Genomic DNA, 57,671 nt, shown 5'->3' on the forward strand with positions numbered 1-57,671 from the left:
AAACCTATGATAATTGCTAACTTTTCTTCAGGTGTAAATCTAGTTCTAGGCATAATAAAATCCCCTTAAGCATTGATAGATGAATTATTGTTTTTCATCTGTCAACCTTAAGGGGACTATAGCAAATCCGCAGTGGCTTTTTTAGTATTCAGGGTAATTTTGGGCGCTAAAACACCGGTGCAGATTGCATTCGCTTACTAAGAGCGTCATAATTAAGTCAACGAAAGTAAGCGCTTTATTTAACTCGATTAGGGGGGAATCGCATATGCCAGAAAATTTTTATCAACGACTAGTCGATAAGTATGAACCAATGACGGAAGCCGCGTTTTTGACGCTCATGAGTGTTCGTAAGCCAATTAAAAGTGAGGATATTCCCGCAAAGATTGCGACGTTAACGGATAATAAGCTACAACTTGGCTTGGGGACGTTATTTACTAATTTACATGCCATGACGAGGGACTATCTCATGACCGAACAAGTGGATGATGACGATGTGCACACGTACGAAATCACGGGGAGTGGTGAATCCGTTTTGGAAGCGGAATACGCGCGTTTAAAACTACTCAATCAAATCTGCGAAAATGAAAAGATTCAGGAATAACCGACAAATAATCGGGGGAGTATTTGAAAGAAGGGGTTTCAATGCGTCGGTATAAATTAACAATCAAGGGTTCTGAATCTGAACTGAAATGGCTCAACCGCTTGGCTAAAAAGGGGTGGCTCTTAAAAAGTGTTCGCGGCAACTGGTATCAATTTACCAAGACGTCCAAAACGTACCGCCTGTTTAGTGAGTACATCACGGATGACGTGGCCACTGATTTAAAGCAGCCACAAGGACCGTTTCAGGTGTTAACTACGGTTCATTTAACGAATCCGGAGATTTGGGTCTGTTACTCGGGTACGACTGAGCCGCAATTACAGGCGACCAGGGTCGATGCGGGTGATGCAGAATTACAATTGAAAATTGCCTTAGCGATGCGAGGGCACCTGTTAAATAGGATGAACATTTTATTTGCGATAGGCTTGCTCCTCGTTATCGGGTTAATTTACTTCAACGTTTTCACGGATGACGGTATGGAGTGGATTGTTTTCTTCTGGTTAGTGATTAGCTTTACACCGGCCTTTATGGCGGGGAAAGTACACCGGCAGTCCAACGCATTACGCGTACGCACCGGTAACTACAAAGGCGCTTGGCGGCCAACGCAGCACGTCTTTTTGAAGCATATGCCACATGATTTGGACTTAGATAAGGTCAAAGATATTGGTGACTGGACGTTAGTCGGCCATGATCAAAAGGGGACGTACTGGTATGACGTGCGGTCACTAGCCAGCTTAGCGGAAATTAAGCAAACGCTACAGTCAGTCGTTGGTGATAGCGTTGACGTATCGGTTATGAGCTACTTAGGCTTAGCACCAATCGGTTATATTTAATCATTACGGGGAAGCGATTTTATGTGGAAGCATCGGTTTATGATAAAAGGGTCCAAGGAAGAGCTGGCGTGGCTGAATCGGGAAGCCAAACGCCATTACTTGTTAGTCGGTATTTGGAATAGCTGGTACCACTTTAAGCGGGTCACAACGACCTACCAAATTTTTAGCGAGTACGTCTCGACGGATTTTGTGCCGGAGTTGGCAAAGGCCAATCAACAGTTCAAGGTGTTGGCAACTTATGAAGTTTCTAATCCAGATATTCAAGTTGTCTACACGGGGACGGATCAAGCGGTCGTTACTAAGGTGTTACCGGGCGACCCCCAGATGCGGTTAAAAGTGGGCCTGCGGATGCGTGATCAGGCCATGAATACCGTTAACGTCGTTCTCTATTCGGCGGTGGCGTTCTTAGGGATTGTAATGTTCCTGGTTTTAAATATCGACGATGCAAATCGGGGTGAAAACGCGATGACCATTTGGTTCTTTGCGGCGGTGATCATCGGGGTAGTCGTCTTTCGACTTTACCGGGCAGCTAAGCAACTACAAGATCAGATTGTCATTTTGAGACGGGATACGGAAAACTATGATGGGGCGTGGATGCCGACGATGCACGTATTCATCGATCCGTTAACGACGGATTTGGATACCGAAGCGTTAAAGAGTCTTGGTCGGTGGTCGTTAGTTAATCAGACGAGCAAAGGGGCTTACTGGTATGACTTGCAGACGTTGGCCAGTGCGTCAGATATTAAAGCGAGTTTAAAGCCGTATACCACACCAACAACCCACGTCAGCGTTGTCAGCTGGCTAGGTTTAGCACCATTAGGGTGGTTTATGTAATCAAAAGTGAGATTAGGATAACGACCTGGTCTCACTTTTTTATACTTTTTCTTATAAATTAAATAATATCAAATGACAATAAATAAAATAAGTAGTATTCTGAATTAGAAGACAAAGCCGGAATGTGTGGTATGTTTATTCAGTTATTTTTGATTATTAAAATGAAAATAAATTATACTATGAATATTTTTGTATTCATCACATTATTTTCACAAAATCAGTTTACCTTATAGATATAAACATTCAGTCAAAGCTGGCTGAAGAGTCGTCAAAACTTAGCGAGGTGATTTTGATGCGACTAAAAGATTTAACAGGAGAGACCTTTAGCCGTTTAACAGTGGTTGAACGTGCTGAAAGTGCGCCTAACGGTAATGCTCGGTGGTTGTGTCAATGTTCGTGCGGTCGGCAGGTCGTTGTTGACAGCTACCGGTTACGAAAAGGAATCACAAAGAGTTGTGGCTGTTTACGTGCTGATGTAAGTCGGAAAAACATTTTTGAAAATCCTAAGACCCGTAAGAATATGGGCCGTAGTGATAATCTGCCCCTCTATCAAGGGACATCGGTTGATCGCTTGAAGCCTAACAGTCGGAACCGAAGCGGCGTCATTGGCGTATCGTTTGATCGGTGCTCACAAAAGTGGGTCGCACGATTAATGTATCGCGGACGGTTAGTATTGAACCAACAATTTGCTGATATGGATGATGCTATTTTGGCACGTCGTCAGGCCGAAAAACGCTACGTGATGCCCGTTTTGGCAGAATACGAAAAGAGTAGTGCAGAATAGTTTGGTACATAGAAGCCACCAGTTAAATTTTTTAACCGGTGGCTTTTTTGCGTTGAAATTTCCCGGGAAATAATCTGCATTATTTTAATAAGCCGATAAAATTGAGTTGCCCGAAGGAATCACTTAGACTTAGCAGTAGTTAAAACGAACGGAGGACTTAACGTATGGAAATGGGATTGGAACACAAACGGGTCTTGGTGACTGGTTCAACTAAAGGAATTGGACGCGCAATTGCGACCGCTTTTGCTAAAGAAGGTGCGGACGTCGTCATTAATGGTCGGCGGGCGGATACGGTCCAAGCAGTCGTTGATCAATTAGCAGCTGCGTATCCAGAAACGACACCAGTGGCAGCGCCGTTTGATATTAGCAACCCGGCGGAAGCTGAAAAGTTATTCAAGTTAGTGCCGACGGTCGACGTTTTAGTCAACAACATGGGTATCTTTGCCCCGATGGCGTATGGCGACATTGATGACGCCACTTGGGACCGTTTCTTTAAGGTCAACGTGTTGTCTGGCAACCGGCTCGCGAAGCACTATTTGCCATCGATGTTAGCTAAGGACTTTGGGCGCATTATTTTTATTGCGAGTGAAGAGGCGGTCATGCCGTCCGGTGAAATGCCTCAGTATTCAATGACCAAGTCCATGAATTTATCACTGGCAAAAAGCTTGTCTAAATTAACCGTGGGAACGCACGTGACCGTGAACACGGTCATGCCCGGCTCGACTTTGACGGAAGGCGTTCAGCATATGCTGGATGAGATGTATGCGGATTCTGATCTACCAAAGGATCAGTGGGAACATGACTTTATGGTTAACCACCGGCCGTTGTCTCAGATTCAGCGCTTGATCCGTCCCGAAGAAATTGGCCGGTTAACGGTGTTCGTAGCCAGTCCGTTTGCTAGCAGCTTTTCCGGTGAAGCGTTGCGTGCTGACGGCGGCCTGGTGCCAACTTTGTATTAAAATAGTTAACGTTAAGCGTTTGGAAATTATCCAAACGCTTTTTTAGTGCGTGAAAAGCCTTTGTATTGGGGAATCTGGCACGTTGATAAACAGAAGTTCAAAGTATTGACTGGCCAGTCATTGACTTATAAGTCAATGACGATTATGATTGCTTTTGAATTTAGACGGACGGCTGATTGCCGCCGTGATGGGAGTGAAAATATATGACAAAACAAGCACCAGTACTAGAAGTGACCCATTTACAAAAACGCTTTGGTAAGTTTAACGCGTTGAAAGATATTGATTTTGCAATTTATCCCGGAGAAGTTTTTGGCTTTATTGGCCCCAACGGCGCCGGTAAATCGACAACGATTCGGATTTTATTAGGAATTTTACGGGCTAGCGGGGGTTCAGCGACCATCTTTGGTCAGGACGTCTGGCGTGACAGTGTCAAAATTCACCAACGCATTGCGTACGTTCCCGGCGATGTTTATCTGTGGCCCAATTTGAGCGGGGGCGAAGTTATTGACCTCTTCTTAAAGCTGAACGGTGAAAAACACAGCGCCCATACTGACGAATTGATCAAAAAGTTTGCGCTGGATCCGCGGAAAAAAGCGCGCACTTATTCAAAGGGTAACCGGCAAAAAGTTGCATTGATTGCGGCGTTTTCAACGGATGCGGATTTTTATATTTTTGACGAACCAACCTCTGGGCTAGATCCCTTGAATGAGCAGACGTTCCAAAATGAAGTCTTGAAGCTAAAACAACGGGGAAAGAGCGTGCTGTTATCGAGTCATATTCTTTCTGAAGTAGAAAAAATGTGTGATCGGATTGGCATTATTCGTGAAGGCCAAGTCGTTGAGACGGGGACCTTGGCCGAGATGCGCCATTTGACCCGGACGACCGTCGACGTGCAAACGAAGCAGGTCTTAGATGGCATTGACCAATTACCCGGTGTTCATGGTATGACGATCAAATCAGGTCCTAACCACGTCAGTCTAGCGGTCGACGCTGATCAGCTCACGGCCGTGATGGCATTCCTAACGGCAAGAGAACTCGTTAGCTTAACTACGACGCCTCCAACGTTGGAAGACTTGTTCATGCGCTACTATGAGAAAAATGGGCAAATGCCGGATGGGAAGTGATGGTGATGAATTTAACACAACTATTTCAGCGGACCGGTCTGCTAATTCGTTTTAACCTCAAACGCGACTGGGCCAAACTGGTTTTGTGGATCGTCATTTTGGCTGGCCTATTAACGGCAATTGCGGCTAAATTTGATGGCATTTACAGTGATCAGACCGCCATTAATGAAATCATTAAGACGCTGAAGACACCTGCCATGGTTTCACTCTTTGGGGCGTTTACAGCGCAACATCCGTACACGACGGCCAAGGTATTTGCGACTGAAATGGTCGTCTTTATGGCCCTGTTTATGGTTATCATGAATATTATGATTGGGGTCGCGACAACCCGTGGGGACGAAGATGACGGGTTACTAGAATTAATCCGTGCTCACGCGGTTGGCCGGGGTGCGCCACTATTAGCTGGTGCGGTTGAATTGACCCTGCTTAATGGGCTGGTCGGCTTACTCTTTGGCTTGGGGTTACAAGTCGCGGGAATGCCCGGTGCGGATACGACCGGTAACTGGTTAATTGGCTTGGCGTTAGCAGCGTTGGGTTGGGCATTCGGTATGTTGACCCTGGTCGTTGCGCAGTTGGCCAACAACGCAAGCGGTGCGACCATGCTAAGTTACGCTATTTTAGGCGTAATGTACGTCGTTCGCATGAGTACCGATGTCAGTCATCCAAAATTGACGTGGTGGATTCCATTTGGCTGGATTGAAAAAATCAGCGCTTATCAAGCTAACCATTGGCTACCAGTGATTGCGTACGTCCTCTTTGGGTTAGTTTGCCTAGGCTTGGCGCTAGGATTGGGTCTTCAACGTGACCTCGGCGCGGGACTAATTACCGTGCGTCAAGGTCGGCAACGCGCCAGTCGCTGGCTTCAGGGGCCCGTCAGTTTGTTATGGCGGCAATCACGGGGAATGATCATTGCCTGGACCATCGGAAACTTTGACCTCGGGGTGGCCTATGGCTCGGTCTTTAATACCATCGGTGACCTGGCTAAAAGTAACCCAATGATTAAACAATTGTTGGGAGCGACGGCCCTTGCATCTGCGAACCGACTCATTGTGAAAAACTTTATTGCCATTTTGGCGGTTGTGATGGTTATCGTGGCGCTCATTGCCGCAGTTCAGCTCATGCTGAAGCTGGTCAGTGATGAAAATAAGGGCTACTTGCATCAAATTTCGGCAACGGCAACCTCCCGTTGGCACGTCTGGGCGAGTTATACGGGCTGGGCCATGTTGACGAGTATCGTGGTTCTGTTTGCTGGTCTCGGTGGGATGTATCTGATGGGTGCCGCGGATATGAAGGACCCGATTAGCTGGTTGACTTACTGGCACGTCTTTTTGGCGTATGTCCCAGCAATGCTAGTGATGATAGCCTTTGCCAGTCTATTGACGGGGTGGCTATCAAAGTGGCGGTACTTAGCCTGGGCCTGGGTGGCCTACGCCTTTTTCTCCCTATACTTGGGCAACTTGATCGATTTGCCGAAGTGGGCGAAGCATTTAACCCCGTTAGGCTTTGTGAATAAAGTTCCACTTAAAGCCGTTGTCTGGTCAACCAACTGGTGGTGTCTTGCGCTGACTGTGCTAATATTAGTTGTAGCAGCAATTGGCTACCGGCGACGCGATTTAGCCCAGTAGCGGAAGGGAGTCAGGGATGACCAAACAAAAAACGTCTAAGGACCCCCAAAAAGAGGCCCGCATCATGCAGGCCGCATTACACACTTTTGCGGAATCCGGTTATCGGGATGCTAAAACGGATCTGATTGCGGAAAAAGCCCAAGTCTCAAAAGGGTTGATCTTCCACTATTACGGCAGTAAACAAGCGCTATACGTGCTCACCGTGCAGACCGCCACGCAGACGATTATGGATAATATTGATCCGCGGGCGTACGAAGCGCCCAGTGATTTAGTCGCCTTAATCGTGCGGGGGACTAAGTATAAGAGTGAATTCGGTCGCACCCACCCAGATGAGATGCGGTTATTAATTAACGCATACGGTGAGGTCGATCAATTACCAGCGAAGGTCCAGACGCAGATCAAGGAATTATACACGCAAAGCATCACGGTGACTCGGCATCTGATTCAAGATGTTTTAACGCAGATGAAATTGCGTCCCGAATTGAATCAAGACGATGTCGTTGATTTAATCGTGGGCGTCTATAATCAGATTTTTGCAGAGTTTCAAGTCCACATGGCTAAGAATCATGACGTTAAGTCGATGGATGACGTGCAATGGATTGTTGAGCGGGCTAAAACCTACATGGGAATTTTAGAATACGGCTTTACTGAACCAAAACAGTAATTAATTTTAGAGGTTGAATACAAAAAATGAACGGCAAACTGGCGATAAGCGTCGGTTTGCCGTTCATTTTGGATTTGGTGCTGAATCTGTGACGTTTGATCCTAATTGGCCGTTTTGTCGGACATAACTGGTGTGCTATGGGGGCGGTCCCAGCCGAAGTGCGGTCTGGAACCTCAGTTCAAAGCCGATAACCCACGTCTTTGAACCGCCCCGTAACATTCATCGGCAAAGAAACACCGACAAATGTTGCCGACACAGCACACCAATTATGTCCGACGTCACTAAGTACAGTTTCAATTATCTAGATTTATTGAATGCTCTGAGGTTGTCACTGATAGCATCGGTCGTGATGGTGGCGTTTGGGCGACGCTTTTTGTCGGCCTTACACCACGGACGGTCCGGGATAATTGCGGTTTTTGAAATTGTTCCGGGCGAGGGTTAAGACCGCTCCTCAGGCTTAACCCGGTTCCACGACCGCATGTTATCAGTGGCGACCGGACTAGGTCATAAGTGATTAATGTAATAGTAATTGAAGCGTCAGTGTTGGATTAACTATTCAACGGTGATGAGGACTTCTTCTGAAATCACTTGGTCAAAGTTAGGTTGAATAAAGAGAACAGTGACTTTGGCCTGACCACGCTTCCGGCCTTCAATAACACCTGCATGTGAGACGGACAAAATGGTGTCGTCTTCAGAAGTAAAGCTATAGTGGCCCCCGCGAGTGTTGGCTGGGAGCGTCATCGCAGCGACTTGAACACTTTCGTTCACTTTGAGGTGTTGGTCAACTTTAATAATCAGTTGACGTGCCTTAAATTCGTCTTCCGGGATGTCTGAATTGACGTCGTCAGTTGGTCGGATGACGCTGGCTGGATTTCCGCCAAGAATAACCGAACCGTCAACGTAAGAACGGGTGACGACCGCACCAGCACCAACGATAGTTTTGTTTCCCAGCGTGACGCCACCCATGATGGTTGCGCCAGCGCCAACAATCAGCGCCAATTTTAATGGGCTTGGTGAACATTTTTCCCAGCTGGCGGCTATCCACGTGTAGGGGATGGTAGTCAGTAATCAGTTGGCAGCGGGGGCCAATCAAGGTCCGGCTACCAATTTCAATTTTGGCATGGTCCATAAAATCACAATCGTAATTGACCATGGCGCCTTCACCGAGAAAAGTGTTGATTCCCGTACTCATCCGAATGGGGCCAAACACTAAGTTGGACTCATCGGCCTGACCGAATAAACGTTGTTTAACCGTTTCCGGGTCCATTTCTTGGTCCCCGTAATTAAATTTAAACGTTAATTGGTTAGCTTGTGTCATAACGCGGGCAATTTCTGGGTCTGCGACGTCGTACCACCCGCCATTTTTCATTTTATTAAATTCTGTTGGATCTAATGTGTGCTCATCCATGAGCGTCCCCCCTCAAATTCTAAGGAATAAGTCCTTTGTAAAGTATAGCAGTGCGTGGGACCTATTTGGCTTGACTAAATAACCAAGTTATCTTTTTATAGTATGTCGTTATTTTTAATTAAGGTGATCAATGAACACTTTTTATTCCTTGAAGGAGTCCGAAATGTGGTAAGTTAGACGTAATAAATTAACGAGGTGAAAAACCAGGATGAATTTGAATTTAACCGCTAAACAGAGCCAACAGTGGCGGCAACTGCTGAGCTTAATGGATGATAATTTAATGGCCCTGGTGGCCGACATGGAAGCGTCAGGTAAAATGGCGCCTACCGTTTTGACGGCGCTACAGAAACGGGGCTTGCCACAAACAGGCTTGTCCGCCGACGCGGACCGGTTGAGTGAGCAGACCTTGAGTGTTCTTGCATTGGCACAGCGTTCGGCTAGTTTGGCCACGCTACTGGCAACTTGGTGGCAAGTGGTTGATGCCATCACAATGTTCGGAACGACGCAACAAAAGCACGATTACTTAGAAACGCTACAACTAATGGGACTATCCGCTATGGGGGCCCCCGCAACCGCCGCCGTTACAGCCATGCCAGTGGCAGACGGCTGGCAATTGACGGGGACGGTGACCCACGTAATTAATGCGGGAATGGCACAGACTTACTTAGTTTTAGCGCAAACGCCACCGGACGTGCCGAGTGCCTTCTTAGTTCGGGCGGATCAACCTGGGGTGAAAATCGTCAATCAGCTTGATACGTTAGGCTTGCGGGGCTTAGCGCTGGCAGATTTAACGCTTGAACAGGTCAAAGTGACGGCTAGTGACCGGATGGGCGCCATTGGACAAGGCTTGGCAATCTTTCAGCGGGTCCAAGCCGTTGGTCAGATGATGCTCAGTGCCGTTGGTGCGGGGATTTTAGAACGTGCGGGTCGTCAGATTCAACAATTGGCCCTGATGGAACAACCCCCGTTAGCCGAATTAGCGCCACTGCTGGCAACGGCCCGCGCCCTGACCCTGGGTGCTTTATCAACGGCTAGTCAGGCTGATGAAAATGGCGCTTTTTTCCAGTCAGCTGCCTTGACGGCTTGGCAAACGGTGAGCCAAAGCACACCCCAGTTACTCAGCGTGACAACCTTGATTGGGGACTTAGCGTACGGTGTGCGTTCACCAATGATGGCACTCACGCAGGACCTAGAAATGTTGCCACTATTAGTCGGAACGGCGGACAGCCTAGCGACCACGTTTGCGACCCACACGCTGAACGCACCGGCGGTTGAAGCGGCTACTAGTGAAACTCACAAGGAACCGGAACAGTTAGCCGTATCAGATTTGCACCGGGTTGTTAAGAAGTTGAATTTGACCAAGGACGTTCCCGTTAACGTGGGCAGTATTGCAACTGCCAAACGGGTTGTGACTTTGGGCCGGGGCGCACTGGACCCCGCCGTGTTATTACAAGCACAACAGCTGGCTAAGTGGATTGGGGCGGCCATTGCGGTCACTCAGCCATTGACGAGCTTGGAGCAGTTCAGTATTGATCAACAGATTGGCGGGGATGCCGTGTCTGTCGCCCCTGAAGTTTTGATCAATCTAGGTGTTTCGGGTGACGACCAATATTTAGCTGGCATCGCGGGTGCGCGGCACGTCCTATCCGTTAATCGCGATGCGACTGCGCCAATTATGGCGGCGTCACACCAAGTATTTGTCGGCGACGTGACGACGTTTTTAGACGGGATGGTCGCGGCGTTAAATTAAAAATACGTATCATTAATAAAGGCGTTTCCCAGTTTTGACCGGGGGATGCCTTTTATATTGTGAAATTTTATCAATCTTATGGGTAAGAAGTTGATTAGGATTTACGTTTAAGGGTTATTAAGCTAAAACTGGCATGATACAATAAAATAATAAATTCACAATATCTCATTTATCGAGGGGGAACGGATAATGAAGACACGCTTATTTTCAGTTATTGCTAGCTTAACGTTGGTGACTGCTAGTTTAGCAGGATGTGGTAATGCTAACACGACCAAGAAGAGTAGCAGTAGTAGCAGTTCCAAAAAAACAGAGGTGACAACGGGGGCGTCAAAGACCCAATATTCATCCGTTAAGGACCTGAAGTCGAAGTACGACGTCGTCATCGTTGGTGCCGGTGGTGCTGGGATGTCCGCCGCATTAGCTGCGAAAGAAAAGGGACTCAAACCCGTTATTTTAGAAAAGATGCCGGTCGCTGGTGGGAACACGTTAAAGGCTTCCTCCGGGATGAACGCTTCGGAAACGAAGGTTCAAAAGAAAGCCGGCGTCAAAGACTCTAACGATAAGTTCTATAAAGAGACGCTCGAGGGTGGCCACGGGACGAACGACAAGAAGATGTTACGCTTCTTCGTTGACCATTCTGCCAGTGCCGTTGATTGGTTAGATGGCATGGGAATCAAGCTGAATAACTTAACGATTACCGGTGGGATGAGTGTTAAACGGACTCACCGACCAGCGGATGGTTCCGCGGTCGGGGGTTACTTAGTCAGCGGTTTACTCCGTAACGTTAAGAAAAATAACATACCAATTTACGTCAACGCCGACGTCACTAAGATCAATGAAAAGTCTGGCAAAGTTGACGGCGTCAAAGTTAAGTTTAATCAAGATAAAACAAAAACAATCAGTTCCAAAGCGGTTATCGTGACAACTGGTGGTTTCGGTGCAAGCAAGGCCATGATTAAGAAATATCGTCCAGACCTGTCTAAGTACGTCACGACCAACCAAGCTGGGAGTACTGGTGACGGGATCAAGATGATCAAGTCACTGGGTGGCTACACGGTTGATATGAACAAGATTCAAATTCACCCAACGGTTTACCAAAAGCCACCATACTTAGTTGGTGAAGCAGTACGTGGTGAAGGTGGCATCTTGGTCAACAAACAAGGGGAACGTTTCACCAATGAAATGGGAACCCGTGACGTGGTCTCCGCAGCCATTAACAAGCAATCTGGCAAGTACGCTTACGTCCTCTTTGACGGCGGCGTTAAGAAGCGGGTCACGGCTATCAACCAGTACCAGAAGAAGGGCATGGTCGTTTCATCCGACAGTCTCGCCGGCTTAGCTAAGAAGCTTGGAGTTTCAAGTGACAACTTAGCCACGACCGTTAAAACGTGGAATAAGGACGTCAAGAACAAGAAGGACGGCCAATTCAAGCGGACGACCGGGATGGATAACCAGTTGAATACGCCAAAGTATTACGCGATTAAGATTGCCCCCGGGATTCACTACACGATGGGTGGCGTTAAGATCAATCCACAAACCGAAGTATTGAAGAAGTCCGGGCAAGCAATTCCTGGCCTCTACGCTGCTGGTGAAGTCACCGGTGGGCTGCACGGGGACAACCGGATCGGTGGGAACTCCGTTGCTGAAATCGTGATCTTTGGTCGCCAAGCTGGGACACAGGTCGCAAAGTACGTTAAATAATAGCTGCATCAAAAAAGAGCTGAATTTCAGCTCTTTTTTTGTTGCACTAAATTGCTCCTGTTTATTGCAGGTTGAATTTACTAGTGAGTTGGTTGAGCACCGGAATCTTGAAGAGTGCCAGTAGAACCACCGTGTAGATCGCGTAGGTCACGATTTCTTGAATGAACCGGGTCGTTAATAGCGCTGCCCACGGTGTGAGGTACATGATATGTAGCCACAAGCTATTTAAAATGAAATTCCAGATAAAGACGACGATGAAATTGGCAAGTAATAGCCGCAGCAAGGTCGTTTTGTGTTGAAACGCGATGCCAAAAGTTAGCCCCGTCAAGAAGGCGGTTAGAATGAATCCCGGGAAAAAAGTGAATTTCGGGAACAGGAGCATGCCTAAAAAATAGGCAAGAGCGGTGCTACCAGCCGTAACCAATGGTGAGAAGATCCGGGCCGTCAACGCAACGATGATAAAAGCAAAGGCAATTTTGGTCGTTAAAAATTGAATGGATAGCAGGCTGCCCAGCACAATCTGCATAGCGGTGAGGACGCCTAACGTTGTGATTTTTTTGACAATAGTTTGTGAGCCCATAGCGAATTGTTTCCCCCTAAGTGATGAATTAACTAGTATTGTAAGGGAAAACGTGGGGTATTGCTAGTCTGATTTAGGTTTTTACCAAATGATTGTGGTACGAACGATATGGATTTAATGGGAACGAGCCGGTAATGCACATAGTTAGTCGGCTGATTGTAGCGCATGATGAAAAATTACGCAATACTTATGCAATCGCTTGCAATAATATTGAAAACGTTTTATATTTAAGCTTGTAGAAACATTCGATTGGAGGGGACAACATGGCAACGATCAAAGATGTTGCCAAGCGCGCGGGGGTTTCGCCATCAACGGCGTCCCGTGCAATGCATGGTAGCAAAGTCATCAGTAAACCAACGCGGGATAAGGTCATTAAAGCTGCCCGTGAATTAAACTACGCACCGGATTTTAATGCGCAAAATTTAGCCACTAAAGCTAGTAATACGATTGGCGTCGTTTTACCAGTTGATCATCACGAAATTTTTTCAAACCCATTTTTCTTGGAAATGATTCGGGTAATTAACGAAGTTTGTAGCAAGAACGGGTCAATGACGACCCTCGCCACGGGGATTTCTAGTGACGAACTCGTGCATAATATTGACGTCATGATTGCGCAGGGTCACATTCGCAATTTTATTTTGTTGTACTCAGAAAAAGATGATCCGGTGGTCGAACGACTAAACCATTTTGACGTGCAGTACGTCATTATTGGAAAACCGTATCAAGATGTCAATAAGACGTCCTATGTCGATAACGACAACGTACAGGCCGGAACGGACGCGGCGCAGTACTTAGTCGATCGCGGACATCAGCGCATTTGTTTTCTGTATTCAGATTTATCCAAAATGGTTCAGGGTGACCGGATGCTCGGGTACCAGCGGACAATGATGCAACACCAATTACCAAGTATTTTATTAGAAGCGCGGTTCGAAGACCATGCCTCAGGGGTCAAATCCATGAAGCATTTCTTTGAACAATACCCAGACGTGACCGGCTTTGTGGCGGTCGATGACATGATGGCACTCAAGCTCCAACAAGTGTTACATAACGATCCGGAATGGAAGGTCAAACAGTTCTCGTTGATTGGGTTCAATAATTCGATCTTTTCAGAGTTAGCACACCCGACCTTGACGTCGATTGCGGTCTTTCCACAACGTTTAGGCGAAGAAGCAGCTAAAATCGTCATGACTGACCGTCCAGCTGAAGAGTTATCAACGGCTGTGATTGTGCCCCACCAAATCGTTACTAGACATTCGGTGCACCCGATCAGATCATTAAAATAAAGCGTCGGGATTGAGTGACAACTAAAAAGGGGGAGTTTAGTCAATGGCAACGTTAAATGACGTCGCTAAGCGGGCCAACGTTTCTAAAATGACGGTTTCGCGGGCGATCAATCATCCAGAACAAGTGCGACCAGAGTTACGGGATAGTATTCTGCACGTGATGGCTGAATTAAATTATCAGCCCAATGCAGCTGCACGCGCGCTGGTGAGTCGGCGGACCCGTGTGGTCAAATTAACGATTTTCGAAGATATGGATACCACCGAACCTTACTACATGATGTTATTAGCGGGAATCGCGAACGAGTTAAACCAACATCAATATGCGCTGCAATTGGCAACCAGTAACAGTTACGAGGTCGGCGAGTGTGACGGCTACATCTTAACGGGAATTCGGCAAAAAAATTACGCCTGGGTCGAGCAGCTCAAGCAACCAGTCGTCTTTTTTGGCCGTAATCAACAGGGTTACGACTATGTCGATACGAATAATTACCAAGCGATTCAAGATAGTTCGACGTATGCCGTTCAGAATGGCTATACCAACCTCGTTTTTGTTGGTATTGCCGTGGACGAGCCGTTTGAACAGGACCGCGAACGGGGATTCCGTGATTTTATTACGGCTAACCAAGTTAGCGGCCAACTGGTTCAATTGGCCAATCACTGTCACGTCGCAACGGACTATGTCCAGCAACACTGGGCGGAATTTCCTGACAATACGGCGTTCATTTGCGCAAGTGACCGTTTGGCAATCGGGATTGAAGATGGCATTATCCTGCAAGGCAAGCGGGTCCCTGAAGATTACGGTGTGATTGGATTTGATGGGGTCTTATTGAATCAGATTGCGTCGAAACGCTTAACAACAATGAAGCAACCCTTGGAAGCGATGGGCCGGGCTGCGGTCAGACTACTTTTGGCAAACATTGCCAATCCCGGTTCACCCGCTACTCCCCACGACCAAGAAAAAATTATTATTAATTCACGGTTATCGATTGCAGAATCGACCCGGTGATAGAGGAGCAGCTTAGTATGAGTAAACACTGGTATGACCAACAAACGATTTATCAAATTTATCCTAAAAGTTTTAACGATAGTAACCACGATGGCATTGGGGATATTCCGGGTATCACGGCGAAAGTGCCCTATTTAAAAAAGCTAGGCATTACAACGCTGTGGTTGAACCCGATTTATCAATCCCCGCAAGTCGATAACGGTTACGACGTCTCGGATTATTACCAAGTAGATCCAAGCTTGGGGACGATGGCTGAAGTTGAGGAGCTCATCAAAACGGCCCACGCCAACGGGATGTACATTCTGTTTGACTTCGTTTTGAACCACACGTCGGACCAACACCCGTGGTTTAAACAAGCGGTAGCTGATCCGAATAGTCCATATCGCGACTATTACTTGTGGCAAGATCCCGCTGCGGATGGCGGCCGGCCTAATAATTGGGGGTCGTTTTTCGGTGGCAGCGTCTGGGAAAAAGATCCCGCGGGCGGGCCCCAATATTATTTCCACTTATTTGATAAGCGGATGCCCGATTTAAACTGGAAAAATCCAGCCGTTCAACAAGCGATGCGCGATGTTGCTGAGTTCTGGGTGGAAAAGGGAATCGATGGGTTACGATTGGACGCCTTCATTCACTTAGCCAAAGCTGATTTTCGTCAGAACTATCCGAGTGCGACCGGCGATCAAACGCCAATTATTAGTGATATGTTTTACGCGCACCTTCCTAAAGTCCATCAATACTTACATGATTTTGTCGCGGGAATCAAAGCGAAGCACCCTGAAACTTACGTTGTGGGCGAAGCGTCGTCAGCCGATGCCCACTTAATGGTCGATTACACGAAGCCGGGGACGGACGAGTGCGATAACGTCATTACGTTTAAGACGTTTGCGGATGATAATTCGGGGGATGACCCAACGTTCTCCGACATGTTCCAACCACGACCAATGGATGTGACAACTTATAAACAACATACGGTTGGGATTCAAGCTGCTTTAGCGGATACTAGTTTACCAACGCTTTATTGGAATAATCATGACATGGCACGGGTGGCCACGCGTTATGGTGACGCTAATTATCCACTGGAAAGTGCCAAATCGTTAGCAACGGCGTTGTATTTACAGCGTGGGATTCCAATCATCTACTACGGCGAGGAACTGGGCCTAACGAATATTCGTTACGATAACGTAGCCGACTTTGAAGACCAGACGGTGCCAGGATTTGTCGCCAGTGCTAAAGCGGCGGGCAAGTCGCAGGCTGCCATTATGGACATGCTCAATCGTACCCATAAAATGGCGGGCCGCGGTCCGATGCAATGGGATGACAGCCAGTACCACGGTTTCTCAGACCACTTGCCATGGAAACATGGTGCAACCGATCGCATGAATGCGAACGATGAAATGGCTGATGAGAACAGTGTCTTCAATTACTACCGTGAATTGCTTAAATTGAAACGACAAGCACCGCTCGCAAGTGGCCAGTTCATCATGTTACCGAGTGATCAACGACTCTTTACTTACTTGATTGATGATACGAATGAACGCGCTGCGGTCATCTGTAACTTAACAGATCAACCACAAACTTATACGTTACCGTTTGCAGGGAAACGGGTCTTACTCGTGCAGGGCGGGGCGACCGTTGCGGCTGACCAAGTGACGTTGCCTGCTTGGAGTAACATTGTGGTCCAAGCCAATTAATGCAAGCATTGGCTGATTATTCAACAATTGGTATAGTATTAACCACACTAATGTTTATAAACAAAAATCGTTAACATTTTATAAATTGGTATAAATGTTGATATAACAGTAAATCCCAGCTAATTATCTAGCTGGGATTTATTTTTTAACAAATGTTGTTAACGTTAACATTACGAAAACGCTTGCGAAAGCGTTTGCATAGTTGCATAATAAATTATGGTAAATGAATTAAGATACTTCGCAAGGAGGAAGCACTATGAGTACTTGGAAAAAGTTGGGGATGGGTGTTTTAGCCACGGGCTTAGCACTCACGCTTGTAGGTTGTGGTAATAGTAAGTCTTCATCCAGCTCTTCATCAAAGATGGGTAAGACATTGAAGGTTTCTGCAGACCCTTCGTATAAATCATATATGAAGTCTGTGATTCCTGCGTTTGAAAAGAAGAACAACGTTAAGGTGAAGGTTTCATACAAGGCCATGCTTGATGAAGACGACGCTTTGAAGTTGGATGGTCCTTCAGGTAAGGGTCCCGATGTTTTGATGGCACCATACGACCGGGTTGGTCAAATGGCGTCACAGGGACAATTAGCTACGGCTAAGTTAGTTAACGGTCGTTACAATGCAACTGGTAAGAAATCCGTTACCTATAAAGGTAAGGTTTACGCTGCACCCGTTACGATCGAATCTGATGTGCTCTACTACAACAAGAAGTTGATTAAGAACGCACCTAAGTCATTCACTGATCTTGAAAAGTTAACTAAGGATAAGAAATATGCTTATGCTAACGACAAGTCGAAATCAGTTGCTTTCTTAACACAATGGACTAACTTCTATAACTCATTCGGTGTCATCAAGGGTTACGGTGGCTACGTCTTCGGTGATAACAACACCAATGCTAAGAAGATGGGCTTGAACAACTCCGGCGCCGTTGAAGGGTTAAGCTACATGACCAAATGGTTCACGAAGTACTGGCCAAGTGGGATGCAAAATGTCACTTCAAACGAAAACTTTGTAACGTCACAATTTACTTCTGGCAAGACCGCTGCCGTTATCGATGGTCCTTGGATGGCTGCTACTTACAAGAAGTCTAAGATTGATTACGGGGTTGCCGTTTTACCTACTTTGAACAATGGTAAGGATTATCAAGCGTTTGCCGGTGGGAAAGCTTGGGCAGTTTCTAACTACTCTAAGAACAAGACCGCAGCACAAGCTTGGTTAGACTACATTTCAAACGATGCTAGTCAAAAGAGTCTTTACAAGTCTGCTAGTGAAATTCCAGCAAACACCGCTGCACGTAAGTCAGCCGTTGCGACTGGTAATGACATGGCTAGCGCTGTTTCCAAACAATATGACAAGGATGTTCCTTTGATCAACTTGCCACAAATGTCTGAAGTTTGGACCCCAGCACAAACGATGGTTACTAACGCTGCTAGTGGCAAGATGACACCAAAACAAGCTGCTAACAAAGCACAAAAGACCATTTTAACTAATATTTCTCAGAAATATGATAAATAGTCATTATTTTAAATAGCGTTTAAGGGGGCTGAAACAAAATTCGTTTTGTCTCAGCCTTTTTAAAAGGAAAAAGCACTTAATTTAGGATTTATTAGGAAAGGGGTACGGGCGACATGCAGAAAAAAGATGCAAAAAAAGCGCAACGCCTGTCAATTATTCCCGGGTTGGGTCAGTTCTATAATGGCCAAACAATCAAGGGTGTCCTCTTTATCATCATCTTATTGGCATTCGTAGCAGAGTTTGCTTTAGTTGGGGTTAGCGCATTTGCTAACTTGTTCACACTGGGTTCTGTCTCAATGGAAGACAACTCATTGTTCATGATGATTTATGGGACGTTACAGATTTTACTGACCATTGTGTTCCTGGTATTTTGGATCGCAAATATGTACGATGCCAAACACGTGGCACAATTGATCAACAATGGTAAAAAAGTTTCACACACGTTTAAAGAATTAGGCGCGAACTTATTGGATGGTGGGTTTGCTTACTTACTGACCACACCAGCTTACTTCTTAATGATTTTCACGATTGTGTTCCCGGTACTGGTTACCTTACTGATGGCCTTTACCAACTATGATTTTGCCCACATTCCACCGGCAATGTTGCTGGACTGGATCGGTTTCAAGAACTTCACGTCAATGTTCTTCTTGAGCAGTTACCGGGCAACGTTTAACGCCGTCTTTGGCTGGACCGTTATTTGGACGGTCTGCGCGACAACGTTACAAATCATCATTGGGATCGCAACGGCGGTTATTGCCAACCAAAACTTTATCAAGGGCAAGCGGCTATTTGGGGTTATCTTCTTACTCCCATGGGCCATTCCAGCCTTCGTTTCCATCATGAGTTTCTCAAACATTTTCAACGATTCAGCCGGTGCCATCAACGTGCAAGTCATTGGCTTATGGAACACCTTGGTTCCATTTGCCCACATTGCACCAATTCACTGGATGACCGATACGTTCTGGACGAAAGTTGCCATTATTATGATTCAAGGCTGGCTTGGATTCCCATACATCTATGTGATGATTACCGGGATCTTGCAAGCCATTCCCGAAGATTTATACGAAGCCGCAACTTTGGATGGGGCGACCGTGATGCAAAAGTTCAACAAAATCACGTTACCAACCATCTTTGCGATTGCAGCACCAATCTTCGTGACACAATACACGTTTAACTTCAATAACTTCTCGATGATCTACCTGTTCAACCAAGGTGGTCCCGGTGATGTCGGTGCAAATGCCGGTGGGACGGATATCTTGATTTCATGGATCTACAAATTAACGACTGGGACGTCACCACAGTACTCACTTGCGGCTGCCGTTACGTTAATTATTTCCGTACTGGTTATTGGGATTTCACTGATCGTCTTCAAGAAGACGCACGCGTTTGAAATGGGGGACTAGGTTATGGAAAATGCAACTGCACCAACTAAAAATGTAAATTCCAAACAAAATAGCGCCCGGCGGCATCGTTTTTGGAAAGAGTTCTTCACGTATTTTTACATGGCGATCTTAGCGATTATTATTATCTATCCGGTATTAATTACCTTCATTACCGCTTTCAAGGATGCCAACGTTTCAGCGTTCGTTCTTGATTTCGGCGGCAAATGGACCTTAGCCAACTTCAAAGCTCTCTTTACCACGACGCTGTACGGTAGCTGGTACTTGAACACCATGGTGATTTCAATTTCATGTATGGTTATTCAAGTTATCGTTGTGACCTTAGCGGGTTACGTTTACAGTCGTTACCGCTTTGCTGGTAAGAAATTCAGTTTAACCTTCTTCATCGTTATCCAAATGGTGCCAACCATGGCTGCCTTGACCGCTTACTACGTCTTGGCCAACATGTTAAACGCGTTGGACCACTACTGGTTCTTGACCGCCATTTACATTGGTGGTGGGATTCCACAAAACACTTGGTTGATGAAGGGTTACTTTGATAACGTACCTTACGACTTAGATGAATCAGCTAAGTTGGACGGGGCCGGGAACTTCAAAATTTTCTGGTCAATCGTCTTACCACTAGTTAAACCAATGATCGCGGTTCAAGCGCTCTGGGCCTTCATGTCACCAGTTCAAGATTACCTGATGGCGAAGTTCTTATTGACGTCTGAATCACATTACACTGTTGCCGTGGGGTTACAAACATTCATTAATAACGCTCAAAATCAACAAGTCGTCTTATTCTCGGCCGGTGCGATTCTAGTGGCGTTACCAATTGCCTGCCTGTTTTTCTACCTACAACGGTTCTTCGTTTCCGGATTACTTGCCGGTGGGAGTAAAGGTTAAAACAAATTTTAGTAGAGGTGAATTTAGATGCAGATTTCAGCAAAAAAGGAAGGATCCATCGCATTTCCGGTCCGGTTTTTTGGCAGCCTCTTCTCACCTCGAAGAATGTTTGCGAACCGTGACAAATATAACTGGTTACAAATTATCGTGATTTTTCTATTCTTAACCGCGGTAATGTTGATGCCAATTCCGTTTTACTATAATCATCAAACGAATTTCAACTTAAAGCCGTTCTTACCAACGATTGATCGCATGGCTGATAGCTCAGCGATGCAAACGGCTTTTAAGCAAGCACAGTTTAAAGATCAACAATTTACCAACGTGAAACACCAAGTAATCCTGAGCAATCAGGATGAAGTCGCTGGCTTTAACTTAACCGCCGCTGACATGGCCGGACGTAAAAGCGTGATTAATTTACGCGCCAAAACGTTCCAAGTCAAAGCAGTCGGTAGCGCGTTTAACGCTAAGTACGTGCCAACGTACAATTTAAAGACCAACGCGCATGATTTCTTGGTGGACTCTTGGTATCAAAGTAACAAAGTGATGATTGGACTCTTTATGTTAATGACACTTGGCCTAATCATCGTGGGGGTCAACCTGATCCTCGTTAATGGCGCGGCGTTCTTCTTATTCTTGTCGCGGCATAACAAAATCACTCATATTCGCAACTATCGTGAAGCCGTCAACCTCTCATTAATGATGATGGGGATTGGTAGCCTGCTGGCGATGGTCATTGGCTTGATTCACTTTGACGTGACAATCGAGTTAACGGTCCAGTCGTTGAGCTTAGCCTTCGTTGTGTTATGGGTTTACCTTAAGACTAAATTTAAAGATCCAGAAGTTGATGAAGCCGGGGTCTTTTAACGACTAGTCAACAAATAGAAGAGAAATGAGGAAGATTAATGGCACGCGATACGCAAACGAATTTACGCAACGACATGATTTATTCCGTGTTCGTACGTAACTACTCAAAATCTGGTAAATTCGCCGCAGTCACTGCTGATCTGCAACGGATCAAGGACCTCGGTACTGATATCTTATGGTTATTACCAATTTATCCAATTGGTGAAGCCAACCGTAAAGGGACCCTCGGATCACCTTACGCCATTAAAGATTACCGCGGGATTAACCCAGAATACGGGACCTTGGACGACTTCAAAGCCTTGACGGACCGAGCACACGAACTCGGGATGAAAGTGATGTTAGACATTGTCTATAATCACACGTCACCCGACTCCGTACTGGCGACAAAACATCCGGAATGGTTCTACCATGATGCTGAGGGTCAGTTGATGAACAAAGTCGGCGACTGGAGCGATGTAAAGGATTTGGATTATGGCCAGCATGATTTATGGCAGTACCAAATCGACACCTTACTTTACTGGAGCCAGTTCGTTGATGGGTTCCGTTGCGACGTTGCGCCATTAGTCCCACTCGATTTTTGGCTAGAAGCTCGTCGCCAAGTTAACGCCAAACATCCTGGCACCTTGTGGTTAGCTGAATCCGCTGGTAGCGGCTTTATTCAGGAACTACGGGCACAAGGGTACGTTGGGCTATCTGATAGCGAACTCTACCAAGCCTTTGATATGACTTACGATTACGACGTCTTCGGTGATTTCAAGGATTACTGGCAAGGACGGCGCACGGTGGATGGCTACGTGGACTTGCTTCAACGGCAAGACGCGACCTTCCCCGCAAACTATATCAAGATGCGTTTCTTAGAAAATCACGACAATGCCCGAATGATGAGCTTGTTGCACAGTCAGCCGGAAGCCGTCAATAATTTGACGTGGATCTTCTTGCAACGCGGGATTCCGCTAATTTACAACGGGCAAGAATTTTTAGCCGAACACGAACCGTCACTCTTTGATAAGGATGACATCGTGGACGACAAACACGGTGATATTACAGCGCTGATTCAAAAGCTCGTTGCAATCAAGAAGTTGCCAATTATGCACGCCGCTGATTATCAGCTTGCGGTGGTTGAAGATGGCATCATCAAAGTGACGTATCGTGGTGCGGGTGAAGCACTGGTTGCTTGGATTCCGTTAAAGGGCCAAGTGAGTGAAGTTGCAACGACCTTGCAAGCCAACACTTATCAGAACTTATTAACGGAAACCGCCGTTAAAGTCAGTGACGGTAAAATTGCGGTTAACGGCCAACCCGTTTTAATTAAATATGCCACGGATACAGCGGCCACTAAGGTTGCTGATCAATCTAACTAGCTGAAAGTCAGCTTTAATTTTTGAACGTAAAAGCAACCGGTTGCAGTCGGTTGCGTATTAGGACGTAGCTTAGTAGTGAGAAAATAGGGGAGTGGATTTCGATGGTTGAAATGAATCTCGAACACATTTACAAAAAATACGAAGGTAACGAAAAGTACTCCGTTACTGATATGAACTTAGATATTAAAGATGGGGAATTCATCTTCTTCATTGGCCCATCTGGTTGTGGGAAGTCAACCACGTTACGGATGATTGCCGGACTAGAAGACATCACAAAGGGTGACTTCAAGATGAACGGCCAGGTCATGAACGACGTGGAACCTAAGAACCGAGACATTGCGATGGTTTTCCAAACTTACGCTTTGTACCCAAACATGTCCGTTTTCGATAACATGGCCTTCGGGTTAAAGATTCGCAAGACGTACAGCAATACGGAAATTAAGAAACGGGTCGACAACGCTGCTGAACAACTTGGTTTGACCGACTTCTTACAACGGCGACCTGCTAACCTTTCCGGTGGGCAACGTCAACGGGTTGCCTTAGGCCGAGCAATTGTTCGGGATGCTGGCACGTTCTTACTTGATGAACCACTATCTAACTTGGATGCCAAGTTACGGGTCGACATGCGGACCACGATCGCCCAAATGCACCAACGTTTAAAGACTAACATGATTTACGTGACCCATGACCAAATTGAAGCGATGACCATGGCTGACCGAATCGTGATTATGAACGATGGTAAGATCATGCAAGTTGGGACCCCGCACCAACTTTATAATGAACCGGTTAACCAATTCGTGGCTGGGTTCATGGGGTCGCCATCAATGAACTTCTTTAACGCAACCTTACACGATGGTCGCGTGACGGATGGCGAAGGCTTGGACGTTGCCGTGCCAGAAGGTCAATTAAAGACTTTGAAGGCTCAAGGTTACGACCAAAAACAAATGATTGTCGGGATTCGCCCAGAAGATATTCACGCTGAACGGATTGCACTTGAAGCAATGCCAGATTCCATTGTTAACACTAAAGTCGTCGTTTCAGAATTCTTAGGTGCTGAAAGCATGCTTTATTGCAAGGCTGGTAAGTCTAAGTTTACGGCTCAAGTTGATGCGCGTGATTACCACAATCCTGGTGAAAACGTTGAAGTTGCTTTTGAAATGGCCAAAGCACATTTCTTCGATCCAGAAACAAAGGATGTTATTCGTTAATTCGTCCAAGGAGGAGCAATTGTCATGAAACGTATTTTTGAAGTGAATCCGTGGCACGTGGTCAGTCATGAGCTGGTTCCAACGGATAAACGATTACAAGAAAGTATGACGAGCATCGGTAACGGCTACATGGGGATGCGCGGCATGTTTGAAGAGCACTACTCTAACGATACTTTGAAGGGTATCTACGTCGGGGGCGTTTGGTACCCTGACAAGACGCGTGTTGGTTGGTGGAAAAATGGGTATCCCGATTACTTCGGTAAGGTCGTCAATGCGGTTAACTTTATCAAAGTTAACTTGACGATCGACGGGGACCAGGTTGATTTAGCTAAGGACGACATTAGCGACTTTATGGTTGATTTGGACATGCACACCGGCGTTCTCCGGCGTTCGTTCATCGTGACTAAGGGTGAAAAGAAAGTTCAATTCTTAATCGATCGGTTTGTCAGTGCCGCCCAAAAGGAATTATTCGACGTTCATTATAGCGTTCATAATTTGAGTGCGGACCCCGTCCAAATTGGATTTATTTCCCAAATCGACGCTGACGTCTTCAACGAAGATGCTAACTACGACGAACAATTCTGGCAAGTTCTCGATAAGAGTCACGCAATGACTGGCGGAAGCATGGTTGCTGAAACTAAACCAAATGATTTTGGCACCCCCCGTTTCACGTTGGGCATGCAAATGTTGCACGTGACGGATCTCCGTGGTGTGGATGCACCGGAAACGGAAAAAGCCGTCACGAACATCTTCCGCGGGACTTTAGCGCCAGATGAAACCAAGAACTTTGAAAAACGGGTCATCGTGGTCACTTCCCGTGATTATAAAGATATCAAAACGCTACGTAGCGGTTTGGCAACGTTGACAGAAAACGTCAATGCCCAATCATACGAGGACTTATTACAAGCGCACCAAGCAGTCTGGGCAAAGCGCTGGGAACTAGCTGACGTGGTCATTGATGGTGACGACGCGGCGCAACAGGGGATTCGTTTCAACCTCTTCCAGTTATTCTCAACGTACTATGGTGAAGACAAACGGTTGAACTTAGGACCAAAGGGCTTTACCGGTGAAAAATACGGTGGTGCGACCTATTGGGATACCGAAGCTTTCGGGGTACCATTCTACTTGTCATTAGCCAAGCCGAAAGTTACCGAAAACTTATTGGAATACCGCTACAACCAGTTGGCAGGTGCGTTCCATAACGCTAAACAACAAGGGTTGGCAGGGGCACTCTACCCAATGGTGACCTTTAATGGGATCGAATGTCATAACGAATGGGAAATCACCTTTGAAGAAATTCATCGGAACGGTTCCATCGCTTACGCCATCTTTAACTACACCCGCTACACCGGTGATGAGACGTACTTGAAGACCAAAGGGATCGACGTTTTGACGGCCATCTCACGTTTTTGGGCCGACCGGGTACACTTCTCAGAACGCAAGCAGATGTACATGATTCACGGTGTGACTGGGCCCAATGAGTATGAAAATAATGTTAACAACAACTGGTATACCAACCTAATGGCACGTTGGACATTGAAATACACGTTGGCCAGCTTAAAGAAGGTCAGCGCTGAAAAGCAACAAGCCTTAGACGTTACCGACGCCGAATTGGCGAAATGGCAAGATATCGTGGACCGGATGTATTTGCCACACGATGACAAACTCGGCATCTTCGTTCAACACGATACGTTCTTGGACAAGGACTTGAAGCCCGTTTCGACGATTCCGGCAGATCAACGCCCAATCAACCAACACTGGTCATGGGATCACATCTTGCGGTCACCATACATCAAGCAAGCGGACGTCTTACAAGGCATCTACTACTTCATGGACCGGTTTACACCGGAACAGAAGAAGGCCAACTTTGACTTCTACGAACCGTTAACGGTCCACGAATCCAGCTTATCGCCCGCAGTTCACGCCGTATTAGCGGCTGATCTGCACTACGAAGACAAAGCGGTTGAAATGTACCAGCGGACTGCTCGGTTAGACCTTGATAACTACAACAACGACACGGTCGACGGCTTACACATTACGTCGATGACCGGTTCGTGGTTGGCAATCGTACAAGGCTTTGCTGGGATGCGTGTTAAGGACGATACGTTGGCGTTTGCGCCGTTTGTCCCTAACGCTTGGACCCATTATCAGTTCCACGTTAACTTCCGTGGTCGGCTCTTAAGAGTCGACGTCGATCAACAAGGAACGACAGTGACACTCGTCTCTGGGGAACCATTGACCATTGAATTGAACGGTAACGCAGTGAAAGTTGCCGATACCGTTTCAACGAAATAAACACACTTGACCCTAACCTGGCCGAAACTGGTTAGAGTCAAGTCCTAACCCTAGAATGATTAACCCTCATTCTAACCTACTCCTAAATAGACGCCCATCTGCGAATGGACGTCTTTTTTGAGTCTTATGTCTGGTGGATGGCAAATATCCGCTCCGTCAGTCAGCGTCGGTGTGCTGTGGGGTCGGTCGCAGCCATAGTGCGGTCTGCTCCCTCGATTCCAAGCCGATGACCCACGTCTTGAAATCTCCCCGCAACATCCAGCCGGCCAAGCACCCCGGCTGATGTTGCCGACACAGCACACCAACGCTGACTGACTGCGCTAAATACAGTCCTACTACCCGACGAAGCGGATAATTTAGGAGTGACTATCGCTGCTGCTACGTTGTTAATAGCGATTTTAGACGTTTCAACCTTTAGTTTAAAGAACGCAAAAAAATCAGCTTGTAGGATCGAATACGACCTTGCAAGCTGATTCTATTTGGAAATGACTATTTAGCGACAATTAATTGGCCGCTGTACGGTTCATCCAGCAACGTATGCCCCTGAATGAAGCCGTCCAACGTGAAGGGTAGTTGCTGCGCAATGTCGACGGTTAACTGCCCCGTTCGGAGTAACTTGAATAGCATCTGCAAGGTGGCCTGATCCGAAATCACATTCGTCGGGTGCAGCACCTGGAACCGGATCGACTTACTAGTTGCGGGCAGGTGGGTCGCAAACGATGCGATGGTCGCGTTAAACTTTGCCATTGCAAGCTCATCTTTACCATTCGTATTGTCGTGGCTGACATTGATAATCACGTCGCCCCGGTCTGCTAAAACGTGGACCGGATTTTGACGGTCGGGCGCGACAACTTGTTCGACCCCGAGTGCGGTTAACTTATCAGTAAAGTGTGACGGGGCAATGGCAATGACGTTTGCACCTAGCCGTTGCGCCAACTGGATCGTTAACATTCCGACCATACTGCCGGCACCTTGGACGATGACGGTCTGATCCTTCTGGACGTCTGCAAAGTAACGGACGGCTTTGTAAGCGATGATTCCCGGCGTAATTAAACTGGCTGCTTGTGCGGGAGTGACATCGTTTGGTACCGTCACGGCTAAGTCACTATCTAGCGTGACTTGCTCAGCGTAAGTGTGCTGGGCGTGGGCCGCCACGAGTGTCCCAATATCCAGCCCCGTTACCCCGGGACCGACTTTGAGCACCTTGCCCACGACGTCGTGTCCAGGAATGGTTGGTAAAACTAAGTCGGTTCCCGTGCCTAGACGTTCGCGACGGTCCTGGTCGTTCAAATTGACAGCGAGTGTTTCAATAGTAATTTGATTATTAGCTGGTTCAAGCACCGGTTGAGTAATCGTTTCAAAAACGGCGGGTCCCCCAAATTTACGATAACCATATGCAAGCATCTCAAATCCCCTGCTATGCAAAATATGGAGAAATGTAGAAAATCATTGCTGATTTCTACATTTAGAAAGGTTACATAGTTCCTTTCTTAATTTTACTTGCTGCCGTTATGACGTCGGTATTCCGATGTTCCATCAGGGAGCAATCACATTGACCAACTATGACAGCTTAAGGGCTTTAGCCAGCCCCGTTAAATTATTAATTTTTAGATTAAAGCTAGTAAATTAGCAACGGCGTTTTCATCACAATCGAGCACTGCATCACAACTGTAACAAACATATTCACTATGTTTAGTTTGATGTGTCACATTACCCTGCAGTGTAATTTTGTCGCTTCCAGATTTGATATGACCGCATTCTGAACAGCGCTGTGTTGAAGGATACTGATGATCCGCTAGTATCAGCTCCTTATCGTACCATTCGCACTTATAAGTTAATATCCGCCGAAAGTAGCCAAACATCGAGCGTTGTAAGCCTTTAGAAGCAACGTGGCTCATCTGCATATCTTTAATGAACAAGTCTTCAATCACAATTTTGTCGTAATCATTGACGAGTTTCGTCGTAAACTTTTGCATGATGTCATGCTGGATATTAGTAACTTTGCGGTAATTACGCTGCAATTTGGCTCTCATTGCAATGTAACGTCTGCTCCTAGTTGCTTTATTTCCATTCATGACTCGCTTATGAGCTAGCTTCTTTTGGTAAAACTTAATTTGCTGATACAACTTACGTAACCGTCTTGGCAGAGTATTAATAACACCAGCCGTGTAATTTAAATGGCCGACATTCACATCAACGGCTGAATTATAACCAGTTTTTGACTTGGCATCAAGCTCAACTTCTAAAGGAAGACTAGCCCAGTATTTGCCATTTTCACGGTAAATACTGACCACTTTTAAAATGCCTGACAAATCGGTATGTTTGCTAATCCTAATGTCATACCAATATTTGGTACCACGTGGCTTGTCCAAATGAAGTTTACCAGCGACAATTTTAGCTCGGTCAGTTTTAAAGCCTTGCCGAGTTACCCTTTTTGATTTAAATGTGGGTTTACCCCAATCAGGCTTTGCCTTATCAAAGAAGTTCTGCCAAGCATTCCCCAAATCAGCAATTGCAAGCTGCAAAGTACGCGCTGACAACTCATACTGCCAATCAGCTTTATTTGCGACTAATTCATTCCGAACTGAGTAAGCACTAGGGTGGGGACTACTTGAATCAAGTGTGTTCAAATCATACATGTCATTCCAAGTAGCCAACCCTTCGTTCCAACAATACCGCCGGTAATCACAAAGACTATCCAGCACTTTTTTCATATGGCGGTTGGGATAAAGTCTTACTTTTTGTGTTCGAATCATCAGCATCATCACCTACCAAATCAGTGTCATTTTTTAGTTTATAATCACACTTTCAATTATAGTTTAGGCCTTTACCAATGTCAGTGATTTAGCCACCGAGAATAATCTCTTTTGGTATTAGCGAGGTTAGTGGGTTAGATACAGATGTTTTAGTATAAATAACGCTGATTTGCCGGCAAATCTGTATCGCGAATCATGAAATTTTTCCAACGTGCAAATATGATGCCATATCACTAGATTTAAGCATTGCCAAGCCAGCCACCTCCATACTTACTCTCTGTGGGAAGATTGGCATTCTTTTCTACATGGTTCGCCATTTTTTGTCTGTGATTATCCCCTCCTTGGCAAAAGCATGCTTTCGCTTAATTGTAGCGGGGAACCTGTTGAAATCACAAGCGGGCACCATTACTTTCCGGTTTGTGTTTAGTCAATAATAAAAGAAGTGTTTTTAGTTGCTTTGATTGGTAACAGGCGTTTGACGTTTGAGTCCCACACCAGTGAAGCCACTGATGATTGAGAAAATCGGCGATAATAGGCTAAAGAAGCAGAATGGCAAGTAAGCCAGCGTTGAAACGCCAAGCGTGTTAGCGGCAAAGGCTCCCGCAACGCCCCATGGAATGAGGTAGTTGATCACCGTACCACCATCTTCCAGTACCCGGCTAAGGGCTAAGTTTGCTAGCCCCCGCTGGTTAAAGGTCGATTTAAATGCTTTACCCGGCAGAATAACGGAGAGGTATTGTTCACCGACAAAGATATTGACCCCGATTCCGGCTAAGATGGCCGCGGTGACGGTTGCACCGGTGCCCTTTAAACGTTTAGCTAGTGGGACCATGGCCGTTTGAATTAAGTTGAATTTCATTAACAAGCCACCCAGTGAGAGCGTCAGTAAAATGAGTGAAACGGTTCCCATCATGGCACTAATGCCGCCCCGTGATAGGAGGGCGTCAACGCTGGCGTTGCCCGTCTTAGCGACAAAGCCAGTTTCAATCATACCGGCAATTTTGCTCAGTGCAATGTGGGGTTGTTCAATGAAAATCATGACGATGGCTAAGCCGATGTTCATCAGTAAGGTTGGGATGGCTGGAATTTTAAGCAGGGCGCACGCAAACATGACAACGAGTGGTAGAGCGGCCCACCAACTGATGGTGAAGTTCTGGTTCAGCACCGTTAAGGTCGTTTGGATTTTGCCCAGGTTGTTGCCCGTCGATGCACCCGTTCCTAAAACGGTGTACAAAATCAAGGAGACGATGAAGGCGGGAATCGTGGACCACATTAAGTTACGGATGTGACTGAACAGGTCGCTTTCAGCGATGGCTGACGCTAAGTTAGTTGAATCGGACAGTGGGGAGGTTTTATCTCCAAAAATTGCGCCGGAGATAATCGCACCGGCCACTAACGCTGGGTCGATGCCCATGGTGGTTCCGATACCGAATAAGGCAATCCCGATGGTCGAGATAATGGTGAAGGCACTCCCGATTGACGTTCCGATGATGGCGCAGACGAGGAAGACGGACGGAACGAACCATTTCACGGAGATCAGGTTAAAGCCAAAGACCATCATGGAAGGGATGATTCCGGCAGCAATCCAGACACTGATCAACGCCCCGATTAATAAGAAAATAAAGATGGGGATGATCCCGGTCTTGATACCGTCGACAATGCCACCGTGAATGTCGTCCCAGTGGGCGCCCCGAATGCGTGCCCAAAGAATGACGAGGGCAATGACTAAGATGACGGGAGTCTGTGGTGAGAGTCCGAATTTAATCACGCCGAGTCCCATAATTGCTAACATGATGAGTAAGACGGCTAAGGCTTCTGGTAGGTGGACTGGCCGCCACCGTTTTGAATTTTCCATAAATAAACACTCCTTTTATTTGGGTATAAAAAAATCGTCCCCGTTGCAATTATTGCAACAGGGACGATTGATTAGACCGTGGTACCACCCAGCTTGAGCCGCAAAATCGGCTCCACTCACTAGCAGTTAACGGGTCTAGTTATTATCCGCCGGGCGTACCCGGACTGTGCCTACCGTATTTCATCGTAATTAGCCTGATCGGTTCGCAGCAACCACCGACTTCCTGACACACAGCTAATCCGCTACTTGAGAGTAGGGTTATCGTTCGTTATTTGATTATTGTGTGATGATAGCATGCTTGATTTGAAACGTCAACTAACGAATAAATTTATTAATTTTAAAATGGCTAGTCGTGGGGATGCCAGATAGTTGATAAATAGGGTAAATAACCGTTAAGGATTGGCTGATAGGCGGTACTTAAGTATAGGTATAATGATAAAATAGCCGTAAGTGTAAGCGGTTTAAAATAACGAATTAAAGCGTACGCCAGTATAAAAATTTAAGGAGTGATAGTAATGACTAATCCATGGTGGCAATCAGCCGTCGTTTATCAAATTTATCCCCGTTCGTTTCAAGATTCAAACGGTGATGGTATCGGTGACTTGCCCGGGATTACACAACGTCTGAACTATGTGAAGCGGTTAGGGGCCGATGTGATTTGGCTCAACCCAATCTACCGGTCACCGGGTGTTGATAACGGGTATGATATCAGTGACTATTACGATATTAACCCGGAATTCGGCACGATGGCTGACTTTGATCAGCTTTTAGCGACTGCCCACGAGAAGGGCTTAAAGATCATGATGGATATCGTGGTCAACCACTCTTCTAATCAGAATAAGTGGTTTAAAGAGAGTGCTAAGAGCCGTGATAATGCGTATTCCGATTATTACATTTGGCGTGATCCGGTCGATGGTCACGCGCCCAATAATTGGGGTGGCTTCTTTGGCGGTTCCGTCTGGGAATACGTCGAGAGTCGTCAACAGTACTATCTGCATTCATTTGCCGTGGAACAACCTGACCTGAATTGGGAAAATCCAAAATTACGGCAGGCCGTCTACGACATGATGAATTTTTGGGTCAATAAAGGTGTCGATGGGTTTCGCCTCGACGTCATCAACTTGATTTCCAAACCCGCCAGCTTTGCGGACGGTCAGCCTAACGACGGTGAACCGTACGCGGACATTGGTCCAATTATCGCTAACGGTCCTCGTTTGAATGAATATTTACAGGAAATGAATAAGCAAGTCTTTGCGGGTCACGATTTAATCACGGTCGGTGAGACGCCGAACGCTACTGTAAGCGACGCACAACAGCTCGCAGGATTAAACGAACATGAACTGAACATGGTGTTTGAATTTGAACACATGGGTCTAGATGGCAATCCTAATCCACAATTAGGTAAGTGGAATGATCAGCCCGTCAAGTTAGTTGATCTCAAACAGTCGATGACTAAATGGCAAAACGGGTTACATGGCACCGCGTGGAATAGTCTCTATTGGAATAATCATGATCAACCCCGGATTGTTTCCCGGTTTGGTGACGAACGGCCAGCTTACCGGCAACGTTCTGCTAAGATGCTGGCGACTTTGCTGCACTTCTTACAAGGGACGCCTTATATCTACGAGGGTGAAGAGTTAGGGATGACTAATGCCCATTTCACCAAGCTATCCGATTACCAAGATTTGGAATCAATCAACGCTTATCACCATTTCGTGGATGAAGAGGGCGTGCTTTCGGCGGATACAATGTTGCGTTATTTGGCCAATTGTTCCCGGGATAACGCGCGAACACCGATGCAGTGGAATCGGGCGTTAAACGCCGGTTTCTCGACTGCTAAGCCGTGGCTGCCCGTGTTAACCCCAATCATAACCACATCAACGCAGAGGCTGCCCAGGTGACCCCTAATTCGACGTTTAGCTTCTATCAGCACTTAATCAGGCTACGTCACCAGTTACCGGTTATCACTACGGGTAAGTATCAGTTGTTATTAGCTGACGATGCCTCGGTTTATGCTTATACGCGTCAAACGAATAATCAGACCTTACTAGTCATCTGTAATTTCACGCCGGAAACTCAAACGCGTCACTTCGAACAGCTACCAGCGGATGCCAAGTTACTCATCAGTAATTACGATGATGACCACGGCGATACGTTACGCGCGTACGAAGCTAAGGTTTATTATTATTAAAAAATAAAATCTTGGCCTGAATATTTAATCCGGCCGCCACTGATAACACGCAGTCGTGGGACCGGGTTAAGCCTGAGGAGCGGTCTTAACCCTCGCCCGGAGCAATCTTTGAATGACAGCTGTTCCGGACCGTCCGTGGTGTAAGGCCGAAAAATAATCGGCCAACACCACCATCACGACCGATGTTATCAGTGGCGACCTCCGAGTATTCGGAAAATTTAGATTTTCAGTAACAGAAGAACCATGTTTAGCGCAGGCGGACAGGATTGGTGTGCAGTGGCGGCAATATTGGTCGGCGTCCCTTAGCCGGCTAATATTGCGGGGCACTTCAAAGACGTGGGCTATCGGCTTTGAAGTGAGGCCTCAGACTGCACTTCGGCTAAGGCTGTCCCTCACAGCACACCGATTCTGTCCGACGGAGCGGCTAATTTTCATGGCATTGGTGTTAATGTTTACCTTGCAATGGAAACTAAAAATCGTGCGTTCAGAATTGTCATAATGATTCTGAACGCACGATTTTTTGATGTTAAATTATTGTTCTTGAACGGCTTCATCGGCCTCGAAAGTTTTTTCGATAATATCCATGACTTGTTTGAATAAGCCGATTGGAAATTGGTGGGCCCGGCGAATCAAATTGATATGAACACTTGGAACTTGAACATCTTCAATTGGAATTTCGACCAAGTCGCTTTGTGCTGGGGCAGTGATGTCCGAGACAAAACCAAGGGCTAAGTCTTCTTGAACTAGCCCACTGACAAGCGTGCTACTATCGGATTCAAAGAGCACTTGGGGTTTAATGGAGAGTTGTTCAGCTAATTGATGGAAGACTAACTTGTTTAGGTAAGTGGCGTTTAAAATAACAAAAGGTGATTTTAAAGCCTCTTCAAACGTTGGGTGTTCCATTTTTGCTAGTGGGTGTTCAGGACTGGCAAGGATTTTGAACTTAAATGGGCGTAGTGGGGTGACCGCTAGCCGTTCGTCCAAAGTTTGATCCAAGTTACCGCTGATTGCCAAATCGAGTTGGCCACCTAAAACCTGTTTGACCAGTTGGTTAGCACCCATTTCAACGGTATGGACGCTACTAAGTAAGTCTTGTTCCAAAATCGGCTTGGTCAGGGCCGGTAAGTAATGTTCACTGACAGAAGGTTCAATGCCGAGCCGCAGCGTATGTTGACGCAAGTGGCTGATCGATTCATTGACGTGCTGCCAGTTAGAGATAATATCGTTAGCGGCTAATAAGAGTTGTTGACCACTAGGCGTTAGCACTAGCGCCTTGGTCTTAGCTTGACGAAAGAAGAGCGTTGTTTGGAAATGCCGTTCGAGACGCTTGATTGCTTGCGAAATGGTTGGCTGGCTTACATGAAAATCGGCCGCCGTTTGCGTATAACTTTGTGTACTAATTAGACGTTGAAATAGTACAGATCCTTAATATTCATGAAAATGTAGCCTCCATAAAAATTATTAATGTTGTTTTAGCGATTAATAATCACAAATAAGCAGGCCTCAACCCGAAGATGATTATCAAATAGACTTATCATATGACAAGTTAATCATAACATGATTAACGATTCGAAAGTGGTACCGTTAATCATAATCGTAATGATTGGGTGCTGTCAACGATAATAGTTGAGGTGTTGAAACTATAATGATTATTAATAATACCAAAATCATTGATTGGTCTAGGTGCTGTTGCAATGGGATTTAGCCTTTTAAGCCATAGCTTTGGCTTATTAGTTAAGGTGTTGTTGGATAATAATTCATTTTTAAGTCTTAAATATCAGCAAATCAAGCTAATAAAGCGAAAATTAGATAAAAACCGGCCTTAAAGTTAAGGTGCTCAACGGATAAATGAATTTTATAATGATAATTCATAAATTAAAGTCTTTAAGCTTATGAATTAAAATCGACAGAAGTTGTGTATAAAAATTAATTATCGGTTAAGGTGGTGTCATATATCAACCGATAAATGAAATAGTGGTCTAAAAAGCTGAATATTGGTTGAATCCACGCGGTTTTAGAAGAATATCCGTGGCTGCGACGAATTTAAAGTTAACCCCTTTAAACTATAAACCGGACGAATAAGAACAGGCGTCAACTTTTTTGATAATTGAAAACAAACGGCAACTAGCTAAAAAGACTATAAAAAACAGTTATCGGTTAAGGGGCTGTTTTAGTTTGAAAAAGGCTCCTGGGACAATTACTGTCCCGATGGAATCCAGCTCAAATTTAGCGATTAACCCCAGGTAACTATTTAAACTGAACATAATTAATTATAATACTAAAGGAATTAAAAAGGTTAAAAACGCCTAAATAACAGCCGGTTAGTTAATTGGGTATAATTATTACTTATACTAATGGCAGAGCGAACGCTAAATCGCTGACAAAGCCAGTTACAAACTAAAACGCTTAACAAATCTTACTTGAGATTTGCTAAGCGTTTTGTTTTGATGACGGTCAGCCTAACGACGGTTTTGCGGATTACGTTGATCGTGTTTGATTCTGACTGGTTGGGCAGCGGGTACGCGATTACTGGCAGCAATACCAGCAACGGCCGCTAAGCCGGCTGCGACTAAAAGACCTGCTAATAACATGGACAGCCCCTCCTTACTTGTTCAAACCACGTCTTTGATACTTGCAAGTTTAGGTGATTAACTAAACAAATGCAATTATTTTGCCGGGTTCTTAAATTGAACTTGAATAACTTGAAATTTTCTTAAGTAATTGCTTGTTATTGTTGATACGTGCAAAGGCAGTTGCATCGTTCAGGTACTCTTTAACCTTGGTTGGTTCGCCGATGAGCTGTGCTTGTAAAAACTTGATCCAGGCGGCGTAGTAGGTCACGTGAAAACGGGAACAGATATTAATGCCGTAATCTAACAGCTTCAAACTTTGAGTCGGCTGATCGATGCTAGCGTAAAAGTTACCCGTATAGTAGGCCAGATTAATGACTCGCCAAACGCTTGCCGTGGTTTCTAAGGGCAGGTTTGGCAAAGCGTGCCGAACTTTTTCAAAGTAGTACTGGGCTTTATTGGGGTCGTGGTTAAACTGATAAGCAATCCCGGTGCCACAATAAGCTAACTGGGTATAGATCGTTGTGTGCGACTCATCAAGATCGGTAATGATTTGATCGAAGTTGAACAGGACGTCGCTGATCGGATGGTGGTTCAAAGCGGCCACGTATCCTTTCAAATAACAATACTGGAGCTTAGTTTCACGGTCATGCCGGGGTTCATCAGCAATTTTAGCCAATAACGTTTCTGCATCACGATATTCACTGGTGATTAAATCAAATTCAATTTTTTCAAGTACTTTTAATACCGCCGCGTCAGCAACTCGTTCGGTTGGGAAAACATCTTCTAATTGGAGATTTAAGCGCTGGCAAAGTTGTGCCACAATTCGAATTGCGGGCGCTTTGCCGTTGTTTTCAAACTTGCTGAGGGTGGCTTGGGTACAAATGCCCTCAGCTAAGGCTTTTTGGGATAAACCCAAAGCTTTGCGGCGGGCAATAAATAGTTCGATATTCAAGTTGACACTTCCTTTTTACCAAACTAAAGCAGTTTCGTAAAACGCTTTCAATGTCAATTTAACACCGTTAATTTAATCTTGTCAATATTTATACGTAATAAAAATTATTCTTAAAATATATAAATTTGATTACAAATAATATAATCAAAGCGTGCCAATGGCTAGCGGTGCCAACGCATTGTGTATTCAGGTTGATTCGTAGCTTTGTCAATCTGTTGCTCGTGAACGTGAAAGCCACTGTGATGATAAAAAGCCACGGCGGGTCGGTTGGCGACGTAGACGGAAAGTTGTAGTTTATGGGTCAATTCCTTGGCGGCGGCCAGTAACGCCGTCCCGACGCCTTGTTGTTGAGCACTGGCCTGCACGAAGATTCCCGCAACGTAGTGTCCTTGTAATCCGATAAAACCGACAATTTTTTCAGCAGTTGTGGCGATGATCAGTTGTGCTTGTGGCAGGGCGGTCCGAACGGCGGGCGCCTGTTTACGCCAATAGTCAGCCTTGATAAATGGGTGGGCCTTCAGGTTGCCGTGAAGCCAAATCGCCATAAGTTGATCGAGTTGGTCAGTGGTGGGGTGGTGCAATAAATAAGTTTGCATAGGTCTTCCTTGTTCGTGAATTAGCGGTACTGATGAAAAGCGACCGCTTGTGTGATTTTAAAAAAATAGGATTCATCAACTAAGTACGTAATTAATAGTAGCAATCCGTTTAATTTTTGAAAATAAATAAGGTGTATTCACACGATCCTGAACAACGGATGAGTGAATACACCTTATTATTAAATATCAAATCGTTGTGTGCTGGACTTTATTTAGCCATGTAAGCACCCTTGAAGTTGTAGTTGATACCAGCTGTGTTGTAAACGAGCCCTTTCAACTTAGGGTTGACCATCTGAGCAATGACGTTTTGAGAAAGTGGGGCGACGCCTTGATCAGTACCGATGGTTTTTTCAGCTTTAGCAAGTTGTTCCCAACGGGTCGCGGTGCTAGTCGTTGAATTAGCGGCGCTGATAGCACTGTCGTAATCGGAGTTTGTCCATTTCCCAAAGTTGTAGTCGTTCTTAGACGTCATGATGCCTAAGTCAGAGATTGGGTCGGAGAAGTCTGCTTGCCATGCGGAGATAACCAACTGGAAGTTCCCAGCAGTTTCACGGGCGATCCGAGTCTTATAAGGAACGGTAACGCTGTTGACCTTCAAACCAGGCAATTCCTTTTCCAATTGACCTTGGACGTATTCGGAGATGGCCTTCATTTGATCGGTATCATCGTGCGTTAACGTAACGGTCAACGACTTCTTGCCGACTTCCTTGAGACCTTCTTGCCAGAGCTTTTTAGCCTTGGTGTTATCCTGTGTGACTGAATCAGCAACGGTATTTTCAGTTGCAAAATCTTTGCCAGTCGTTGGATCCTTAGCTAAGCCGCTAGTAACGAAGCCCTTTGGTGTAACGGAACCGTCACCGAGGACGTCGTTAACGAGTTGTTTACGGTCTAACGTTAATGACATCGCTTGACGAAGCTTCGTGTTAGCCAAAGCCTTGACCTTCTTTTGGTTGAATTCAAGGTAGTTCAAACGTGAAGACTTGCGGATAACCAACTTACTGTTGTTCTTTTCATTTTTAACCTGTTGCCCAGAAAGGACGGCAGCGTCAAGTTTGCCACTCTGGAATAAGTTAAAGGCGGTCGTGGTTGATTTAACCACTTGGTCGTTGATCTTCGTCAAGTAGACGTGTTTCTTGTCCCAGTAGTCGGTGTTACGAACAAGGGTCCAAGTTGAGTTGGTCCCTTTCCAACCAGTCATCTTAAATGGCCCGTCATAAACCATCTTGCTGGCGCTAGTCCCGTATTGCTTGCCATATTTTTGAACGGCGTGTTGGTTTTGTGGGAAGAAGACCACGAAGCCCATCAGGAGTTTAAAGTATTGCATTGGTTTTTCCAGCGTAACGGTCAACTTGTACTTACCGTCCGCCTTGATGCCTAAAGTAGAAGGACTGGCCTTCCCTGCGGTGATCTTATCAGCGTTCTTGATGCCAGAATACAAATAAGCGTATTGAGAAGCAGTCTTAGGGTTAACGGTGCGGCGCCAACCATAAACGAAGTCTTGGGCGGTTACTTTATCACCGTTGCTCCATTTGGCGTTTTTACGTAATGTGAAGGTATAAGTTTTCTTATCCTTCGAAATCGTGGTGCCCGTTGCAATCCCTGGCGTAACCTTGCTGTCTTTGCCTAAACGGTACAGGCCTTCTTGCGAGTTACTGATCATGGTCCCACTAATAACATCGGTTGCCATTGACGGGTCAAGCGTTGTAATGTCTTGCCCGTTTTCAGACCAATTTAAAACCTGGGTCTTGGCCATGCCAGCGGTGGTATTACCCGCGTTTGCTGCATTAGAATCTGCCGACTTGCTACCACAACCAACCAATAAGCCACCAGCTGTGACGGTAACTGCTGCTGCTGTTGCTAAAAATTTCCATTTCATAAAATAAGTGCCCCCTACTCAAGTGACTATGTACGATATAAAAATGAGAATACATTAAAAACAGATTAAAATCAATATTTAATTTTTAATGTTTTAAACAAAAACACTCAAAAAGCAGTCCTATCAAGGGTTGATAGGGCCACTTTGGTTAGAAAGTTTTTTATCCAAATTGGAAAAAACTAGGCGTTAGCAATCAGCCGGACACGGGTCACCGCTGGAATGGCGTTGAGTGCCGTGATCAATTGTTGGCTGTTTTGATGGTCTAAGGCGTCGACGTCGATAATCGTGTAGGCCGTTTGACGTTTAGCCGCGTTCGCCATGGTAGCGATGTTCAAGTTGGCAGCTGCCAGCTTAGACGTGATCTGGCTCACCATGTTAGGGACATTATCGTGAATCACGGTAAAACGGTAGGCGGCGTTAAACGGGACGGTTAGGTCGGGCAAATTAATGGCTGACTTGACGTTACCGGTTTCTAAATAAGTCATGATCGTCTTGGCGGCCTGGGTCGCCCCGTTGACTTCCGCTTCAATCGTGGAGCCGCCAATGTGAGGCGTAACCGTTACGTCATCGCGGTCAGCCAGTTGGGGTTCACCAAAGTCGGTGTAGTAGTGTGTTAAGTGGTGCGCATCTAACGCAGCCACGGCCGCCGTGTTATTGACGATCCCGATGCGTGAGTAGTTGAACAGGTTGACACCGTCAGGCATTGCCGCCAATTCATCGGGACCAATCAGGTTTAAGGTGTCTTCGTTTTTTGGCACGTGCACGGTGACGTAGTCCGCATGTTTGACCGCGTCTTTAAGCGTTGCGGCGCGTTGAACTTGTTTGGCGATATTCCAAGCGGCATCGGCGGACAAGTAGGGGTCGTATCCAATCACGTTCATGCCGAGCGTCAACGCGGCGTTAGCCACTAATGACCCGACGTGGCCTAAACCAATCACGGCCAAGGTTTTACCTAACAGTTCCGTGCCGTTAAACTTCGTTTTGTCGTGTTCAGTCCGCTGAGAAACGTCCGCTTCAGTGTGTTTAGCGGAGTAGCTGGTCGCGGCCATCAAGTTCCGTGAAGAAATAATTAACAGCGCAAGGACCAGTTCTTTGACGGCGTTGGCGTTACTGCCGGGGGTGTTGAACACGGCGGTCCCGTTGGCAGTCGCTTGGTCGACGGGCACGTTGTTAACGCCGGCGCCCGCCCGGACGATCACTTTTAGTGATTCTGGCAAGGTCTGTTGGTGCAAATTGACCGAACGAATTAAGTAGGCGTCGGGATGTTCGGACTGGTTTAGTTTGTAATTTTGAGTGAACGTATTGAGCCCGGCTTGGGCAATCGCATTATAAGTTTTAACTTGATACATTAATTCAACACTCCTTTAGCATGGGTGGCTTCAAAAGTAGCGAGATAATCAACGAGGGCGTCGACGCCAGCCAGTGGCATGGCGTTATACAGGCTGGCGCGCATCCCGCCGACTAGCCGGTGCCCCTTTAGGTTTAAGAGACCCCGTTCCGTGGCACCAGCAATAAATTGGGCGTCTAACGCAGCGTCGTCCGTCACGAACGGCACGTTCATCGTGGAACGGTCGGTAGTTTTCACCGGGTTAGTGAATAATTGAGATTGATCTAAGAAGTCGTACAGTCGGGCTGCTTTTTCCTGGTTACGTTGAGCCATTGCGGCAAGCCCGCCTTGAGTCTTCAACCACTTAAGGACGAGTCCCGCAGCGTAAATGGCGAAGACCGGTGGCGTGTTAAACATCGACTGCTTCTCCGCAAAGAGCTGGTAGTCGAGCATGCTTGGCAGATTCTTGGCGTGGCCAATTAAATCGTCACGGACGATCACGATGGTTAAGCCGGCGGGACCGAGATTCTTTTGAGCCCCGGCAAAAATCATCCCAAAGTCGGTGACGTTATAAGGCTGACCCAAGAAATTAGATGACATATCGGCGACTAACGGAACGCGACCAGTATTTGGAATTTTTGTGTACATCGTTCCTTCAATGGTGTTGTTCGTGGTAAGGTGAACGTAGTCTAAGTTTTGGTCGACTGGTCCTTGTAGTTGCGGTAACGCCGTGAAATGGTTATCAGCGTCCGTTGCTAAAATATCGACTTGGGTGTCCACTCGCCGGGCTTCATCAGCGGCCCGACTGGCCCAATGCCCACTATCAAGTAGGCCGATGTGGTGATGGGCGGTGGCTAGGTTAAGCGGTGCGGCTGTAAATTGCAACGTCCCGCCACCCTGGAAAAAGAGGACGCGGTAGTTGTCTGGAATTTGCATTAAGTCGCGCAAATCTTGTTCGGCGTCGTTGATGACTTGTTCAAACAGTTGTGAGCGGTGGGAGATTTCCATGATACTCATTCCTGAGTCTTGAAACGACGGTAATTCAGCTTGAATCTGATCAATGACCGGTTTCGGCATGACGGCTGGACCGGCAGAAAAGTTATACGTTGGCATAAAAAAATCCCCACTTTCAAATTAGTAACTAACCAAATGACCATAAAAAAGCCCTCGTAGTCAATTCGACTACCAGGACTGTTAATTAATCAGTATTATAACCGCCCTCGTCATCGAATGTGATTGAACATCCGTGCTGGGGCTTGATTTGCTCACGCGAAATTAGGCCAACACAGATGGGTGTGTAGACCAGGAGGAGACGATTAAATTAGCATTACGATTAATTGTCATAAAACTCACTCCTTAATTTCAATGACTACAATTTATCAAGAGAAACTTATTTTGTCAAGTCAACAAATGAGAAAAATTATGCCATAATTAAGAAAAGAAAAGCGTTATTCATTAATATTTAATTTTGCAGGAGGCTTGGCATGACAACTTTTTACATCGTTCGCCACGGACAAACGACGGCGAACGCCCAAAATTTGAAACAGGGCACAATTAATACGGCCATTACCCAGCTAAATAAGGTGGGACAACAGCAAGCACAGGAGTTACACGCGGCGTTTGATATCAGTTTTGCCGATCGACTGATTTGTAGCCCGCTGGACCGAACGCGAGCAACGGCCGCAATTTTAAACCGGGGGCGGGATTTACCGTTGACCACGGATGAGCGGTTATTAGAGATCTCGTACGGTCAGTGGGACGGTCAAGATAACGCAAAGTTATTGGCAACGTACCCGCAGTACTTTGATCCGTTGTTAAAAGACGTCTTACCGACTTACGTGACGGTGGCGACGGCGGGCGAAACGTTTGACCACGTGATTCAACGGGCCCAAGCCTTTTTGACAGCCACGGCGGCACAGTATCCCGATGACAAGATTATTGTGGTGACCCACGGTTTTACCGTCAAAGCCATGGCGCTAGCCGTGTTGCAACCGCAGGACCCAATGAGCTTACCGGAACCGGAAAATACCAGCGTCACTAAAATCACGGTGGACGCAGCCACGCAACGGGAATTTTTGAGCTACTATAATCGGCATAGTAGTTTTTAATGCCCCTTAACGAATACGTGATTTCGGCCTACAATGGAAAGTAGTTTGAGGTAATCACGCACTGTTGCTCCTTACCTCAAACGGCGTATCAATCAGGCAGCAACAGCAGACATCACATATAAACTCCTAAGTGAGGCAATCCTGGCGACTTGCGAGGACTGCCTTTTTTGTGTTTAAGGTTATAATGTAACCGTTAACTAAAATTATTTGAGGTGGTATTAGTATGACATATTCAGCAGCAAGTACCCGCTATGATGAGTTACCGATTCGCCGGGTTGGTCGAACTGGATTACAGTTACCAATTGTTTCGCTAGGATTATGGCGTAACTTTGGCGACGAACAACCCTATGCTAATTCGCGTAAAGTTGTGCTCGATGCGTTTGATCACGGGGTCTTTAGTTTTGACCTCGCCAATAATTACGGGCCATCTAAGGGGTCGGCAGAACAAACTTTTGGGAAAATTTTCCAAGACGACTTAAAATCTTACCGGGATGAGTTAGTGATTACGACGAAGGCGGGCTACCCGGCATGGCCAGGACCATACGGCGCCTTTGGGTCACGCAAGACGTTGATTAGCTCACTGGACCGTAGCTTAAAACGGATGCATCTGGACTACGTTGATTTATACTATTCACACCGGCCAGATCCAGATATTGATTTACAGGAAACCGCCCAGGCCCTCGATCAAGTTGTTCGGCAAGGGAAGGCCATGTACGTCGGCATTTCAAACTACGACCGGGACCAAACCGCAGAAATGATCGGCTACTTTAAGGACATGCACACGCCGTTTACCGTTAACCAATTTTCTTATAACATGTTGCATGAAACGGCCCAAACGACTGGCTTGATTGACCTGTTAGCGCAAAATGGGGCCGGTTTAGTCGCGTACGGTCCGTTGTCAGAAGGACTACTGACGCAGCGTTACTTAGACGGGATTCCCGCTGATTTTCCGATTCACCGGACCAACAAGTACTTGTTAGCGAACGGGACCGATGCAGTCGTCAAGCAGTTAAATGACTTGAACGCCGTGGCACAGAACCGTGGGCAAACGTTAGCTCAGATGGCATTAGCGTGGTTGTTACGGTCTGAAGCCGTTACCAGTGTCATTATTGGGACGACCAGTATTGATCACCTACACGCAAACTTGGACGCCGCTAAACAGTTGACGTTCAGCGATGAAGAAGTCGCAACGATTAAACAAATTTTGAAAAAATAGTGATTGACTGAACTGATCAGTTAGTGCAATCAGAAAAACCACGTATCAACGGGCCCTTCGACGAGGGATGTTGGTACGTGGTTTTTGTTAGCGCACGAAACGTGCAATGTGATGTTCAGATTCTAAAAATGTTCGGTTACTCGGGTAGTTAACTGGGTGATTGATTTTAACGTGAAAACATTCAAATGCCGGAAATCCCGTCCTAGCAACGTCATCAAATTGTAATAGTTTATTACGAACGTACGTTCTAAAAGTGTGCTATGATTAAGCTACTATTTTCGATGAGGTGATCTGAATGGAACAGCTGAAACCAATTGAAGCTTCGTTGTTACAAGCTTATGAATTAAATTGTGTGGTGCGATTGACCTTAGCGGACGGCGAACGTCCGAGTGGGCTAATTGCCGCCGTCAACGCGTCGGCGCTCTTTTTGAACCAGCAGGCCGGCATTGTTAACCAAATTGCGCTCAGTGACGTTACCGCCATTGATTTCTTGAAAGAGTCGTGGTGGCAGCGTTAATCCTGAAGATCAGATAAGGGGTCTGTAATCCAGCGCGATTTTGGCGCAAAATCATAAAAAAGTTGTCCAGCAGGGTTGCTGAACAACTTTTTTAGTGGCCAGACGATAGCAACTTACGACTATTTTTCGGGGTCGCGGAGCTCGTTAACGAGTTCGGGATCGGGACTAACCGTAATTGTCCGGGCCGGACCGCTAAACGTCACTAGGCCGGATTTAGCGCCCTTAGGCTTACGCATTTGCCCAACTTTCAAGCAGTCGACCGGAACCCGGCGCATCTTCTTACCCTTGCTGTAATAGGCGGTCAAAACGGCGGCTTCTTGTAAGGTGCGCTCACTCGGGTTGGTGCTGTGAATGACGACGTGTGAGCCGGGAATTTCACCGCCAGCGTGCATCCAGTAATAATCTTTCCGTGCGGTCATTGTTAAGTGGTCGTTTTGGTAACTATTCTTGCCGACTTCGACTAAAACGTGGTCGTGCGTGTGGAACCGCCGTGGATGGGCTGGTTCGGGTGCTTTAGATGAGTGCAGAACTTGGGTGTGAATCACGCTCTGTTCGATCAGGCTTTGTTTTAATTGGGCCACTTGGTCAGGGTCAGTGGGATCAAACGCGGCCTGCTGGGCGAGTTGTTGCTGCAACTCAGCTTCGGCTAGTTCACGGTTATGGATGACCGTATTTAGGCCGCGTTTACTCTTACGATAGCGATGAAAGTAGTCTTCGGCGTTGGCGATAATGGATTTAGTCGCGTCGAGTTTGATCGTTAACTTTGTTTCGGGTTGACGGTAGTCGGGTAATTCGACAAAATTATGGTGGCCGTCAATTTGACTCGCATACGTTTTTAACAACGTCCCCTTAACTTGGAGTTCGGTTGCGTCGGGCATGTGGTCGATGGCCTTACTTAGAGATTCAATTTGTTTTTTAGTGTGATGGAGCTGGTTTGCAAGGCCTTTTTGCACCAGTTCAGCGTCGGTAATATCGGGCATGAGAAGTTCCTTTCTGTAAAACTTGATTAGTTTTATTATACATCTTGAAAATTAGTTCACTATTTTTCAGAAAAGTTCGGTATTCTATTAGAGGGAGAGTGATTTTTGAGATGCAAAAAACATTAATTATTAACGCAGGTAGCTCATCGTTGAAGTGGAAATTATTTGAAATGCCCGCTGAAACGGTGGTTGCTAGTGGCTTGGTTGAACGAATCAGTATGCCAGGTTCGATTTTTACAATTAAATATGGTGACCATCAGAAGTACGAAACAACGGTTGATAACTTGGATCAAAATCATGCGGCCAAGTTGATGCTGACGGAATTACAACGGTTAGCCATCATTCAGTCGTTGGATGAGATTACGGCGGTCGCTCACCGGGTCGTTGCGGGTGGCGAAACGTTCAAACACGCCGTCGAAGTAACGCCGGATGTTTTACAAGCTATCAAGGATCTGAGTAATTTTGCACCACTGCATAATCCGATGGAAGCCAAAGGGATCGAGACGATGGCCCAAGCTTTGCCAAACGTGAAGCAGTACGCCGTCTTTGACAGCCAATTCTTCACCGATTTGCCTGAAAAGAATGCAATCTATAGCTTACCGTATGAGTTGACGAATAAGTACCATATTCGGCGCTACGGTGAACACGGCATCTCGCACGGTTACTTGACTGGTCGGGCCGCTGAACTATTGGGCCAACCTAAGGAATCACTTGATTTAGTCACGTTACACTTAGGGAGCGGGGCCTCGTTAGCCGCTGTCAAAGATGGGAAGGCCTTCGATACATCAATGGGCTTTACACCGTTGACCGGGGTAACGATGGGAACGCGGGCCGGTGACGTTGACCCGTCAATTTTACCGTTCTTAATGCAGGCTGAAAATATTAGTGACCCTAATGAAATTATGATGATGCTCAATAATGAATCTGGGTTATTAGGGGTCTCAGGGATTTCACCCGATATGCGTGAGATTCGGGCCCAAGCAGCGACGAATCCGCGGGCGAAGTTAGCCATTGAGATTTTTGTTAACCGGATCGTTAAATACGCTGGGAGCTATTTAACGGAATTAAACGGGGCCGATGCCATTATTTTTGCTGGGGGTATTGGGGAACACAACGCACCGTTGCGGCAACAAATCATTGATGAGTTGCGGATCTTTGGGGTGAAATTGGACCCACAATTGAACGATGCCGGTCAAGAAGGCGTCATCAGTAGCACTGATTCCAAGATCAAAGTCTTGTTAATTCCAACCAATGAAGAGCTAGCGATGGTTCGACAGGTTGCGGCGTTACAAGATTAATTAAGCTTCCGTTAATTTGGGACAAGTCACTAGGCGTTCGTAATGCAGCATGCTAGACTTTTTGCTAAGAAGACAGTTAATGTCGACCGTAAGGAGGGAAGCTCCGGTTTAGGGGCGCTATAATGATCGGTTTTTTGATTGCTTTAGTGATTGGTTTTTGGTTACTAAAAGTTGTCTTTAAAATTGGATTTAAATTAATCGGTTTAATTTTTACAGTCATCATCGGGTTATTCTTGCTTAAAATGGCGCTGTGGATTGGCGTGGCCGTTTTGGCACTCGGAGGAATTGCTTTATTGGCGAATCCGTTTCAAAATTAAAATAATAGCGTGGGACAAACTACCTTTTATCCCACGTTTCGACCATAGTAATGGCAAAGCCATGCAGAAATAGTTGATATTTCTACATGGCTTTTTGCCTTTCAGTTTAAATTAAAGTGCCAATTAAGGTCAAGCCAAGTCCGCCTAGCAGGCTGAGGCCCAAATAGGACCAGGCTGTTGGTTGGTGATGGTTACGACTAAGCAAGACGATCTCGTTAATCATGGTAGAGAAGGTCGTGTAGCCGCCCATAATGCCAGTTCCCAAGAAGACTTGCCAATTTAACGGTAAGTGGTGCGTCAAGACCACGCCGAGTAGTAGTGAACCGGTCAAGTTGATAAAGAGGGTGGCAACGGGCAGCGGCCACCGAACGTTTAGTGGTTGGGCAAGGCGCATCAGGCCGAAGCGACACAGTGCCCCGACTGCGGCGCCACTGCCGGCTAATAAGACGAGCGTTAGCATCAGGCGGCCCCCCTTGTCATCCAGTGATCACTGAGTAAATTACCAGCTAATCCGGCAAGCAGACCTAAACCGAGACTGGCACCGATATATAGAATCGCCAAAACGCTATGGCCATTTTGCAAGATCTGTAGCGTTTCGTTGGTGAAAGTTGAAAAGGTCGTAAAACTACCGACCAGGCCAACACTCATACCCGTTATAACGGCTTCTGAAAGGGAAACTCGAGCTGGCAAGAGACTCGTAATTAAGCTCAAAATAAAGGCACCGGTAATATTAATAATGGCGGTGATCCAAAAATGCTGGGGCCAAGTCACGATTAAGCTAAGTAACTCCCGTAAGCCACCACCTAGCATGGCGAAAACCGCAATGGCAAGGACCTTTTTCAAACATGACACCCACTTTCAGAAAGTGATTTAAGTTTACTGAAAGTTAGGGCGGAATTCAACCGGCGCTAGTTGCAAAATTATTTTAAGCATGCTATTGTATAAATCAACTTATGAAAGTACGGAGGATTTCAGCCAATGCGCAACTAATTAATTCTAGTAACTGAACAGTCATTGACCCAATAAATAAGGGGTGGACTGTCGTTTTTGGGATTAATTAGTGGTGCTGGCGAAATCTAAATGCCAGCGCTCCCGGATTCGGGAACGCTTTTTTTGTGTTTGTATTTAGGACGCACACCGCGAATATCCCACGAGTTAAAGGGGATTTTGATATGACAGAAATAAAATTAACGAATATTGAAAAATTAGTGGCGGGCCGACCGCTATTTACGATTAAAGATTTAACGGCGTCGGATGGCGCCCACATTGGAATCGTTGGCCGCAACGGGGCGGGAAAATCAACGTTAGCACACATTTTAACGGGGACGGATCACGACTATCAAGGCCAACTGATCATTGATGCACCGGTAGTGTACGTGCCGCAGATTGCACCGACCTTTGACCAAAGCGGGGGTCAGGCCATGCTAGCTCGGGTTCGCGAAGCCTTAAGCCAACGCCCAGAAATTTTGATCTTGGATGAACCGTCATCGAATTTGGATGAAGCCCATCAGGATTGGTTAGCCAGAAAACTGAAGCGATTCAGGGGCATTTTACTGTTGATCTCACATGATCGGCAATTGTTAAACGCGGTGACCACGACAACTTGGGCCGTCGTTCACCAGGAATTTAAGATGTATCCGGGTAACTATGCGCACTACCATGCGATTGAGCAACAACAGTTGGTGACCCAAGAAGCCGCGTATACGCGCCAAGCCCGGCACCTTCAGGATTTGAAAAAGGCGACCCAGGCGCGACACGAAAAGGCCCAACGTATCCGCAAAGGGAACAAGCGATTAACCGCGGCTGAACGTGCTAACTCCAAGTCGTTGCGGGAAGCGACGGCAGCAAAGATGGACCGCAGCGCCAAAAAGTTAGTTGAACGTGGCGAACGGGAAGCGACGGTGGCTAAACCGTTCACGCAAACCGGGTTTAAGTTGGTGGCAACGGACTTTCCTCATTTTACTGGGAAAGCAGTCGTGACCGCCTTGGATATGCAGCTGGTGGAATATGGCAAAACGTTACTAAAATCAACGACGTTTCAGATCAAACCGCAATCACGGGTGACGCTGGTTGGCCCCAATGGTAGTGGCAAAACGACCTTGTTAAAGGCCATTTTAGCGGGTCAGACACCGGGATTAACCTTGGCGCCCGCAGCGAAGGTTGGTGTCTTCAATCAGGATATGACGGCTTTAGATGGTCATTTGACCGTCTGGCAAACGGTGCGGGCCGCGAGTCACTTACCTGATCAGACCGTCCGTAACGTGATGGGCGCGCTCGGGTTACCCGCCCGCTTTTACCCGCAACTGGTCGCTGAACTCAGTGGTGGCGAGCTGGTCAAGCTACAATTGGTTCGAATCTTAGTCGGTGACTACAACGTGCTGATGCTAGATGAACCGACTAACTATTTGGACGTTGACGCCCTCGACGCGTTAGCGGACTATTTACAGCATTATCCGGGGACGGTCATTTTCGTTTCCCATGATGATCCGTTTAGGGAAGCCGTGGCGACCCGGACCTTAGCATTTAAAGATCACGAGTTAGTCGATCCGGACAAGGAAGTGCAGGCGCCCAAGCAGTCGGTTGACCTCCCACTCTTGCAATTCAAGTACGACCAAATGATGGCTGACCCGAACGCTAAAACGGCTGATATTCAGGCCCTTAAGCAACAAATTGATGCAGCTAAAGCACACTGATTTGAAAAGCAGTCTGTACGTTTAAAAAAGTCTTACTAGCCACTTGAACGAAAGTGGCTAGTAAGACTTTTTTAGATTAACGCCACGGCATAACGAATACGCCGAGTTGTAGTAGCAAGACGCCGCCAATCAAAATCACCCAGTCACTGGGATGTATCTGGATTTGACGGTAATGCGTCCGGGGTGCGTCTTCCACAAAACCGTGTGAAGACATGGCCTGGGCAAGGTTTTGGGACCAGTTAATGGCGATTAAAATGGCTTTGAAGTAAAGCTGGGGTGACCAAAATGAAAGGGTCTGCCCCCGCATTAAGCCCGCGGCGCGAATGACTTGGACCTCGTGTTTGATTTTGGGGGCCAAGTTGTAAGCTGCCAGGACCCCGTAAGCGAACTTAGAAGGTAAATGGCAGTTCTGTTCTAAGGAATCAGCCAAGGCTAAGACGTCGGTCGTCAGGGTCAGCGTGGCACCGGTAAAGACGAATGCATAGATACGTGTGAACAGAACCCACGCCATTAATTCCTTTTGCCCGGTCCCGTTGATGTACTGGGTGCTCCAGAGCCCAATCGCCGGAATTAACGGCACAATTAAAAGCCAGAGGAGCGTTCGGAGCTTAACGCGGCAGGCAAGTAAGTAAATAATTGATAGAACGACTAGTGCGACGTTTAAGCTGACAATGTTTGTAAATGAAATTTCAAGTGCCACGATCAGTAGTAGCAATAATTTTAAACTAGGATTCATGAGGCGCACCCCCGTATTGTAACCGGTGATCAGCCAGTCGCAGGTGATAGTCGATTAGCGGGGTTAACCCGGTGAGTTGGTGACTAATAATGATCAGAGTCTGATGAGTTTCCATTAAGGTCGTTTGGAGTAGATCGACGAGGGCGTGAATGGACTTTAAATCCAGTCCCTTCAGCGGCTCATCCATTAACAAGACGGGTGACTGCATAATGAGCATCAATAAGATTTGTAACTTCTTCTTTTGCCCCTCGCTCAAAGTATAAATGACCTGATCATCGCGGCCCGCTAAGTTAAGTTGCGTCAGGGCCGCTTGGATGCGCGCGGGCGTAAAGTAATCGCTGTACGCGTACTTTTGACTCTGTGCGAGTTCTTCGGCCACGGTAATGTTAAAAAACTGAGCTTCGGCGTCTTGGAATAGTAACGCAACTTGCCGCGCGTAGCGTTTTCGCCGGATTTTTTGAATGTCTCGACCCTGATAGTTAATGGTGCCGTCGTAACGGTTTAAACGCACGAGGGCCTCGAACAAGGTAGACTTACCAGTCCCATTTGCCCCCGTAATTAATGTGTTGTGGTGGGCGTGGAGTTGTAGGTCGGTAGGGCTCAGCAAGGTGTGTTCGCCCTGACTAAGGCCCAACTGGTGGAGGTCAAATAACGGTTGTTCATCAATTGACGGTACCGGCCACGCTGGTAGCGCTTGCGGTTGAAAGGCCGCAAATAACTGCGCCCAGTCTGCTTTGGGGAGCACCTTCAATTGGTGTTCTGGCGTAATTTGGACCACGTGATCGACGAGCTCATCGTAGCCCGCGTAATCGTGGTCGGCTAAAATAATGGTTTTACCGCGGTGATCACGCAATTCGACCAGCCGTCGTAGTAGTCCGGCCCGAGCAATTGGATCGACACTCGCAAACGGTTCGTCTAACAAGATGACGTCGCTATCCATCGCAACGATGACCGCTAAGGCGACTTTTTGTTTTTCACCACCAGATAACTGACTGAGCAGCCGGTTTTGCAAGTCGCGAATACCGACAAAGTCGAGGGCGCTCGTGAGGCGGTGCATGATAATTTGGGGATCGGTTTGTTGATTCTCTAACGCGAAGATCAGTTCGTGTTCAACCGTGTCCATGGCGAACTGTTGGTTAGGATTTTGAAACATCATGGCGACGCGCTTAGAGCGGTCAGTTGCGGGGATGGCGCTGAGAAGCGTTTGGTCATAACGAATCTGGCCGTGTTCAGCTGGCAACGACAATAGGCCCGCAATTAACTGCAGTAACGTTGATTTACCGGTCCCAGAAGGCCCCGTCAGTAAGGTGAACTGGTGGGCGGGAAACTGAGCGGTGACGTGTTCAAAGATGGGCGTCTGCGCCGATGAATACGTATAAGATAAATTTTCAAGCGCAATCGTCGCCATGTAAAAGGACCTCCGAAAAATTAGTTAGTGTGTGTTTTTTTAAGAACGTGGCTACGGTCCAATAAATCCGTAATGGCGCGGGTCAGTAACCCACCAAAAACGAACATCGAACAGAACCGAACGACGAAGAAGAGGAGGAGTAGCCATAGTTGTAACTTGGCGTACCCGCTACGTGCTAAGTCCCAACCAAAAGTGACGATGGTCGTGGTGGCGGCGGTCGCAACTAGACCTAACCAGTCATAATGTTTGTAACGGGTCAGCGTAAAGCCTAATTCTGAACCGACCCCTTGTAAGACACCTGAGATCATCGTTGAGGCGCCCCATTGCCCCCCGAAAAGCATTTCAACAACGGATGCCAAAAACTCGCCGAGGACTGAAGCTCCTTTGATTCGTAGCATGTAGCCGGCAAGCATCCCGGGCATGCACCAGAGCCCGAGCAACAATTCGTTTGGAATTTGGCTCAAGCCTAACGGTGCGAAGACCGCGGTTAAAATATCGTAAATATAGTTGGTCCCTAAGAAAATAATACCGAAGAAAACGCCAATTAATGCTAATAAAATAATGTCACTTAAATACCAATCTTTTACCCATTTCACAAGTGTAACCTCCCATAGTATCTGATTCATCCACAGCATCCGTGCGACAAAAAACGCCTACCACGCAAAACGGTGGTAGACGGCTAAGTCATCATTGATGGTTCCCCAAATAAAAGCATTGCTTCCTGCGCTGGCATTGTCCAGATTCAGGTTCAATGGGTATTATCTCAGCCGTAGTTGGCACCCCAGTTGCTATTGTGGATGATAGGATTAGTGTAACGGAAAAATTTAGGAAGCGCAATCAAAATCCGTCGATTAGAAAGCAAACTTCACTAGAAAATCAAGAATATGTGGTTTACTAAGAATAGCAGCTAAAAAAGTAAACTTTGTTAGGAGGGTTGCTCCATGACGACGGAGATTTATGATTTTACGGAAACTGAAATGAGTGGTGAGACCCTGGCGTTGTCCCAATACCGTGGAAAAGTCCTGCTGATTGTGAATACGGCTAGCAACTGTGGCCTGGCACCACAATTTAAGGGCTTGGAGACGTTGTATCAGCGCTATCAAGGTGAGGGACTAGTGATTTTAGGCCTGCCATCGAACCAATTTCATCAGGAAAAGGCGGACGACGCTGAGACGCACGACTATTGTCAGCGGCACTACGGCGTGACGTTCCCGATGACGAAACGGGTACTGGTCAATGGCGATGAAGCTGATCCGTTATTCACTTATCTAAAACGGACGGCTGGCCACGGTCGAATCAAGTGGAATTTCACAAAATTTTTAATTGGGCGGGATGGACGCGTCTTAAATCGCTTCGCCCCCACAACGCGGCCAGTTGCCTTTGAAACGGCAATTCAAGATGCGTTAGCTGATCGATAAGCATTAGAAATAAGTTAGGAGTGGCATTAGTTTGGAAACATATACGTTGCGGGACGGTTTGACCGTTCCTAAGGTTGGGTTTGGAACTTATAAATTAAACGGGGCCCACGGTGTTCAGGTGATTGATTCAGCAATTGACCGGGGCTACCGGTTGTTGGACACGGCGTTTAATTACGAAAATGAAGGGGCCGTTGGTGAGGCGGTCCGGCGTTCTTCCGTGCCACGTTCGGAATTGATTATCTCTTCAAAGTTACCGGGCCGGCACCACGCCTATGATCAAGCAATTGAAACGATTCAGGAATCACTGTATCGGGCTGGATTAGACTACTACGATCTTTACTTGATCCACTGGCCAAATCCGAAAGAAGATCACTACGTTGAAGCTTGGCAGGCGTTGATCGACGCGCAAAAGTTGGGGTTGGTTCGTTCAATTGGGGTCTCAAACTTTTTGCCAGAACACTTAGACCGCTTGGAAAAAGAAACGGGCGTGATGCCCGTCATCAACCAAGTAGAACTCCACCCGTACTTTAATCAGCAGGCTCAACGCGACTACGATGCTGCTCACGGTATTTTGACGCAGGACTGGAGTCCACTGGGGCGTGCCAGTGAAATGTTACAAAATCCAGTTTTGAAAGAAATTGCGGCGCGTTATCAGAAAAACGTCGGTCAATTGATCTTGCGGTGGGAAGTCCAATTAGGAACGTTACCAATTCCGAAGTCGTCTACGCCTAAGCGGCAATTAGGTAATCGCGATATCTTCGACTTTGAAATCAATGCTGAAGACATGGCGACCATCAATGGCCTGAGTTCTGCGGACGGTCGGTTGAAGAATCAGAATCCGGCCTTTTACCAAGAGTTTTAAGTGTAAGCCCTAATAAATATGTATAAAAGATAACCCAGCGTTAAAGGCCACAGATCGTACTTGCCAATCCGGTAGTATAATCTGTAACCTTTAACGCTGGGTTATTTTAGTGGCTGTTTTTTTAAGGCTTAGCCACGATTAATGGTGATAATTTTAACTTGGTAATTGCCGTTCGGTGCGCTAACCGTCACAACGTCACCCGTACTGTGATTTGCGAGTGCGGCACCGATTGGGGAAGTGAAGGAGATTTTGTTTTCTTCTAAGTTAGCTTCTTGTTTCCCAACGAGCTGATAGGTAAGTTGGTCGTGATCGTCCATGAATTCAATGGTCACAAACTTGCCAATGTCCAGTTTGTCATTATCTGCCGGCTGAACGACCTGTGCGTATTGGAGCTGCTTGTTTAAAAAGCGTAACCGGCTTTCTAAGCGTCCTAAATCACGTTTGGCATTCGTATACTCGGCATTTTCTGAACGGTCGCCAAGCGCCGCTGCGGCGGCCAAGACTTTGATGCGGTGGGGGCGTTGGCCCTTTAAACTTTCAATTTCTTGTTCAATGGCGTGATAGCCTGCGGGCGTCATTTTATTAAAAGTTGGCTCCATAGTCTCAAACCTCGATTATCTTGAATTTCTGGGAATAGTTTACCGCAATGGTAAATAAATTCAATGGGGGACAAATGGAACTAGTATTTTGCCGGATTTAGCGCAATAATCAATTCGATTAATAAATATTTTTATAAAAGGGGATCGTATGATGAATTTGATCACTAAATTAGGGGTCGTGACGTTAGCCGCTGTGACGGTTGCACCGTTAGCAAGTACCGTTGCACCGGTCACCGCACAGGCTAAGACGGTAAAAAAGAGTAGTAAGAAGAAAGCCAAAGCTTACAAGATCAGTAAAAACATTCTTAAAAGTCATAAAAAAGTTATGGTGAAGCTTGAAACAAAGAGCCGTCGGGGAATGGTTTTGTTACAAACGAGCAAGAAAAATTTACGGATTATCTGTAACTTTAGCTCTGAAACTTCGCACATTAATTATAAGATTAAGAAGCAAACGGTTAAGGGCAGCACGATGACTTTAAAGTTAACGCCAAAGTTAAGTAAAACTCAAATTAAATATGGCTTTGCGAAGGGTTCAGGAACAATCAAGTTAGTCCGCAAAGGGAAGAATAGCTATACGATTCCGACTATTTACGCTTCTGATCAGTACCGGATCAACGGTCACAAGTATCAAAACTATAATATGTGGCAAAAACCTAAGAAGGTTTCAGTAAAGAAGTTACAAGTTATGAGTTTAGCTAAGCTGAAGTCTATCCGTGGCCTTTTTGCTTCAGATTACAAGTTCTAGTAAATCGCCGAAAGAAGAGGCCGCTTGAGATGAAAAATTGCAAGCAACCTCTTTTTTTAGTGACCGAACAATAAGTGGAAATAGAAAAAAGGCCAAAAAAATAGCCAATAGCTTTCCAGGCCTTGGCTAGTCGTAGAGTTTCTCACGCTCTACGGAGTTACGAACAAGTTAAGTATAGGCAAAATAATTAGAAAATACAATTTATTTGTTATGAATGTAGGACGGAAACTGACAATAATGAGAACGTTATCAAACAAAAAATCAATTATTTGAAGCAAACCCCTTGAATTTTAGTCTAGACCAATATACAATTGGACTATACCAAACAAAGAGGGAGTCAGTTAATTATGAAAGTTATCGTAGTAAAGGATCAAGCTGCCGGCGGCAAAGAAGGATACAAAGTATTTAAGGATGCTCTGGACAATGGGGCAAAAGTATTTGGGTTGGCAACTGGTTCAACTCCTATCACGACTTACAAGGAAATCATCAAGAGTGATTTAGATTTCAGTAACTGCACGTCTGTTAACTTGGACGAATATGTTGGTATTGCACCAGACAACGAACAAAGCTACAAGTACTTCATGCAAACAAACTTATTTAACGACAAGCCATTCAAGGAATCATTTTTACCAAATGGTTTAGCTTCAGACCCAGAAGCAGAAGTAAAACGTTATGATAAAGTTATTGACGAACACCCAATTGACTTACAAATTTTAGGCCTTGGCCGTAACGGTCACATTGGCTTTAACGAACCAGGTACTTCGCGCGACGTTACAACCCACGTGGTTGATTTAACGGAATCAACGATCGAAGCAAACTCACGCTTCTTCGCTAGCGAAAACGATGTTCCTAAGCAAGCCTTCTCAATGGGCTTAGCTTCCATCATGAAGAGCAAGCACTTATTGCTTGAAGCCTTTGGTGAAAACAAGGCCGATGCCGTTAAAGGCATGATCGAAGGTCCTGACACCGTTGACTTACCAGCAAGTATCTTGCAAAACCATCCGAACGTAACCGTTGTGATTGATGAAGCGGCTGCAAGTAAGTTAAGCAAAAAATACTAAACTTTAGCAGAATAGAAAATCGTCCGGTAACTTAGAAAAGTTGCTGGACGATTTTTTTACTTCAAGTTGACGATCGGCTTTAGAGCAGTGTAGTAAGTCACTTTGATGTGCTTGAGTTTACCTGGCCCATGTAAGGACGTCTTTTTGACGGCCTTGCCGAGGTACTTCTTAATATACGAATTGATTTTAGCATAATCGCGGCGGTTCTTTTTAGCAGCTTTTATGCTAGTAACATCCATCCCGAATGGGTTAGAAATCCACCAAGACTTTTGGCCAATTCCTTTCTTGGATTTGGACCAAATATTGAAGGAATAGTAATGTTCTTCTTCATTGTAAGCAATTAGGACCTTATGATGTTTAATCGTCGTTTGACGGACTGTCTCACCACCGCTGCCATGGGCAAAGTAAAGGGTGTTAGACTTGGCACCAGTAACTTTATAAGGCGTGAAGTATTTTTCACTGATAGCAGTATAACTGTTTTCATCGCGCGTGTGCCGGTATTTAGAGTTACCAAAGCGTTTAGCGGATACCTTAATTTTGTACGTTTTTCCCTTGGCTTTTTGATACCAAGTTCCCCGAAATTTCTTCGGCATACTCTTTAGTTTGTGAGTCTTAATTGCAGCTTGTGCCGATACCGGTTGCTGGTTAAGGCCAATAACGCCAATCCCCATGAGCGCAGTCGTAAGCGCGAGTTCTTTAACAAGTTTGTGCATGTGATCCCCTCCAGTTATAAATAACTTTATAAGTATAACGCTAATAGTTATCTTGGAATCATTAACTTCTAATGACTGGTTAATCGTTTGTCTTGAAAAATTCGAATGACTGATGAAACAGTTCCGAGCAAGCTAAGCAAAAGTATTAAATTTTAGCAGTTAATAAAAAAGTCCGGCAACTCGTAAAAGTTGCTGGACCATTTTGTCGTTTATTTTAGGGCATTAAGATTTTTTGCAGCAGTGTAATAGGTAACCTTAATATGTTTCGCTTTACCCCAGCCGTGCATTGTCTTTTTCTTAGTGGCTTTGCCAAGATATTTCTTAATATAAGGATTAACCTTAGCAAACTCTTTCTTACCTTGTTTAGCAGGCTTGACAGTAGCTAGGTTAAGGCCAAATGGGCTAGAAGATTGCCAAGATTTTTGGACAGAAGATTTTTTGGATTTTGTCCATGTATTTAAACGATCACTGTGTGCTTGTTCATTAAAACTAATCAGAACTTTGT

52 protein-coding genes, 2 pseudogenes and 1 riboswitch (1 of these 55 running past the window's edge) are annotated in these 57,671 nt (G+C 46.1%); of the genes and pseudogenes, 31 read left to right on the forward strand and 23 right to left on the reverse strand.

Annotated elements, in window-relative coordinates:
* Nucleotides 1–265 precede the first annotated feature (265 nt).
* The 8 genes from AAA939_RS08485 (at nucleotide 266) to AAA939_RS08520 (ending at nucleotide 7,421) form a co-directional block, all read left to right on the forward strand.
* Nucleotides 266–601 (forward strand): PadR family transcriptional regulator, encoded by a 336-nt coding sequence (locus AAA939_RS08485; protein ID WP_338209546.1) that lies wholly within the window; start codon nucleotides 266–268, stop codon nucleotides 599–601.
* A 41-nt stretch (nucleotides 602–642) separates the two neighbouring features.
* Nucleotides 643–1,431 (forward strand): hypothetical protein, encoded by a 789-nt coding sequence (locus AAA939_RS08490; protein WP_338209548.1) that lies wholly within the window; start codon nucleotides 643–645, stop codon nucleotides 1,429–1,431.
* Between the two features lie 21 nt (nucleotides 1,432–1,452).
* Nucleotides 1,453–2,265, forward strand: coding sequence for a hypothetical protein (locus tag AAA939_RS08495; protein ID WP_338209550.1), 813 nt, complete (start codon nucleotides 1,453–1,455; stop codon nucleotides 2,263–2,265).
* Nucleotides 2,266–2,557: 292 nt separating this feature from the next.
* The gene (locus AAA939_RS08500) at nucleotides 2,558–3,049 is read left to right on the forward strand and encodes an alcohol dehydrogenase (RefSeq protein ID WP_083491590.1); all 492 of its coding nucleotides are present in this window, start codon (nucleotides 2,558–2,560) and stop codon (nucleotides 3,047–3,049) included.
* A gap of 164 nt (nucleotides 3,050–3,213) precedes the next feature.
* Nucleotides 3,214–4,008, forward strand: a complete 795-nt coding sequence (locus tag AAA939_RS08505; RefSeq protein WP_338209554.1) for an SDR family NAD(P)-dependent oxidoreductase — start codon at nucleotides 3,214–3,216, stop codon at nucleotides 4,006–4,008.
* 203 nt (nucleotides 4,009–4,211) lie between these two features.
* Entirely contained in the window at nucleotides 4,212–5,132 is a 921-nt protein-coding gene (locus AAA939_RS08510; protein WP_338209555.1) for an ABC transporter ATP-binding protein, read from the forward strand.
* Nucleotides 5,132–6,757: an ABC transporter permease gene (locus AAA939_RS08515; protein WP_338209557.1), complete on the forward strand. Its 1,626-nt coding sequence runs from the start codon at nucleotides 5,132–5,134 to the stop codon at nucleotides 6,755–6,757. The genes AAA939_RS08510 and AAA939_RS08515 overlap by 1 nt, the downstream gene beginning before the upstream one ends.
* Before the next feature lie 16 nt (nucleotides 6,758–6,773).
* Complete coding sequence (locus AAA939_RS08520; protein ID WP_338209560.1) at nucleotides 6,774–7,421, forward strand: TetR/AcrR family transcriptional regulator; 648 nt, start codon at nucleotides 6,774–6,776, stop codon at nucleotides 7,419–7,421.
* A gap of 552 nt (nucleotides 7,422–7,973) precedes the next feature.
* On the opposite strand, the gene AAA939_RS08525 is transcribed toward AAA939_RS08520, so the two are convergent.
* On the reverse strand, nucleotides 7,974–8,387 hold the full coding sequence (locus AAA939_RS08525; protein ID WP_338209561.1) for an Ig-like domain-containing protein: 414 nt from the start codon (nucleotides 8,385–8,387) through the stop codon (nucleotides 7,974–7,976).
* Nucleotides 8,317–8,829, reverse strand: a complete 513-nt coding sequence (locus tag AAA939_RS08530; protein ID WP_338230841.1) for a maltose acetyltransferase domain-containing protein — start codon at nucleotides 8,827–8,829, stop codon at nucleotides 8,317–8,319. Before AAA939_RS08530 ends, AAA939_RS08525 begins: the two co-directional genes overlap by 71 nt.
* 208 nt (nucleotides 8,830–9,037) lie before the next feature.
* Here AAA939_RS08530 and AAA939_RS08535 point away from each other — a divergent pair, with 208 nt between their 5' ends.
* Nucleotides 9,038–10,579 carry an FAD-binding protein gene (locus tag AAA939_RS08535; RefSeq protein ID WP_338209564.1) on the forward strand — a complete coding sequence of 514 codons (1,542 nt, stop codon included), beginning with the start codon at nucleotides 9,038–9,040 and terminating at the stop codon, nucleotides 10,577–10,579.
* 189 nt (nucleotides 10,580–10,768) lie between these two features.
* The gene (locus AAA939_RS08540; RefSeq protein WP_338209566.1) at nucleotides 10,769–12,280 is read left to right on the forward strand and encodes a flavocytochrome c; all 1,512 of its coding nucleotides are present in this window, start codon (nucleotides 10,769–10,771) and stop codon (nucleotides 12,278–12,280) included.
* A gap of 61 nt (nucleotides 12,281–12,341) precedes the next feature.
* Here AAA939_RS08540 and AAA939_RS08545 read toward each other — a convergent pair whose 3' ends face one another.
* Nucleotides 12,342–12,860, reverse strand: a complete 519-nt coding sequence (locus AAA939_RS08545; protein WP_338209568.1) for a folate family ECF transporter S component — start codon at nucleotides 12,858–12,860, stop codon at nucleotides 12,342–12,344.
* 263 nt (nucleotides 12,861–13,123) lie between these two features.
* On the opposite strand from AAA939_RS08545, the gene AAA939_RS08550 reads away from it, so the two are divergent.
* The 10 genes from AAA939_RS08550 (at nucleotide 13,124) to AAA939_RS08595 (ending at nucleotide 26,369) form a co-directional block, all read left to right on the forward strand.
* Entirely contained in the window at nucleotides 13,124–14,143 is a 1,020-nt protein-coding gene (locus AAA939_RS08550; RefSeq protein ID WP_338230842.1) for a LacI family DNA-binding transcriptional regulator, read from the forward strand.
* Nucleotides 14,144–14,186: 43 nt separating this feature from the next.
* Complete coding sequence (locus tag AAA939_RS08555) at nucleotides 14,187–15,149, forward strand: LacI family DNA-binding transcriptional regulator (RefSeq protein WP_338209571.1); 963 nt, start codon at nucleotides 14,187–14,189, stop codon at nucleotides 15,147–15,149.
* Between the two features lie 17 nt (nucleotides 15,150–15,166).
* Nucleotides 15,167–16,840, forward strand: coding sequence for an alpha-glucosidase (locus AAA939_RS08560; protein ID WP_338209573.1), 1,674 nt, complete (start codon nucleotides 15,167–15,169; stop codon nucleotides 16,838–16,840).
* A 256-nt stretch (nucleotides 16,841–17,096) separates the two neighbouring features.
* Nucleotides 17,097–18,353, forward strand: coding sequence for an extracellular solute-binding protein (locus AAA939_RS08565; protein ID WP_338209575.1), 1,257 nt, complete (start codon nucleotides 17,097–17,099; stop codon nucleotides 18,351–18,353).
* Between the two features lie 113 nt (nucleotides 18,354–18,466).
* Nucleotides 18,467–19,756, forward strand: a complete 1,290-nt coding sequence (locus AAA939_RS08570; RefSeq protein ID WP_057706229.1) for a carbohydrate ABC transporter permease — start codon at nucleotides 18,467–18,469, stop codon at nucleotides 19,754–19,756.
* 3 nt (nucleotides 19,757–19,759) lie between these two features.
* Entirely contained in the window at nucleotides 19,760–20,641 is an 882-nt protein-coding gene (locus AAA939_RS08575; RefSeq protein WP_338209578.1) for a sugar ABC transporter permease, read from the forward strand.
* Between the two features lie 27 nt (nucleotides 20,642–20,668).
* Nucleotides 20,669–21,505, forward strand: a complete 837-nt coding sequence (locus AAA939_RS08580; RefSeq protein ID WP_338209579.1) for a DUF1189 domain-containing protein — start codon at nucleotides 20,669–20,671, stop codon at nucleotides 21,503–21,505.
* Nucleotides 21,506–21,543: 38 nt separating this feature from the next.
* Entirely contained in the window at nucleotides 21,544–22,866 is a 1,323-nt protein-coding gene (locus tag AAA939_RS08585; protein ID WP_338209581.1) for an alpha-amylase family glycosyl hydrolase, read from the forward strand.
* A 101-nt stretch (nucleotides 22,867–22,967) separates the two neighbouring features.
* Nucleotides 22,968–24,074 (forward strand): ABC transporter ATP-binding protein, encoded by a 1,107-nt coding sequence (locus tag AAA939_RS08590; protein WP_338209583.1) that lies wholly within the window; start codon nucleotides 22,968–22,970, stop codon nucleotides 24,072–24,074.
* Between the two features lie 24 nt (nucleotides 24,075–24,098).
* Nucleotides 24,099–26,369, forward strand: a complete 2,271-nt coding sequence (locus AAA939_RS08595; protein WP_338209584.1) for a glycoside hydrolase family 65 protein — start codon at nucleotides 24,099–24,101, stop codon at nucleotides 26,367–26,369.
* A 489-nt stretch (nucleotides 26,370–26,858) separates the two neighbouring features.
* Here the strand turns inward: AAA939_RS08595 and AAA939_RS08600 are convergent, their stop codons facing one another.
* The 3 genes from AAA939_RS08600 to nhaC all read right to left on the reverse strand — a co-directional run bounded on the left by AAA939_RS08600 (nucleotide 26,859) and on the right by nhaC (nucleotide 30,980).
* On the reverse strand, nucleotides 26,859–27,773 hold the full coding sequence (locus AAA939_RS08600) for an NADP-dependent oxidoreductase (RefSeq protein ID WP_338209585.1): 915 nt from the start codon (nucleotides 27,771–27,773) through the stop codon (nucleotides 26,859–26,861).
* Nucleotides 27,774–27,976: 203 nt separating this feature from the next.
* Nucleotides 27,977–29,125 carry an RNA-guided endonuclease InsQ/TnpB family protein gene (locus AAA939_RS08605; RefSeq protein ID WP_338209587.1) on the reverse strand — a complete coding sequence of 383 codons (1,149 nt, stop codon included), beginning with the start codon at nucleotides 29,123–29,125 and terminating at the stop codon, nucleotides 27,977–27,979.
* A gap of 448 nt (nucleotides 29,126–29,573) precedes the next feature.
* Nucleotides 29,574–30,980 (reverse strand): Na+/H+ antiporter NhaC, encoded by a 1,407-nt coding sequence (gene nhaC, locus AAA939_RS08610; RefSeq protein WP_338209589.1) that lies wholly within the window; start codon nucleotides 30,978–30,980, stop codon nucleotides 29,574–29,576.
* 515 nt (nucleotides 30,981–31,495) lie between these two features.
* Here nhaC and AAA939_RS08615 point away from each other — a divergent pair.
* Nucleotides 31,496–33,171 (forward strand): annotated as a pseudogene (locus AAA939_RS08615) (glycoside hydrolase family 13 protein).
* A 531-nt stretch (nucleotides 33,172–33,702) separates the two neighbouring features.
* Here AAA939_RS08615 and AAA939_RS08620 read toward each other — a convergent pair.
* The 8 genes and pseudogenes from AAA939_RS08620 to serC form a co-directional block, all read right to left on the reverse strand.
* Nucleotides 33,703–34,437 (reverse strand): LysR substrate-binding domain-containing protein, encoded by a 735-nt coding sequence (locus tag AAA939_RS08620; RefSeq protein ID WP_338209593.1) that lies wholly within the window; start codon nucleotides 34,435–34,437, stop codon nucleotides 33,703–33,705.
* A 39-nt stretch (nucleotides 34,438–34,476) separates the two neighbouring features.
* Nucleotides 34,477–34,572 (reverse strand): annotated as a pseudogene (locus AAA939_RS08625) (helix-turn-helix domain-containing protein); the annotation flags it as partial.
* A gap of 1,058 nt (nucleotides 34,573–35,630) precedes the next feature.
* A complete protein-coding gene (locus AAA939_RS08630; RefSeq protein WP_338209595.1) occupies nucleotides 35,631–35,762 on the reverse strand; it encodes a hypothetical protein in 132 nt (43 codons plus the stop codon).
* Nucleotides 35,763–35,853: 91 nt separating this feature from the next.
* Nucleotides 35,854–36,696 carry a helix-turn-helix domain-containing protein gene (locus AAA939_RS08635; protein WP_338209597.1) on the reverse strand — a complete coding sequence of 281 codons (843 nt, stop codon included), beginning with the start codon at nucleotides 36,694–36,696 and terminating at the stop codon, nucleotides 35,854–35,856.
* A gap of 161 nt (nucleotides 36,697–36,857) precedes the next feature.
* Nucleotides 36,858–37,292: a GNAT family N-acetyltransferase gene (locus tag AAA939_RS08640; RefSeq protein ID WP_338209599.1), complete on the reverse strand. Its 435-nt coding sequence runs from the start codon at nucleotides 37,290–37,292 to the stop codon at nucleotides 36,858–36,860.
* Nucleotides 37,293–37,500: 208 nt separating this feature from the next.
* Complete coding sequence (locus tag AAA939_RS08645; RefSeq protein ID WP_338209601.1) at nucleotides 37,501–39,168, reverse strand: peptide ABC transporter substrate-binding protein; 1,668 nt, start codon at nucleotides 39,166–39,168, stop codon at nucleotides 37,501–37,503.
* A gap of 179 nt (nucleotides 39,169–39,347) precedes the next feature.
* Nucleotides 39,348–40,517: a 3-phosphoglycerate dehydrogenase family protein gene (locus AAA939_RS08650; RefSeq protein WP_338209603.1), complete on the reverse strand. Its 1,170-nt coding sequence runs from the start codon at nucleotides 40,515–40,517 to the stop codon at nucleotides 39,348–39,350.
* The gene (gene serC / locus AAA939_RS08655) at nucleotides 40,517–41,608 is read right to left on the reverse strand and encodes a 3-phosphoserine/phosphohydroxythreonine transaminase (protein ID WP_338209605.1); all 1,092 of its coding nucleotides are present in this window, start codon (nucleotides 41,606–41,608) and stop codon (nucleotides 40,517–40,519) included. The genes AAA939_RS08650 and serC overlap by 1 nt, the downstream gene beginning before the upstream one ends.
* A gap of 371 nt (nucleotides 41,609–41,979) precedes the next feature.
* Here serC and AAA939_RS08660 point away from each other — a divergent pair, with 371 nt between their 5' ends.
* The 3 genes from AAA939_RS08660 to AAA939_RS08670 all read left to right on the forward strand — a co-directional run bounded on the left by AAA939_RS08660 (nucleotide 41,980) and on the right by AAA939_RS08670 (nucleotide 44,336).
* Complete coding sequence (locus AAA939_RS08660; RefSeq protein WP_338209607.1) at nucleotides 41,980–42,603, forward strand: histidine phosphatase family protein; 624 nt, start codon at nucleotides 41,980–41,982, stop codon at nucleotides 42,601–42,603.
* Nucleotides 42,604–42,826: 223 nt separating this feature from the next.
* Entirely contained in the window at nucleotides 42,827–43,819 is a 993-nt protein-coding gene (locus AAA939_RS08665) for an aldo/keto reductase (RefSeq protein ID WP_338209609.1), read from the forward strand.
* Nucleotides 43,820–44,114: 295 nt separating this feature from the next.
* A complete protein-coding gene (locus AAA939_RS08670; RefSeq protein ID WP_338209611.1) occupies nucleotides 44,115–44,336 on the forward strand; it encodes a hypothetical protein in 222 nt (73 codons plus the stop codon).
* 119 nt (nucleotides 44,337–44,455) lie between these two features.
* Here the strand turns inward: AAA939_RS08670 and AAA939_RS08675 are convergent, their stop codons facing one another.
* On the reverse strand, nucleotides 44,456–45,355 hold the full coding sequence (locus tag AAA939_RS08675; RefSeq protein WP_338230851.1) for an NFACT RNA binding domain-containing protein: 900 nt from the start codon (nucleotides 45,353–45,355) through the stop codon (nucleotides 44,456–44,458).
* Nucleotides 45,356–45,426: 71 nt separating this feature from the next.
* Here AAA939_RS08675 and AAA939_RS08680 point away from each other — a divergent pair, with 71 nt between their 5' ends.
* Both AAA939_RS08680 and AAA939_RS08685 read left to right on the forward strand, forming a co-directional pair.
* Nucleotides 45,427–46,614: an acetate/propionate family kinase gene (locus tag AAA939_RS08680; RefSeq protein ID WP_338209612.1), complete on the forward strand. Its 1,188-nt coding sequence runs from the start codon at nucleotides 45,427–45,429 to the stop codon at nucleotides 46,612–46,614.
* A 122-nt stretch (nucleotides 46,615–46,736) separates the two neighbouring features.
* Nucleotides 46,737–46,931, forward strand: a complete 195-nt coding sequence (locus tag AAA939_RS08685; protein WP_338209614.1) for a small multidrug resistance protein — start codon at nucleotides 46,737–46,739, stop codon at nucleotides 46,929–46,931.
* Nucleotides 46,932–47,037: 106 nt separating this feature from the next.
* On the opposite strand, the gene AAA939_RS08690 is transcribed toward AAA939_RS08685, so the two are convergent.
* Entirely contained in the window at nucleotides 47,038–47,391 is a 354-nt protein-coding gene (locus AAA939_RS08690) for a fluoride efflux transporter FluC (RefSeq protein ID WP_338209616.1), read from the reverse strand.
* Complete coding sequence (locus AAA939_RS08695) at nucleotides 47,391–47,774, reverse strand: fluoride efflux transporter FluC (RefSeq protein ID WP_338209618.1); 384 nt, start codon at nucleotides 47,772–47,774, stop codon at nucleotides 47,391–47,393. The genes AAA939_RS08690 and AAA939_RS08695 overlap by 1 nt, the downstream gene beginning before the upstream one ends.
* A 329-nt stretch (nucleotides 47,775–48,103) precedes the next feature.
* On the opposite strand from AAA939_RS08695, the gene AAA939_RS08700 reads away from it, so the two are divergent.
* The gene (locus AAA939_RS08700; RefSeq protein ID WP_338209620.1) at nucleotides 48,104–49,624 is read left to right on the forward strand and encodes an ABC-F family ATP-binding cassette domain-containing protein; all 1,521 of its coding nucleotides are present in this window, start codon (nucleotides 48,104–48,106) and stop codon (nucleotides 49,622–49,624) included.
* Nucleotides 49,625–49,700: 76 nt separating this feature from the next.
* Here the strand turns inward: AAA939_RS08700 and AAA939_RS08705 are convergent, their stop codons facing one another.
* From AAA939_RS08705 to AAA939_RS08715, 3 genes are read right to left on the reverse strand one after another with little or no spacing between them, the layout of a single operon-like run.
* On the reverse strand, nucleotides 49,701–50,360 hold the full coding sequence (locus AAA939_RS08705; protein ID WP_338209622.1) for an energy-coupling factor transporter transmembrane component T family protein: 660 nt from the start codon (nucleotides 50,358–50,360) through the stop codon (nucleotides 49,701–49,703).
* Nucleotides 50,350–51,768, reverse strand: a complete 1,419-nt coding sequence (locus AAA939_RS08710; protein WP_338209624.1) for an ATP-binding cassette domain-containing protein — start codon at nucleotides 51,766–51,768, stop codon at nucleotides 50,350–50,352. The genes AAA939_RS08705 and AAA939_RS08710 overlap by 11 nt, the downstream gene beginning before the upstream one ends.
* Nucleotides 51,769–51,788: 20 nt before the next feature.
* Nucleotides 51,789–52,364 (reverse strand): ECF transporter S component, encoded by a 576-nt coding sequence (locus AAA939_RS08715; RefSeq protein WP_338209626.1) that lies wholly within the window; start codon nucleotides 52,362–52,364, stop codon nucleotides 51,789–51,791.
* A gap of 103 nt (nucleotides 52,365–52,467) precedes the next feature.
* A riboswitch (TPP riboswitch) is annotated at nucleotides 52,468–52,562 on the reverse strand.
* A gap of 147 nt (nucleotides 52,563–52,709) precedes the next feature.
* Here AAA939_RS08715 and AAA939_RS08720 point away from each other — a divergent pair.
* Entirely contained in the window at nucleotides 52,710–53,186 is a 477-nt protein-coding gene (locus tag AAA939_RS08720; RefSeq protein ID WP_338209628.1) for a glutathione peroxidase, read from the forward strand.
* 31 nt (nucleotides 53,187–53,217) lie between these two features.
* Nucleotides 53,218–54,048 carry an aldo/keto reductase gene (locus tag AAA939_RS08725; protein WP_338209629.1) on the forward strand — a complete coding sequence of 277 codons (831 nt, stop codon included), beginning with the start codon at nucleotides 53,218–53,220 and terminating at the stop codon, nucleotides 54,046–54,048.
* Nucleotides 54,049–54,176: 128 nt separating this feature from the next.
* Here the strand turns inward: AAA939_RS08725 and greA are convergent, their stop codons facing one another.
* Nucleotides 54,177–54,647 carry a transcription elongation factor GreA gene (gene greA, locus AAA939_RS08730; protein WP_338209631.1) on the reverse strand — a complete coding sequence of 157 codons (471 nt, stop codon included), beginning with the start codon at nucleotides 54,645–54,647 and terminating at the stop codon, nucleotides 54,177–54,179.
* A 148-nt stretch (nucleotides 54,648–54,795) separates the two neighbouring features.
* On the opposite strand from greA, the gene AAA939_RS08735 reads away from it, so the two are divergent.
* Together AAA939_RS08735 and AAA939_RS08740 are read left to right on the forward strand one after the other, a co-directional pair.
* Nucleotides 54,796–55,392 carry a hypothetical protein gene (locus AAA939_RS08735; RefSeq protein ID WP_338209632.1) on the forward strand — a complete coding sequence of 199 codons (597 nt, stop codon included), beginning with the start codon at nucleotides 54,796–54,798 and terminating at the stop codon, nucleotides 55,390–55,392.
* Between the two features lie 347 nt (nucleotides 55,393–55,739).
* Nucleotides 55,740–56,453 carry a glucosamine-6-phosphate deaminase gene (locus AAA939_RS08740; protein ID WP_338209633.1) on the forward strand — a complete coding sequence of 238 codons (714 nt, stop codon included), beginning with the start codon at nucleotides 55,740–55,742 and terminating at the stop codon, nucleotides 56,451–56,453.
* 56 nt (nucleotides 56,454–56,509) lie between these two features.
* Here the strand turns inward: AAA939_RS08740 and AAA939_RS08745 are convergent, their stop codons facing one another.
* Entirely contained in the window at nucleotides 56,510–57,166 is a 657-nt protein-coding gene (locus AAA939_RS08745; protein WP_338209635.1) for a hypothetical protein, read from the reverse strand.
* A gap of 209 nt (nucleotides 57,167–57,375) precedes the next feature.
* A protein-coding gene (locus tag AAA939_RS08750) for a hypothetical protein (protein WP_338209637.1) crosses the window boundary here: on the reverse strand, nucleotides 57,376–57,671 show its 3' end. It continues 361 nt past the right edge of the window; only the last 296 of its 657 coding nucleotides appear in the window; the start codon falls outside the window, past its right edge; its stop codon occupies nucleotides 57,376–57,378.

Origin of the sequence: Lactiplantibacillus paraxiangfangensis (assembly GCF_036246185.1) — a bacterium.
Lineage (GTDB): Bacteria > Bacillota > Bacilli > Lactobacillales > Lactobacillaceae > Lactiplantibacillus > Lactiplantibacillus paraxiangfangensis.

What these genes read in the sequence shown, in the direction of transcription:
- AAA939_RS08500 (WP_083491590.1), top strand. Translation starts at nt 2,558, where the DNA reads ATGCGACTAAAAGATTTAACAGGAGAGACCTTTAGCCGTTTAACAGTG.
- AAA939_RS08660 (WP_338209607.1), top strand. Translation starts at nt 41,980, where the DNA reads ATGACAACTTTTTACATCGTTCGCCACGGACAAACGACGGCGAACGCC.
- AAA939_RS08665 (WP_338209609.1), top strand. Translation starts at nt 42,827, where the DNA reads ATGACATATTCAGCAGCAAGTACCCGCTATGATGAGTTACCGATTCGC.
- AAA939_RS08485 (WP_338209546.1), top strand. Translation starts at nt 266, where the DNA reads ATGCCAGAAAATTTTTATCAACGACTAGTCGATAAGTATGAACCAATG.
- AAA939_RS08740 (WP_338209633.1), top strand. Translation starts at nt 55,740, where the DNA reads ATGAAAGTTATCGTAGTAAAGGATCAAGCTGCCGGCGGCAAAGAAGGA.
- AAA939_RS08515 (WP_338209557.1), top strand. Translation starts at nt 5,132, where the DNA reads ATGGTGATGAATTTAACACAACTATTTCAGCGGACCGGTCTGCTAATT.
- AAA939_RS08745 (WP_338209635.1), bottom strand. Translation starts at nt 57,166, where the DNA reads ATGCACAAACTTGTTAAAGAACTCGCGCTTACGACTGCGCTCATGGGG.
- AAA939_RS08585 (WP_338209581.1), top strand. Translation starts at nt 21,544, where the DNA reads ATGGCACGCGATACGCAAACGAATTTACGCAACGACATGATTTATTCC.
- AAA939_RS08560 (WP_338209573.1), top strand. Translation starts at nt 15,167, where the DNA reads ATGAGTAAACACTGGTATGACCAACAAACGATTTATCAAATTTATCCT.
- AAA939_RS08570 (WP_057706229.1), top strand. Translation starts at nt 18,467, where the DNA reads ATGCAGAAAAAAGATGCAAAAAAAGCGCAACGCCTGTCAATTATTCCC.
- AAA939_RS08735 (WP_338209632.1), top strand. Translation starts at nt 54,796, where the DNA reads ATGATGAATTTGATCACTAAATTAGGGGTCGTGACGTTAGCCGCTGTG.
- AAA939_RS08685 (WP_338209614.1), top strand. Translation starts at nt 46,737, where the DNA reads ATGATCGGTTTTTTGATTGCTTTAGTGATTGGTTTTTGGTTACTAAAA.
- AAA939_RS08590 (WP_338209583.1), top strand. Translation starts at nt 22,968, where the DNA reads ATGGTTGAAATGAATCTCGAACACATTTACAAAAAATACGAAGGTAAC.
- AAA939_RS08505 (WP_338209554.1), top strand. Translation starts at nt 3,214, where the DNA reads ATGGAAATGGGATTGGAACACAAACGGGTCTTGGTGACTGGTTCAACT.
- AAA939_RS08680 (WP_338209612.1), top strand. Translation starts at nt 45,427, where the DNA reads ATGCAAAAAACATTAATTATTAACGCAGGTAGCTCATCGTTGAAGTGG.
- AAA939_RS08550 (WP_338230842.1), top strand. Translation starts at nt 13,124, where the DNA reads ATGGCAACGATCAAAGATGTTGCCAAGCGCGCGGGGGTTTCGCCATCA.
- AAA939_RS08565 (WP_338209575.1), top strand. Translation starts at nt 17,097, where the DNA reads ATGAGTACTTGGAAAAAGTTGGGGATGGGTGTTTTAGCCACGGGCTTA.
- AAA939_RS08700 (WP_338209620.1), top strand. Translation starts at nt 48,104, where the DNA reads ATGACAGAAATAAAATTAACGAATATTGAAAAATTAGTGGCGGGCCGA.
- AAA939_RS08580 (WP_338209579.1), top strand. Translation starts at nt 20,669, where the DNA reads ATGCAGATTTCAGCAAAAAAGGAAGGATCCATCGCATTTCCGGTCCGG.
- AAA939_RS08705 (WP_338209622.1), bottom strand. Translation starts at nt 50,360, where the DNA reads ATGAATCCTAGTTTAAAATTATTGCTACTACTGATCGTGGCACTTGAA.
- serC (WP_338209605.1), bottom strand. Translation starts at nt 41,608, where the DNA reads ATGCCAACGTATAACTTTTCTGCCGGTCCAGCCGTCATGCCGAAACCG.
- AAA939_RS08640 (WP_338209599.1), bottom strand. Translation starts at nt 37,292, where the DNA reads ATGCAAACTTATTTATTGCACCACCCCACCACTGACCAACTCGATCAA.
- AAA939_RS08575 (WP_338209578.1), top strand. Translation starts at nt 19,760, where the DNA reads ATGGAAAATGCAACTGCACCAACTAAAAATGTAAATTCCAAACAAAAT.
- AAA939_RS08530 (WP_338230841.1), bottom strand. Translation starts at nt 8,829, where the DNA reads ATGGATGAGCACACATTAGATCCAACAGAATTTAATAAAATGAAAAAT.
- AAA939_RS08720 (WP_338209628.1), top strand. Translation starts at nt 52,710, where the DNA reads ATGACGACGGAGATTTATGATTTTACGGAAACTGAAATGAGTGGTGAG.
- AAA939_RS08670 (WP_338209611.1), top strand. Translation starts at nt 44,115, where the DNA reads ATGGAACAGCTGAAACCAATTGAAGCTTCGTTGTTACAAGCTTATGAA.
- AAA939_RS08535 (WP_338209564.1), top strand. Translation starts at nt 9,038, where the DNA reads ATGAATTTGAATTTAACCGCTAAACAGAGCCAACAGTGGCGGCAACTG.
- AAA939_RS08525 (WP_338209561.1), bottom strand. Translation starts at nt 8,387, where the DNA reads ATGGGTGGCGTCACGCTGGGAAACAAAACTATCGTTGGTGCTGGTGCG.
- AAA939_RS08605 (WP_338209587.1), bottom strand. Translation starts at nt 29,125, where the DNA reads ATGATTCGAACACAAAAAGTAAGACTTTATCCCAACCGCCATATGAAA.
- AAA939_RS08545 (WP_338209568.1), bottom strand. Translation starts at nt 12,860, where the DNA reads ATGGGCTCACAAACTATTGTCAAAAAAATCACAACGTTAGGCGTCCTC.
- AAA939_RS08650 (WP_338209603.1), bottom strand. Translation starts at nt 40,517, where the DNA reads ATGTATCAAGTTAAAACTTATAATGCGATTGCCCAAGCCGGGCTCAAT.
- AAA939_RS08495 (WP_338209550.1), top strand. Translation starts at nt 1,453, where the DNA reads ATGTGGAAGCATCGGTTTATGATAAAAGGGTCCAAGGAAGAGCTGGCG.
- AAA939_RS08510 (WP_338209555.1), top strand. Translation starts at nt 4,212, where the DNA reads ATGACAAAACAAGCACCAGTACTAGAAGTGACCCATTTACAAAAACGC.
- nhaC (WP_338209589.1), bottom strand. Translation starts at nt 30,980, where the DNA reads ATGGAAAATTCAAAACGGTGGCGGCCAGTCCACCTACCAGAAGCCTTA.
- AAA939_RS08595 (WP_338209584.1), top strand. Translation starts at nt 24,099, where the DNA reads ATGAAACGTATTTTTGAAGTGAATCCGTGGCACGTGGTCAGTCATGAG.
- AAA939_RS08645 (WP_338209601.1), bottom strand. Translation starts at nt 39,168, where the DNA reads ATGAAATGGAAATTTTTAGCAACAGCAGCAGCAGTTACCGTCACAGCT.
- AAA939_RS08600 (WP_338209585.1), bottom strand. Translation starts at nt 27,773, where the DNA reads ATGCTTGCATATGGTTATCGTAAATTTGGGGGACCCGCCGTTTTTGAA.
- AAA939_RS08710 (WP_338209624.1), bottom strand. Translation starts at nt 51,768, where the DNA reads ATGGCGACGATTGCGCTTGAAAATTTATCTTATACGTATTCATCGGCG.
- AAA939_RS08630 (WP_338209595.1), bottom strand. Translation starts at nt 35,762, where the DNA reads ATGTTATTAGCAGGTCTTTTAGTCGCAGCCGGCTTAGCGGCCGTTGCT.
- greA (WP_338209631.1), bottom strand. Translation starts at nt 54,647, where the DNA reads ATGGAGCCAACTTTTAATAAAATGACGCCCGCAGGCTATCACGCCATT.
- AAA939_RS08690 (WP_338209616.1), bottom strand. Translation starts at nt 47,391, where the DNA reads ATGCTAACGCTCGTCTTATTAGCCGGCAGTGGCGCCGCAGTCGGGGCA.
- AAA939_RS08520 (WP_338209560.1), top strand. Translation starts at nt 6,774, where the DNA reads ATGACCAAACAAAAAACGTCTAAGGACCCCCAAAAAGAGGCCCGCATC.
- AAA939_RS08555 (WP_338209571.1), top strand. Translation starts at nt 14,187, where the DNA reads ATGGCAACGTTAAATGACGTCGCTAAGCGGGCCAACGTTTCTAAAATG.
- AAA939_RS08540 (WP_338209566.1), top strand. Translation starts at nt 10,769, where the DNA reads ATGAAGACACGCTTATTTTCAGTTATTGCTAGCTTAACGTTGGTGACT.
- AAA939_RS08490 (WP_338209548.1), top strand. Translation starts at nt 643, where the DNA reads ATGCGTCGGTATAAATTAACAATCAAGGGTTCTGAATCTGAACTGAAA.